We start from the raw sequence: 49,171 nt of genomic DNA on the forward strand, positions 1-49,171 counted from the left end.
CAGTACTTTCCGAACGAAATCCCCATTGCGGTGGGACGGACAGGCGGCTTCGTGCTAGATGTCAGTCACTGCACACGGCGGCGCTCAGGGAGCATGCGGCAGGACCAAAAGGCGAAGGCACAGGCGCTCTATTCGACGATTCGGCTCGAACGGGGTGGGATCGGGCGGTCATTCAGGGAGGTGCTGGCGACGAGCCTTGCTGTGCAGCCGCCACAGCCTCATAGGCCCTTCGTGCTGATCACCGATGAGAAGCCCGACTATGCGCGCCTCGTGCGGAAGCTTGCAGCCTACTGGGGTGAGGGAGGGGGGCGACTCGTGCACCTGAGGATTTCTTCACACCTGCCACGGACGATCCACAATCCACTCTTTTCTTCGAACTACACCGATCGCGAGCTCAGAAAGGACCTGGCGAACCACCATCGTGAGAGTGTCTGCTTCAACCGCAATGTCGCAAACGGCATGCTGCGCCTCTGGGCCTACCTTATGTGGCACAACTACCTCAAGCCCTACCGTATCCGCTGGCCGAAAGGCCGAAGACCCGCCACCCATGCCGAGGCGAGCGGCATCGATGCAACTGCGCTCGAGAACGTATATAGAAGCTTCTTCGAAGAACGGGCGTTTCTGACACGAAGCCCTTTAAGCCCGACGATGGCGAGAAGCTGGAAGAAGGAATGGCGGACACCGGGGAAGGAGAAGGCGGAGTATATTCCCAAGCTGGCGCTCGCCTAAACGGCTCACGCTGGATTGTCGAGGTGCGTCCTTTCTTAGCCGCCTTTACACAAGGTTGAGAGCACTACCTTTTGCTGCTATTCTTGAACACTGAGGAGACCATGATGCCCGATTTTAGTATCGAAACGCTTGGAAAGTGTTCGGTGGACTCGCCGCTTGGGTTGGCCGGTTTGACAGGTACAGGCGGTCCGGTTTTTGTGCGCGATGATCAGTTCATTTGCTACAACATTGAAGCACGGCCGGGCGAGCGGCCGCTTCTGACGCGCGACCAGCTGCTCGAGGTCGCAGGGCCACGGCAGAAAATCTATTTCAGTCCGTCGCATGTGCATGCGGGCATTGTCACCTGCGGCGGACTTTGCCCTGGGCTCAATGATGTCATTCGCGCCATTGTGCGGAGTCTGTGGCATCTCTATGGTGTGCGCAGAATTTCTGGGATCCGCTATGGATACAAGGGCTTTTTGCCGGAATATGGGCTTGAAGTTATCCCTCTCGATCCCGATATCGTCGATGACATTCACAAAATCGGCGGGACTATTCTGGGGACTTCCCGCGGCGGTGGGGATCGTACCTCGGAAATTGTCGATACGATAGAACAGCTCAACCTGAATGTGCTGTTCGCAATTGGCGGGGACGGTACGCAGAAAGGGGCGCTCGCGATTGCGGAGGAAATCGAGCGCAGAAAGCTCAAGATTGCAGTCGTGGGTATCCCGAAAACCGTCGACAACGACATAGAGTTCGTGGAAAAGACTTTCGGATTCGATACCGCGGTGGTTAAGGCTTCCGAGGCAGTAGCGGCGGCGCACATGGAAGCGCACTCGCAGATCAATGGTATCGGGCTTGTGAAGCTCATGGGCAGGGATTCGGGATTTATTGCGGTACATACAGTGCTCGCGGTACACGAGGCGAACTTCGTGCTGATTCCGGAAGTGCCGTTTGATCTGGAAGGGCCGCAAGGCTTTCTTCCCATGCTGGAAAAGCGGCTTGCACGGCGAGGGCATGCGGTTATTGTGGTCGCGGAGGGAGCTGGACAGCACTTCTTCACTCAGGAAGTGAAATTCGACGCCTCGGGCAACCGGAAGCTCGGCGACATCGGGCTCTTTCTGAAAGAAAAAATCGAAGAATACTTCAAAGCGAAAAATAAGGAAATCAATCTGAAATACATCGATCCAAGCTACATGATCCGCTCGGCGATTGCCGAGCCTGTCGACTCCATGTACTGCGAGCGGCTGGGCAACAACGCCGTGCATGCTGCGATGGCCGGCAAGACGAAACTGCTCATTGGGCTGGTCAACAATGAATTTGTGCATATTCCGATTCGTGCAGCCACTTCAAAGCGCAAGCAGGTGAATCCCGAAGGCAGCTTGTGGCGCGATGCAATCGAGGCGACCCAGCAGCCGATGAGTATGGTGAATCCGAAGTAAGAAACGCGGGCGGGTGAAACGGCGCGCAACAGAGTGGAGCGGGTTCGCCATGGCGGCCGGATTGACTCCGGGCGCCGTAGTACCGCGCGATTTTTTCATTTTTTCTCTTGATTACTACACAAACGTATAGTATATCTATAGCATGAACGATGAAGGGCTGTATGTCGGCATTGTGACCCGCGCAAAAAATACCGGGGTTGCGCGTCCGGAGGCATGGCTTGCCGAATGTGGCTGGGATGAGTGGCACGCGGGCCGGGGCAAGAGAGAGGAGACGCTGAACAGTGCGGGAGCGGCGCAGGCATTATGCGTACGGCTGCCCCGCTGGGTGCGTGGATTTGGCGCCGCAAAACCGGGCGCTACCAACTTGCGCCAGACTCTCAAAGCTGTTCGAAATGCCGTCGAAGCAGATGTGCGCGCAGGGCGTGTCATGTTTCTTCTGGCCGAATTTCCTCATTCGTTTACTTACAGCGTAGGAAATCGCTTGTGGCTCGACCGGGTACTGGGCGAGCTTGAGGGACTGCCCCTGGTGGTCGGTTTCTGGTCGGCCGAATGGTATACCTCGCGACTCATCGAAGGGCTCAAGCAGCGTAATGTCGCACTTTGTCTCTACGACGCGCCACGTTTGCCGGGGCTGCCGCCGGCAGTGGAAGTGCTGACGGCGGATAGGGTGTACGCCAGGTTTCTTAGCCGGAATGGGGCGGCATGGAAGAACGGGCAATTCGGGCATGTACTCGACTATCGCTATACAAAAAAAGAACTTGCAAATATTGTGCCTCGGCTGTTGATGTGGCGGCGCAAGGCTGAAGCGGTCGGCATGGTGTTTGCCAACGGGCGCTGGGCGGCGGAAAGTGCCGCGCTGATGAATAGATTGCTGTCGGCCCACGTTGAGGCGCAGCTTCCGAAAGGGGGCGGGCCATGACAAGCGGCACCATTATCCATGTCAATGTGATCGGCCTTATGGCGGCGGTTGAAGAAATAGTCGACCCTGGCGTGCGCGGGCGACCATTTGTGGTTGCGCGGCCCGACATCCCGCGGGCGATCGTCCTCGATCTCTCGCCGGAGGCGTATCGCGAAGGGGTGCGGCGGGGCATGCTGGTGCAGACAGCGTGTGCCCGGGTGCGTGCGCTCAAGGTTGTGCCGCCGCGCCCCGAGCTCTACGAAAAAGTCGACCAATCTCTTTTGGAGGCCGCCTTTTGTTTCACGCCGCTTGTCGAGCGGGCGGGGCGGGGGCACCTCTTTCTCGATGTGAACGGGACTCGCAGGCTTTTCGGTGCACCGGAGGACGTGGCGAGGCGACTTCTCGGGGAAATCGCCGATCAGACAGGGCTTGTTCCCACCGTTGCGCTTGCGTCGACCAAAACGGCCGCAAAGGTGGCGAGCCGAGTATTCAGGCCCTTCGGGTTTGCGCCGCTTTCAGTCAACGACGAAGGGGAACTTGTGGCACGCCAGCCGGTCGAATTGCTTCCCGGTGTGGGAGTCAAGCTTTTGCCGCGTCTCATTTCGCTCGAAATTGGGGAAATCGGAACACTTGCCTCGCTTTCGATGGACGAAGCTCAGGCGATAAGCGCTCGCGGGCCAGAATTGGTGCTTCGCGCTCGGTGTGTCGACGATTCGCCGGTAAACCCGGAGCCTCCCTCGCGGCGCATGCTGGCAGGCGAAACCGTGTTCGAGCCTGATTGTGCAGATCCGGACTTGCTCGCGTGGCGGGCAAGGGAAATTGTGGCCGAACTCGGTTTTCGAATGCGAAAAGAGGGTTTTGGAGCGCACTTTGTGATGGCAAAGCTTGTCTATACTGACGGCGCGGTTGCGTCGAGGAGCGTTCGGGCTGGGCAGGGGGCCAGTTTTGTGGCCGACATTCAGCTTTGCGAGGCGGCGGAACGGGCGGTGCGGCAAGCGTGGGAGCGCAGGGTGAGGGTACGTAAACTGCAGATCGAACTCGGAGGATTCGAGCCGGCAGGGCCGGAACTGGACTTGTTCGAACCGCTGCCATTCTTCAAGGCGGAGCCCGAAATCGACTCGACAGGCATTCAGACGCGGCGCATTGCCATGCACATGCGGGTACAGAGCGCTCTCGATCGCGTTCATGGCAAATATGGTCAGTCAGCCATCGTGCCGGCCGCCGCCTTTCTATATAGAGAAGGAAGTCTTGTATGCTGACGCCGCTTGTTACGCATTCGGCGTATTCGCTGCTGTGGGGAGTGTTGACGCCGCAGCAGCTTGTCGAGGCAGCAGCTTCGGCAGGCTGGAATGCGCTCGCGCTCACGGACTGCAATGGGATGTATGGGCTTCCTGTTTTTCTCGATGCCTGTAAGGAAAGAGGTCTGCGCCCGATTGTCGGGGTTGAGTGTACAGGCGGCTGGGGCAGGGTGGTAACGATTGCGCGTACAAAAGAGGGGTTTTCACGACTCACCAGGCTTCTGAGCGCGAGGGCGGCTGTCCTGAATGAGGCTGGCCTGCCAGCTTACACAAGGTTCGTGACACTAGGGAGGGACAACAAGCAGCATAGCGAGGCACTTGCAAAGGCGGACACGCTTTTGTGGTGCGAGCTTGCCGCGATAGCAGCCATGTCTGACCCCGGGCTTTTTCTTCTTTCCGACAGCCCTACATTCTTGCGCGAGGTACCATGCTCGCCATGGCTTTTTGCCCTGCTCTCGACCGCGCATGCATCACAGTGGCGGGCTCTGCTGAAGACGGGCCACAAGCCTGTGCTGAGCCCTGAAATTACTTTTCTCGAGCCCGGCCAGCGCGAAGTGCAGCGCTTGCTTGCGGCCATCGGTCTTGGTGTGACTGTCCGTGAAGTGCCGGACTCGATGCTTGCGCCAGAAGCAGCAGCATTTGAGTATGCGCGAGCGGCTGATAATGCGGGGGAGATTGGGCTCAGCCTTGCGAGCGACAATTCCGGCTCAGCCGCCTGGCTTGCAAGTGCGCCACTCGAATCGCGCTTTTGCGATTTGGAAAGCAGCCTTGCCGAAGCCGCTACTGCCAACCGGTGCATCACCGAAGAAGCGCTTTCGGAACCTTTTGGTGATTTTGTATTTCCAATGTGGCAAGCGGCGGGGGCAACCGACGAGGTCGCGGGCACTTGTGCTCCGAATGATGGTGCTGGCGCTGGCATATCTGCTCCTGTAGCTCTTCGCAGACTCGCCTACGAAGGGGCTGCGCGCCGGTATGGCAGCCTTCCTCCGGCAGTGCGCGAAAGGCTCGAATATGAGCTTGGCATTATCGAAGAAAAAGGCTTCTGTGATTATTTTCTTGTAGTGAATGAAATAATTAAAAAGGCAAAGAGAATTTGCGGCCGCGGGAGCGCTGCGGCGAGCATTGTCTCCTACGCGCTCGGTATCACCGATGTGGACCCGATAGCCCACAACCTCTTTTTTGACCGCTTCCTCAACCCCGGCCGAAAGGACCCTCCCGATATCGATGTCGATTTTGCATGGGACGAGCGCGACAGCGTTCTCGAAGAAACCGTGCGGATGTTCGGGGCGGAACACTGCGCCCGCGTCGCGAACCACAATTGCTTCCGTTTCCGCGGCGCGCTGCGCGATACAGCCCGAGCCTTCGGTATGCCGGATGAAGAGACAAGCGCCATAGAACGCCGCATCGAACATAATCGCGATGCAGCACTGGCAAGCGCCGACTCAGTATGGAAAGACATTTTTTCGCTCGCCATTCGCATTACGGGCTTGCCGCGCAACCTGGGAACGCACTCAGGTGGGATCATCATCGTGCCGGGGAATATTGCTGACCATGTGCCGGTCGAACGGACAGGTTCCGGGATTCTTGTCACCGCATGGGATAAAGATGGTGTAGAAGATGCAGGCCTTGTCAAAATTGACCTCCTTGGCAATCGCTCGCTCGCCGTGGTACGAGATGCGATCCAGAACCTGCACGAGAACGGCATTGAGCTCGACCTTGAGCGCTGGCGTCCCGAGGAAGACGCCGATACTATTGCGATGATCGCGCGCGGCGACACGATGGGCGTGTTCTATGTCGAAAGCCCTGCCATGCGCCTCCTTCAGAAGAAAACCGGTGTTGGAGATTTTGCGCATCTTGTTATTCATTCATCAATTATCAGGCCTGCTGCCAACCGTTACATCGAAGAGTATATCGAGCGCCTTAAAGGCAAAGCCTGGAAGCCCCTTCACCCCGTCCTGGCCGAGCTCTTCTCGGAGACGTACGGCATCATGTGTTACCAGGAAGATGTATCGAAGGTTGCAGTCGCGCTCGCGGGCTTTTCTTCCTCGGATGCCGACGCCATCCGCAAAGTGCTCACCAAAAAGGATCGGGGCCACCGCCTCGAGATGTGGAAACAGCGCTTCTACGAGGGCTCCGCGGCGCACGGTGTTGCCCCCGATGTCATCGATGCCGTCTGGGACATGATCATGTCCTTTTCAGGCTATTCGTTTGTAAAAGCCCATTCGGCGAGCTATGCAATGCTCTCGTTCCAGTCTGCATGGTTGAGGGCACATTATCCAGCCGAGTTCATGGCAGCGGTTCTCTCGAACCATGGTGGCTTCTATTCGACACTCGCCTATGCAAGCGAAGCACGGCGCATGGGCCTTGAGCTCCTTCCTCCCGATGTGAACGAAAGTGCGCTGCGCTGCAAAGGGAAGGGCGGCGCGATCCGCTGGGGCCTCGGCATGATTGCGGGGTTAAGCGAAAGCACGCTGAAGGCGCTTGTTGAAGCGCGCGGCGGGGATACGACACCGCGCCGCTCTTCGATCTTCCGCCCCTTTGTGTCAGTCGAAGATTTTGCCGCGCGCGTCCCCTTTTCGCGCGAAGAAGCAGAAGCCTTTGTCGGCTCGGGTGCGCTCGACAGCATCGCGAAAGGCATGGGTAGACCCGCTGTGCTCATGGCTTTGCTAAAGGCTTGCACGGCTCGAGCAAGACACGCAGGGCCAGGGCTTTTTGAAGATGCGGAGAGAGTTTCGAGGGGCGCGCATATTTCATCTACTCCGCATACACGTATCTCGTCAGAAGGCTCTCCCTCAAGCTCGAAGACCAGCGAGCGCCGCATTGCCCTTTCCCAGATGCAATGGCTCGGCACCACCTTGAGCTGCCACCCTTTGAGCCTCGTGCCGGGCGCGCTCCAGATGCCGCGCCTCCAAGCTGCCGCTCTCGATCGGCACATCGGCGAATATGTACGCCTCGCTGGCTGGCTCATCACCGCCAAAGAAGTGCTCACCACGCATGAAGAGCCCATGGAATTCCTCACCTTCGAGGACGAAACTGCAAGCTTCGAAACAGTGCTCTTTCCTGCTGGCTACAAGCAATTCCGCCCGGCCCTCCTCGAAGGCGGTGCCTTTGTCGTCGAGGGCAGGGTCGAAGAAAGCCATGGTGCGATCACCGTAACCATCGCGGCTCTTCGCCGCCTGCCAGCCATTCCGAAGCTCGCTGAAACGCCAAGAGCGCCGCCGCCAAGCGGTTTCGGCTACGCGAGCAAGTTCGGCTATCAAGCAGCCAGCCGGAATTGATGCAGCAAATCGGACATCGGGGTCTTGATTTTTTCCTTGAATGCACTATAATAGGATATAGATATCCTAATTTACAGGAATTCCAGAGACTACCATGGACAGAATTGTTGCTGTTTCGGACACGGTCAATGCAGGGATACACGCACTCGCTCTCGCAGAGGCAAATGGCGGGAGCATTTCGGCGCGAGAAGCTGCTGAGCGCCTGCAGGTATCGTCCTCGTACTTGGCGAAAATAATGCAGAAGCTGGCTGCAAAAGGGCTGTTGACGCCTACCCGCGGGCTCGGCGGCGGCTATGCCCTCACAAAGCCGGCAGAGCAGATCTCGTGCCTTGAGGTGCTCACGCTCCTTGAGGGAGACTTACCCCGCCGCGAATGCCTCTTTGCAAAAGCAGTCTGTCGCACAGGCACCTGCGCCCTGCGCACTTTCTGCGCTGACACGGAAAAGCGCCTCCGGACTGCGCTCGAAACAATCACTGTCGCCGCCGTCGCGCGGAGTTTCTAAAATTCATTTTTTGAGAGGAGAACCATTATGTATTGCAATCAGTGCCAAGAAACAATGAAAAACACCGCATGCACCCTCGCCAAAGGAGTCTGCGGCAAACCGGCCGAGACAGCGATCCTGCAAGATCTCGTGCTGCATGTATGCAAAGGGATAGGCTACTGGGCCAGCAAAGCGCTTCCTCTTGGTTTTTACAGCGAAGACGATGCCTTCTATGTCACCCGAATGCTCTTTGCGACCATCACGAATGCAAATTTCTTTACCCAAGATTTCGAGCACTGGATCGCCGAGGGTCTCGAGCGCCGTGAACGCATCCGGCTTGCGTATGTCGCAAAAGGCGGCGCAATCGACTCCACCCCGCCCGATGCCGCGACATGGAGCGCCGCGAATGTTGAAGCGATTCGGACCGCCGCCGCTGCTGGAAAAGGCGCTCTCACCGAAATTGCCGATGAAGACATCCGCGCGCTCAAGGCGCTTGTACTGTACGGACTCAAGGGCATGGCAGCCTATGTCGAGCACGCCTATGCAATCGGCATTTCCGAGCGCAGCATTTTCGAGTTCATGCTGAAGGCTCTCGCCCAGCTCGCCGACGAAAGTTCAAGCAAAGACACGCTCATTTCGCTTGTCCTCGAGACGGGCAAAGCTGGCGTCGATGCCATGGCACTTCTCGACAGGGCGAATACCGGCGCGTATGGCAAGCCGCGTATCACCAAAGTGCGGACTGGCGTGCGCAACCGCCCGGGCATTCTCATCTCAGGGCACGACCTGCGGGATCTGCACGACCTCCTCGAGCAGACAAAGGGCACGGGCATCGATGTCTACACCCACGGCGAAATGCTGCCAGCCCACTATTATCCCTTCTTCGAAAAATACGACAATCTCTACGGCAACTACGGCAACGCCTGGTGGAAGCAGGATGTCGAAATCGAAAAGTTCCACGGGCCTGTGCTTTTCACCAGCAACTGCCTTGTGCCGCCCAAGGAGAGCTACAAGAAGCGCGTCTTTACGACTGGCATCGTAGGCTTCGAGGGCTGCACACACATTCCCGACCGCGAACCCGGCAAAATGAAGGATTTTTCCGCCATCATCGAGATGGCGAAGACCTGCGAGCCGCCCGAGCAGCTTGAAGATGGCACTATTGTCGGAGGCTTTGCGCACGATCAGGTATTTGCGCTTGCGGACACCGTTGTCGAAGCAGTAAAGAGCGGGGCCATCAAGCGCTTTATTGTAATGGCCGGCTGCGACGGACGCCAGCCGAAGCGCTCGTACTATACCGAAGTGGCCGAAAAGCTTCCCGACAACACTGTCATTCTTACCGCTGGCTGTGCTAAGTACCGCTACAACAAGCTCGACCTCGGCGATATTGGCGGCATCCCGCGCGTCCTCGATGCCGGTCAGTGTAACGATTCCTATTCCCTCGCGCTTGTCGCCCTCAAGCTCAAGGAGATTTTCGGCCTCGACGATGTCAACAAGCTTCCGCTTTCCTTCGATATTGCCTGGTATGAGCAGAAAGCGGTCCTCGTCCTGCTCGCCCTGTTGTACCTCGGCTTCAAGAACATCAGGCTCGGACCGACGCTCCCCGGCTTCCTTTCCCCGCGCGTGGCTGAGATTCTAATCGAGAATTTCGGTATAAAGGGCATCGCGACGGCGGATGAGGATGTCGCGGCGATGGTGGCCGGCAGGTAGTGTTCTCAACCTTGGGTAAAGAGGCCCTTCTTGTCCAGGGAGCAACATTTGATCAAGCTCTATATTTTTGACGAGGGTGGAGTGCTGATCCGCAACCATACGATTGTCGATAAGGTGGCGGCGGTGCTCAGAATGGAATCGGAAGAGTTCCGGAGGCTCATGCTGCAGGATATTCTTGCGCTTTCGCGGGGCGAGATCGACAGTGCGGAATTCTGGAGGCGATTTGCGACCCGAAGCGGCATCGAGCCAGCCGAGGATTATCTGCGGACGCTGTTCAAGCCTGCGCGCGACGAGCCGACATTCGAACTGGTGAAGGAACTTGCCCAGCATGCGCGCGTGGTTTGCGGCACGAACACAATAAACAGCCATCACCAAATCAACATCGAGCTTGGTATGTATGAGCCATTTCATTCTGTCTATGCATCGCATCTTCTCCATTACGCAAAGCCTGATCCTGAGTTTTGGCGTATCATTCTGAAGGCAGAAGGCGTGAGCCCGGCCGAAGCGTTTTTCACTGACGATAGCCCTGATAATATTGAAGCCGCGCGTAGTCTGGGTATCCATGCGGTTTTGTACACCGATGCAGCGGGCTTGCGGCGGGAATTGGTGGCGCTCGGAGCGCCTCTGCGTTCACCCTTCATACGTTGAGATTTCCCTTGCGCAATAGTGATTTCATATGCAAAATACAGCTACACACTACCAGGAGGAACAATGAGCGAATTTCATCCATGGCTCTATGAGGCGCGCGGGCAGAAAGCTGTCGCCGCACTCGCAAAAAATGGCTTTGATGCACTCTATCTTCCAAGCGCCGCGCAGGCAGCTGAAAAAGTCCTCGAGTATGTCGGGCCGGGAGCGAAAGTCGGCTTCGGCGGCTCGATGACCATCAAATCGATGAACATTGCCGCGCTCGCCGAGCAAAAAGGCGCAATTATTCTCGACCACAACAGGCCGGGGCTAGGCGCTGAAGAGAAAATGGAAATCCTTCGCGCCCAACTCACCTGCGATGTCTTCATTTCGAGCGCCAATGCCGTCACCCTCGAGGGTTTTCTCTTCAATGTCGATGGCAATGGCAACCGCGTTGCCGCGCTCAGTTTTGGCCCGAGGAAAAACATCGTGGTGGCGGGCATAAACAAAGTCGTCAAGGACCTCGATGAAGCCTACGAGCGGCTCAAAGCCTACGCTGCTCCCTTGAACAACAAGCGCCTCAGCAAGCCCAACCCCTGCACCACCGCAGGCTACTGCGCCGACTGTGCCCTGCCTACGCGTATCTGCCGCATTTACCACATCCTCAAGCGCAAACCCTCGCTGAGTGATTTCACGGTTATCATTGTGGGAGAAGAGCTCGGATTCTGAATTATTTGCCTGATCGTAGGGCCCGCTCTTTTGCGGTGGACCCTATGGCACTCCGCACAATCAGCCGCCCGCCTCTGCATGATACATATCTGCTATCTCTTCCCAGTGTTCGAGCACAGCATCGACCATCGTAGGGTCGAACTGCAAGCCTCGATTCTTTTGGAGCTCTTCTTTTACCTTTTCCGGAGGCATTTTTCCCTTGTATGGTCGCTTGGAGAACATTGCATCCATCGAATCGGCGATGCAGACGATTCTTCCTTCAAGGGGAATCGATTCGCCCTGCAATCCTTGCGGGTAGCCGGATCCATCCCATCGTTCATGATGAGAATAGGCGATCGATTCGGCAAGCTGCAGAATTTTCGTTTGTGAGCCATTCAGTATCTTTTTGCCGATGATAGTATGTGTCTTCATTGTCTCGAATTCATCATTGTCCAGACTTCCTGGCTTGAGAAGAATTGTATCCGATATGCCGATTTTGCCGATATCATGCAACGGGGCTGCCTGGGTAAGAAGATAGATATATTCGGCATCTTTTCCGATATATTGTGCAATCATGGCAGCGTTTCGGCCAACCCTCCTGGTATGCTCGTAGGTATCGTCATCCCGGAACTCTGCTGCGAGAGAAAGCCTATACAGCAGTTCCGCGGACAGGGAATAGTTTTCCTCAATGCAGGCGTTGATCTCTTCTTCTTTAACTCCGATAAGCATCTTATTCTCTATGAGGAGTTTTGATCGCGCGACATGAAAGGTTCTGGCCTTTTTGGCTAATTCAATTCGCGCCTTGAGCGCATGCATCTCTACAGGCTTGGTGAGATAGTCATCGGCGCCCGCTTCGGCCGCTTCCTCCATTGCCTTCTCGTCGCCAAAGGCAGTCAGCATGATGACAATGGAGTCGATTCCTTCCTTCTTGATCTGCCTGGTGGCCTCTATGCCGTTCATTACCGGCATGGCGACATCCATCAGAATAACCTCAGCCTTCTCATTCTGGAGAAATTCGACAGCTTGCCGCCCATTGCTGGCCATCGCGGCATGGTAGCCCATCGAACGGAGCGTGGTCATCATCATTTCCCTCGTGAAAGGGTCGTCTTCCACTAATAGAACCTCGATCATGTATACCTCATACCTCCAAAACTACATTTTCCTTCGAAAAATAGGTCTTTCGCCTGAATATGATATTCTCAATCTTCTGTTGCGACTCGGAGTCAGTCGGGGTGAGAAAATACGCTTCATCGAAAAGACAGCATAGCTCGGACAACCCTGGCTCTGAGATATCTATTTCCACACTGTCGCGTCCTGCCAACTGTGTACGCACAATTCCCTTCGCCCTGTCGAGCCTTTCTTCGCTTTCACCTTTGCAGAATACAAGAGCAATTGCATCGTTCCGTATTGCCATGAGGACCTTAGCCAAGTGCTGCAAGTCGATATTCCCTTTCTCGATGACAGGGATGTCATCAAGCGTAAGATCACTGCTTCTTCTGCCAGTCAAAAGAAGGAATTTCCTGTCCGCTAATTCGGGGTATGTTCTCATCCGCTTGATAAGTTGATCTCCTGTCGTCCTCTGCAGGCCAAAATCTGTTATTATCATGTCTGGAAGCGTCGACAGAGCCGCAACGATACCCTTTTCGTCGGATTCAGCCTCTTCTACAACAGAATCCTTGAGCAAAATTTTCAGCATGTCCCTTGTTGTCTTGTCAGGCTCTATCAGGAGAAAATCCGCTTTTTGTCCTTTTGCGACTTTCGACACATCGATTTTCGGCAATGGCGGAATTTCGATACGGAAGGTACTCCCTGTCCCCACCTGGCTTTCAACGCTTACCTTTCCTCCTATCAATTGGGTATAGGCCTTGACCAGGCTGAGTCCAAGCCCAAAACCGCCTCGCGCATGCTCACCCTTTTTGAATGGCTTGAAAATGGCATCGATTTCTTCTGCAGGGATACCTGTACCAGTATCTTTCACCTCTATCATGATACCCCTCTTGTCATCGGCTCGCGCGAAAACTCTTACGTGTCCTTTGTCTGTATATTTCACCGCATTGCTTGCAAGATTGGATATGACCAAACCGAAAAGTTTCGGATCGACAGAAATTTCCGGTTCTCCATCGCATTCTATGACAAAATCCAAATTTTTGAGGAGGGCATTTTTCTTTGCTTCGACAAGAATTCTATTGAGGAAACTCTTGAGCTGGATGCGATCACATTTGACCGAAACAGCACCTGATTCCGCTTTTGCCAGATTGAGGAGGTCGTTGATGATCTCGTTGGATTTCTTTACTGATTCGATCATTTCATTCAAGGCGGTTTTGGCTTGTGCGCTCATCGCGCCGAATGCTTCAGTGGAGAAGAGCTGGAGATATCCATAGATGACATTGAGCGGCGTTTTGAGCTCGTGCGAAAAACTGCGTAGAAAATCGATTCGGTATTTTTCTTCTTCGACAAGCTTTATGTTGAGCAAAGCAATTTGTTTTTTTTCCAGCAAGTTTTTTTTCGCCAAATCTATGAACAAGAAGAATGGTTTGTATATGTTCAAATAAAATCCCGACTCTTTATCGAGGAAGACAGTGGTGCCGTTTTTCATATCGATTCGTTCAAATTGCTCGGGCAAATACGCACTCTTTTCTTCGGGAAGTCCAGGATCGTTCTTGAAGAGCAGCCTGTCTTTTTCGAACTTGGCAAGCCGGATTGTCTTTGAAGGATCGGCAAAAAATTCTCTCTCGAGGCTGAGGATGGCATCGATGGAATTGCATTGAATTATCTTTTCCCTGCATTTGATCATCTCGTTCCATCGTTGCGTGAGCGTCTCATAGGTGCTTTTCAGCCCCTGGTTTTCAGCGCTGTACGTGCGCTGGACCTCTGCCATTTCCTTAAGCGGCATAAGGAAATATTTTTTAAGCGAAAAGAGACCGAGCGCCAGAAAGCCTGTGGCTTTCAGGATATGGCCCAGGATAATCCTTGGATCTGTTACGTTTACATATGTAACAAAAGCAATCTCCGAAAAAGCGAACAGGGCTCCTGCAATGAAAGCCTCTGGCTCATGCCTCATCAAAATAGCGAACAGCAGAAATAAAATGGCATAGAGTATTTCGAGGTTTGCTTTGAGCGCTGTCGTCCCTTTCCCTTCGATGAAAAAGATACCAGAAGGCAGAACATACGACAGGATAAAAAGGCCAATGCCTGCTGTAATGGGCAAAAGAATCGAAAGAGTCGTCGATGTCTTCTTCCCTGCAAGAATGTCTTTTCTGGTCGCAGCCGCGATCAGGCCAAAAGCCTGCAGCCCTCTCGCCAGCACCCAGAAGGTGACGCTCGATGGCATGTCGCTTGTGCCGGGAAAACCGGAAAAACGCACCGCATGCACTACATCGAGGAGCGATACGAAGAGTAAAACAATTCCAAAAATGATGAGCCCTTCGCTTTGCTTCCACCTCGGGGCGATCACATAGAGAACAAACAGCGTCATGGCAAAAAATATGGAAGAAAACTCGAAAAGCAGATGCTCCATATAGCCGAAATGCAGGTTTCTCAGAAAGAAATACAAAACTGCAACGACCGCGCTATAGAAGAATGCAGAACGGAGGTATGCTTTGATTTGCTTTTGGGCTGTATTCATATTTTTATTATAATTATTCAAGATGGCTAATACAAGTTAGTCGGTGCTGCGCTTCATGCAATCTGCTTGCTTTTTCATGATTGGCATATTTGCTTGATACTGACATTATAATATACAGCCTGAAAGGAGATGCGGCAGTTCATGCCTGGATGCTTCGAACTCAAAACATTCCAAAATTCATTTCGGTTATTACGTACGGTGAATTGATCTATGGGGCGAGAAAATCGAAACACCCTGAAAAAAACATGGCGACAGCGCTTCGCATTGCTGAGCTTTTTCCTGTGATTGACATTCATAGAGGCATTATTGAAATCTTTGGAGAGCTGAAAGCGAAACTTGAAACTTCCGGAAGCAGAATTGATGATATGGATTTATTGATAGCTTCTACCGCGATGTATATGAACTTTTCGCTCGTGACGAATAACAAGGGCCATTTTGGCAGGATTGAAGATTTGCCGCTCGAGAATTGGAATAGAGAAGATATCTGATAGCTGCTCACGCGCCGGACGAACCACGTGGGCCGCCCGCCCATCCGCCTTTGCCGCCTGCATGCCTGGGCTGATGGCGCGCCTGCCAACAGCGGGCAAGCCCTCCGCCCGCCAGTTTTATTTCTCTAGTAACTCAACTCCGCCCGATGCCGCTCGGCTCCTCGCTCATCCCTGAACACCAAAACCAATCGGCCCGGCAGCACTTCGACATCGAGCCAGCCGAATGCGCTGACTGCCAGCCACTGCGACCATGGCGAGCGATAGCTCGGTTGCGGGTCGGGGATGCCGCCCATCGAGCCGACAATGGCATAGGCGATTCCGTTGTGTGCGAGTAGTTCCTGATAGTGGTTGTGCCCCGAGATGACAAGGTCAACACCGTATTTCTCGAAGAGCGGCACGAGCGCCGGGATATTCTGATAATGATCGTACCAGGGCGAGCCGAAATCGGGGTCGTCGTATCCGGAGGCGTAAAAATAGCTGTGCGAGAGAACAATCAACGGCTTGTGCGGGTCGGCTGCCGCGAGCGTTTTTTCGAGCCAGGCTCGCTGGCGGGCCCCGAAGTTTTCGGTTCCCCATGGCAGGTCGACTGCGACGATGGTCGCAGCACCCGCATCGATGCTCCAGTAATAGGGCGAGCCTGAATCGCTCGAGAATCCCTTGGGGAAGAAAGCTTTGCGGTACAGGTACTGGCCGCCGAAGAGCGCATCGTGGTTGCCAAGCAGCGGGCGCACCGGTACATGCGGGATCAGCGCCTCGAGGTCGGAAAGTGCAAAATTCCACTGGGTGGCACTGTTGCCGGTTTCCACCGTGTCGCCGAGCATAAAGAACGCGTCGGGCTTGCGCTGCGCAATCGACTCGAGAATCTGGGTGCGGGCTTGAGCATTCGAGGTATCAGCTCCCCAGTGCGGGTCGGAGGAGAAGGAAAGGCGTAAGAGTGGCATGTCGAGCGGAGACCGCGCCTGTGCGATAATGGCGGGCTGCAGGGCCGCGGATTGTGGTTGTTGCAAAGCAATCCCGGGTTGCGCGGCGCCTTTATTCGTCGTCCCCGCACTGAAGCTCGCTTCGGCGGGCTGCGTACCCAGCGCATGAATGCCCTTTGCAGGGTCGATGAGCTCGAGCCGCGCCGGCTCCAGCGAGCCAATTCTTGGCACAATAATGAGAAACGCAAGCAGCGCAATCGAAACCGCGCCGACAAGAATCGAAGCGGCCATCGAAATCCAGCGCATAACCAGCATCGGCCACTTTTTTGCCAGCTTTTCCAGCGGCAGCGACACAATCGCGATCGAAATCGGCACAAGCCCCATGAAGAGCAGAATTTTCAGCGCAAGCAGGGGGTGCCACACATACAGCCCCCGCGCACCTTCGAGGCTGTAGTGATAGGAATTCATGATAATGCCAAGTACGAGTGCGACGAGCGCCGCAATAAACATCGTGCGCCGTGCGGGCATTGCGCCTGGCTTTTTTCCTTCTTGATTCATACGATTACTATATCAGAAATCTTTATGGCGCATAAGCGCTTTTTTCTGCCTATTCTCAATTGCATAATCAGGCTCTGTACTGGGCCGCTCGCGCATGCATCATATTTCCAGCATCGAGATCGCTTTGCCGCCGCCATATCCTATCCAGCGTGTCTCCCAGGGAGAGAGCAACATTTCGCTGTCTATTCCGTGCTGAATCAAAATTTCAATCTTTGGCGCAGTACGAAGGTCAAATTTAGCTTGATTGTTGCTCAAGTTCTGTATGCAAAGCACATAGCGTCCACTTGGGTCAGGCCCTCTTGCCAATGCAAAGACTGAGCCTTCAGCAGGCAGGATTTGCTGTGGTATATCGGGGGCAAAGGATCTTTCGCTCTTGCGGAATGTAAGCAATTTTTCAAATCCAGTATAAACGGATGCGCGCAGCGAGTGCTCATCATTCAATGCTGTTTCGACGATGTCTTTCCGAGGCTTTTCTCGATTTATTGCTCGATTATATCCAAATAACTGAGGCCCTTCCTCCCATTGTTCAGATCCAACCCAGCTATGAAAATACACCGCGGGAAGTCCTGCAAATGCAAAAAGAACACCATGACAACATAAAAAGGCCCGGGCCCTCTCCTTGCTGGTTCCCAATGAAAGCGGCGCTACTGCACTCAAATACGAGCAATTTATCTCATAAGGGACAGGGCCAGATTGGGCATCTTTATACGATACAAGAGCTCCCCGCTCTATGACAGTATTCAATGTCTTTTTAAAGCTTAAATCATCTACAAGACCATTGATTGGCAGCACACCAATTCCATCGTGGCTTGCAAGGAAATTAAAAAATATGGGTCCTTCTCCAGGCTGCGGCAGTGTATTGGCCCATGTTCGAAGCGGGCTTGCATCTCCCGATACTGCGGCATGCAGCACAAGTGGCGGCAGCGCAAAATTATACACCAAATGTGCTTCATCGCCTTTGCCAAAATACGACAAATTTTCTTCATTCGGGACATTTGTTTCTGTGAGAATGAGCACATCAAGTTCCAGATAATCGATGAGCGCTCGCAGCAATTTGACAATGGCATGTGTTTTCGGATGATGGATACAGCTTGTTCCGTCTTCTTTCCAGATATACGCAATCGCATCGAGGCGCACTATCCGCGCTCCATGCTCGATATATTCAAAGAATATTTTTATAAACTCCAGCAGCACTTGCGGATTGGCAAGATTATAGTCGACCTGATCTTCGCTGAATGTCGTCCATACAAAGACTACAGAGCCATCTTTTCGGCAAAATGGGGTCAGGAGAGGATGCATTCTGGGGCGGAATACAGAGGAAACGTCGAAGTCCGCCGGTTTTGTAATATACCAGTCTCGATATGATGCATTATTTTCAAGAAATGATTGAAACCACGCGCTCTGTTTGCTTCCATGATTGAGCACAAGGTCAAAAACAAGTTTATATTCTTTTGCGAGCGCGGCAATATCATTCCAATCTCCAAGAGCTGGGTCTATTTCCCTGTAATCTATTACCGAAAATCCGTCATCCGACGAATAGGGATGAAATGGCAAAATATGCAGATAATTAAAGCTTCCATGATTCCATCGCTCCAGGAATTCTTTCAGTTGCTCAAGCGCGGTCTGCGAATGTGTTTCCGGCTCTTTTTTTGAGGGTTGCAGCATATCGCCATAGGTAATAAGGCACGTGTCTTTTTCTGTAAGTGAATCACGGAGTTTGGCGGCCTTGCTGCTTGTTGTTTTTTTCGGAATAAGCTGCTGCAGCGAATCAAAGGTGAGCATACCCTGTCCGCGGCCATAGATAAACATAAGCAAATCTTTGATCTTATTCATGTAATATTCATTCATCTGCTTTTCCTTCAATGATTTGCTCAGAATCTAATACCATATCGAGCACGATTGTGGACCAGCTCTGATTTCGGGGACAGCTCTGGCCATATTTCTCCCCCGCCTTACCCGTAATTGGATCAAAAAATTCGCAGAATCCAGAGTTTTGCACTAAGGAAATGCTGTCTTCAAGAATGGTATGCGCCTTTTCCTTGTATCCGTACGAAAGCAAGCCTCTCCATATGAGCCAGTTCACAGGAAGCCATACATTGCCGCGCCAATATTCTTTTGGATTGAATAACGCATCAAAGCGAGAGGTCGATGGCACTCTGAATGGCGTTGCATAGCAGTCGGCTGATCTGAATAATTGTAAAGAAATCGATTCGGCTTCCGAGGCGGAAAGACATTGGCAAAACAAAAGCACGAATTTTCCTGCATGATCAACAGCGCTTTTTTCCTCCGAAGCGCCAAGCAAATCGTGTACAAAAAGCTCGCCATCTTTAAAAGAAATCATTTTATCATGCACTGCTTGCTGAACAGCCTTTGCTCGCATTTCCAACTCCCGCGATTCTGCAATTTTCCCTAATTCTCCAGCGATTTCTGCTAACGCCATCAAATCAGCTGCGCGTATTGCATTGAAATCCGCAGGTTCCGCGTAAAATCCTTCAGGGACATGTGCGAGCGTTTTTGCATCATATTTGTGGGCGGCAAGTATCGAAACTAGGTTTTTTCTTTTTTGCTCCAGTTCGAAAAGCTCTTCTTTTGTACAAGCATGCAAGCCCATGAGGCTATCCCAGCGCTGAGAGGCATCCCACCCGCTTTCCCAAGGATGAATAATTGCTGCAAGTCCATCATGATCATCATCGCGGCGCCTATCGAACCAATCATGATAAGCTAGCAATTTCGGATAGAGTTTCGCCAATATATTTTTATTTGGTGCTTTTTTATGCACAGCGAGTGCTGCGATGGAGATAAGCGGCGGCTGCGTAATAGTGCTTGAATTTTTATTCTGAAAAAGCTGCTGCGCAGACAAGGCCCCATTTTCAGCCAAATGCGACATATGCGGCACCATGCCTGTGTCAGGGCCTTCTTCAAATTGATGCATTAGAAGGCTCTGCAGCTCCTCCCAAGCCATGTCGGGATCGAACCAACGATACACTATTGCATGAAAACAAGAATCCCATAGCCATTGCGGCAGGTAGGTTCCCTTCTCTCGCGCAGGACATGTATAACGATAGTGAAGCTTTTCAAGCACATTTTGCTCTGGGAGATTCTTTCCTAGAACGCATGCGCATCGTTCAATCCACATTTGTTGGATATGCATAGATAGTAACTCTAGGAAAAATTAACCCGTTTTTTGCTTTGTGCATCGAATAGCATGATTTTGCCGGGATCTATTATTAGCGATACTTTTTGCCCAATTCGAATATCGATATCACCCTCGAGCATTATCTTCCACTCGCTTCCGAATACTTTGGTAACGAGAATCGTATATGCTCCCTGAGGTTCGACAATCTCGATCGATGTTTCATTTATCCCTTTAGGTTCGCTGATATTGATGTTTTCTGGTCGAATTGCCAGGAAAATTTCTTCTCCAATATAGCGATCAATTCCAGGAAAAGCGCTCTGGTTCCCCAAATCAAGAGAAAATTGTGTTTCTGCGTTTTTATCATTTGCAATCAGCCGCTCCTGGTTTGATATCAACGAGACTTTTTGAATGTTTGCAGGAGGTGTTCCCATAAATTGAGCAGTGAAGAGACTTCCGCACTGGTTATAGATTTCACGTGTCGAGCCCACTTGCTCAATTTTGCCTTCATTCATGACTACGATACGATCGGCAAGCGCCATAGCTTCAGCTTGATCATGCGTTACAAAAATAGTTGTAGCTCCGGTATTTCGATGAATTTCTTTAAGAAAAGTCCGCACTGAAGTGCGCAGCTTGGCGTCCAGATTAGAGAGTGGCTCATCCATTAACGATAGTTTGGAGTCGACTGCCAATGCCCGGGCTACTGCAACTCTTTGCCGTTGTCCTCCAGAAAGCTGTGCAGGATAGCGATTCAGGTAATCGAGAATATTGCATATCCTGGCTACTTCTTGCACTTTTGAATGAATTGTATGTTTGTCCATTTTTCTCAATTTAAGAGGATAGGCAATGTTTTCTGCTACAGTCATATGCGGCCATACTGCATATGACTGAAAGATCATAGAGATATCTCTTTGCCTGGGAGGCAAATGAGTGATATCCCTTCCATTAAGGATGATTGAGCCATTTGTGACCTCTTCGAGACCGGCGAGCATGCGCAGCGTAGTTGTTTTGCCGCACCCTGAGGGCCCAAGAATTACAACAAATTCGCCTTTTTCAATCTCCAAATCGATATCTTTTACTGCTGTAACGCCATTGGGATACGTTTTTTTGAGCGAATTCAGTTTCAGATAAGACACCATCTTCCTCCATCAAAGTTATAAAGCCACCTTTCCCCATAGCTGATTGATATAATTCTTGATAATGAAAGTAAAAATAAGCGATGGCACAAGAAGCACAACTGCTCCTGCAGCAGGCAGGTTGGGAATCGTGGATGAACCAACCGTTCTGTAGACTAATAATGCAAGTGTCGGATTATTGTTCGTCATTATAAGAGCCGTTATTGAATCATTCCATGCAGCAAGAAAGGCATACAAGGAAGAAGCAATAATTGCCGGAAAAGCCAAAGGAAAGGTAATAGTCATCAGCGTTTTGAGCCTTGTTGCACCAAATACCATAGCGGCTTCTTCCAGCTCTACGCTTATTCCTTTGAAAATTGAACTGGTGATCCATGCCGTTAGCGCAATATTGGGCACTGCATACACAATTGCCAGAGCAAACGAGGTGTCATACAAATTCATTTTCATTATGTAGACGACAAGAGGCAAAGACAGCGCAACTGCTGGAAACATTCTGACAACAAGTAAGCTGGTGCTGAATGTGTTGCTGAACTTGAATTTATATCGAGCCATTATATAGCCGGAAACCCCGCCTAATATGAGCGAAATTAAAATTGTCCATCCGGCTGCCTTCAAAGAATTGAACAAAGCACACATCGAGCCCTCAGCCAGAATAAAAAACACAATATAATTGCGGAAGAAATCTTTCTTTAATTTTATTGGCAGAGCGTGATCGGTATTTTTTGCTTTGTTAAAAAGTTCCTGTACCGCAGCGCTCGAAAGCAGAACATTCAACTGGCTCTTGCAATAGAGCGAAAAATCCGAAACATCCTGCGTTGTTTTTACAGCTTCGTAGGTTGAGCCTTTTTTTAATAGCAAAGTATAGCTATCTTTTTCGGCATTGTATCGAAGCTGTGCGGAATAGGAAAAAGTTGGGAATATTTTGGCCGGGAACTGATATGCTTCGTAGTTTGATGCAAACGATATAGTAAGGAAATACAGAATTGGCAATATTACTGTGCTCGCGATAGTTGCCAGAATGAGCAGAAAGACTGTCCGCGACCAGAGCTTTCCGGGGCGCATGCTCATGCGATTTCACCTCCTTTCTGCTTCTCTCCAGAAACTCGGAGGTAAATGGACACTGAAATCAGGACAATAGCAGCGACAATGACAGAAATGGTATATGCATCTTTGCGGGCATATTTTGCAAAAGTGATGACATCGACATTGTAGGCAATTCGCTCAACCAGGAACGGCACCACATTGTAGCCGAAGATCATAACAGCAATGAGCCAGACTTGTACTGCTGCGATCATTCTCAAAATCATCGCAGTGATAATAGTCGGCTTCATGATAGGGAATACAATATCTTTAAGGGTTTGAAATTTATTGGCTCCAAAAACCCAGCCGGCCTCTTCGAATTCTTTGTTGAAATTCTGAAGACCCGCTAGAAGAATTATCATCACAGAAGGAAGAACGGTCCATGTATCGATGATAATAAGTAAAATAACTGCATAAAGATTTCGGAAGGACATCCAATCTACGGGATTCGCTGGATTCATTAACCCGAGCGAGCATAGGAAAGAATTTATCCATCCAAAGCGATAGAGCCCCGTTTTCCAAAGAATACCGACTGCTGCTGGCGGAAATGCCATAGGGATCAGCGTGATGAAAAGCACTAGATTGGAAAAGCGGAATTTTTTATTCAGCCAGAGCGCCAGGGCAAACGCAAGAATAAACTGAAGAATTGCAGAACCAAGGGTAAATAGTATCGTGTTCAGAAATGCTGTTCGCATTGACTTTTGCGAAAAGAGCCGCACATAATTTGCAAATGAAAAAACGCCTGATTTATCGGTAAATGACTCAATAATGACGCTGATGGTTGGCCTTATCCAAAATGCAGCATAATAAATAATGACCGGCACCAGAAACCATATAGGACTTTTGAAAAATCCAGCCCGCCGCATTCGGTTCATGCTCTACCTCGCCGAAATTAATTGGTGAATGCTGCCCATGAAAAGGCAGCATCCACCGCTTTTTGTTTTGAGCCAATTATTCCGGCTCTTTCAATTTACTTTAAGACTTTCCAATTCCTTTTGCTTTGCATCCAGATATTGCTTATTTATATCTTTGCCAGCCAGGATATCTCCAATAACCTCTTCGTAAAGCCTCTTGACCTGGCCCCAGTCCTGATATTCCGCAACTCTGACTCTATCGATAAGCGTAGGGCCTGTGAGCGTCGCCAGACCCATTTTCATAATCTGATCGGAAGGATCATCTTTAAGTTTGGAGGTGATTTCCGCTTTTGAAGGAATCCATGGGCCTGTGTTTTTCATTACTGCATACAGGATATCATCGCGCAGGAAAAATTCGACAAATTTTTCGGCGGCGGCTTTATGGGTTGAGCCAGCGATAATACCGATGCCATGGCCGCCAATTATAGTCCCGCGTTTGCCAGATCCGCCGATGGGCACAGGAGCGACGATAAATTTGTCTGGTGCCTGGCTGAATGACGCATTTGCGTATGCCTGATGGAACACAGTGATCCACGCTTCTTCTGTGGCTAGTGATGCTGTGGGGAAATCGATTGTCGGAGATGAAGGAAGAATACCTTCTTTCATCGATGCAACAAGCTTGAACGCTGCTTGGGATGCAGGAGTGTTAAAAGCCGGAACGTACTTGTCGCCATATGCAAGCTGCACAGCATTGAATTCATATGTGGCAAATTTTCCAGCTAGGGCAGGGAATACATATTTCGGCAGACCAGTTTCTTTTTTGATCAAACGAACCCATTCAGCCAGCTGCTCCCATGTCAGATTATTGATGTCATATCCAAGTTTCTGCAGGTAAGGAAGCGCTTTTCGGTTGGCAATGGTTAAATACACATCAGCTTGAAGAGGAACGAAATACCGCTTTCCGCCCTGAACAAAATTATCATCGAATTGCGTGATATATGTTCCGGCCGGAATTTTGGTATAAGGCTGCACTGCTCTGTATTCCTGTACTATAGGAACAGCAGTTGAGTCGTGTGCGATGAGAATATCTGTGCTCCATTTTCCGGTCTGTTGCTGAGCCTGGATCACTTTGTAGAGTTCGCTGGCGTTGGCTACGACTTGCAGCTCCACTTCGATGCCTGTTTCAGCAGTAAATTTAGGAAGTATCTGCTCCTTTATATACTGCTGTTGTGCAGGGTCATAAAACATCTGCGACACAATTTTGATTTTTTCTCCTTTTTGAGTGCCCTGGGCCATAACAAAAAAGGGACTTGCAAGGCCAATCAAAATGAGAAAAACCGCAATGAACGTCACTCGTGACTTTGCCATTTCTTCTTCCTCCTTATATATTCACGGTTTCCCGTGTGGATACACCATCACGCTTGTACGCATCCATGTTGATAAAAATTCCTTTTTTTCTCGATTCCTCAGCTGCGAAAGCCATCCAATGGCCCTCAAGTGATTCTTCGATAGATGATTTACTGTTTTTTATCTGTATTGTTTTGTTTGTCTCCGGGTCGGGAGAGTCATCAATTTGCTTGAAAATGCTGGCAATATCGTTCATAAGGCCGACATCCCCGCCATTATGTCCTCCAACGGAAGAGCCCAATTGGATGCGCTCTTTTGTTCCATGCAAAAATGTGCGTACTTCTATCCAGCCTTCATCGAGATCGCCGACGATTTCGCCTTCTGAGCCCGATATCTGGATTATTCTTGTTTTGTTGTATGTCAGGGCATTCATGCTAAAAGAGGCATTGATGCCATTTTTAAAGCGTATCAGCACATCCTGATGATCCATGACATCGTTGTCGCAGCGATATACGCATCGCCCATAGGGGCCAGTCTCAATAGCCTGCATTCGAGATGCAAGGCTAGTATCATCACTGATAACTGATGTAGGCCACCCTGTATTTTCAGTGAGATAGAGATCCGGCGCATACCATGGGCAAGTATCTGCGTGAGGGCAACCATCCAAACAACGATCCGGCGCATTCTCTGGTGAATTTTCTTTTTTAAACCAGCTTAAGTCGCCCATGGAAACAACAGTTTCCGGGGGTGCGCCTGCAAGCCAGTACAGAATATCTAAATCATGGACACTCTTTGCCAAAATCGAAGGACTTGAGAGCGAGGCATTACGCCAGTTGCCTCGCACATAGCTATGCGCAAAATGATAATAGGCAATATTTTCTTGCAGATTGAAGGTAATCGCCCTGCCGATTTTGCCTTTGTCGAGAAGCCGCTTTAATGTTGAAAAGAATGGTGTGTAACGCAAGACATGGCAAACAATTATATTTGTATTTTTCCCCAAGGCTAATTTTGACAATGTTGCGCATTGCTGGGTGTTTACCACTACAGGTTTTTCCAGAACGATCGAGCATCCTCGCTCTATAAGAGCAAGTACTTGCTCATAATGAAATCTGTCAGGACTGCAGACAAAAACAACATCGCGAGGCGTTACAAATTCTAATAGCTTTTCCCACGAGTCTGTACTTTTTTCTTCAGAAATATCATGCTGGGCGGCAAAATTGGTTCTTCGAACAGGGTTGGGCTCCGCTACTGCAGTAAATTTAAAAAGCCTTGGATGCGCAAGAGCAAATCGGCCATATGTTTCAGCTCCTCTGTTGCCAGCTCCTATGAGTATGCTTTGAATTGCCCCTTTTTGAGCATTCATAAAGAAACTCCTTCTCTGCGCAAACTTTGCCTAAGCAGCCCTTGCTGACCTTGCCATTTCATTTTCAATTGTAGAGGCATTGCGTCAAAATGCTTGTACTATTTTGCATCGAATGTTGTACGAATTTGCACGATTTATCAATTGACAGTATACTGTTCGATATGAATCCAGTACGCGAAATTATATATCCGACGCCTGGTTATTCTTTTTGTATTCAATACTTTGATGATAGACGACTGCATTTTAACTGGCACTATCATGAGGACATTGAGCTTGTACTAATTAAGAACGGTGAAGGCCAAGCTCATATAGGTGATTTGGTAAAACACTACAAAGCACCAGCAGGTTTTCTGCTTGGCCCTTCATTGCCACATGGTTTGCTGAGCATCGGTTCTCTTCAGGGGTGGATTATCCAATTCCAGGAAAAACATATCAAATATCCTAATGCGCCATCTGAATTCATCAATATACTGAATGTTATCGGTGAATCGAAAAAAGGATTGTCATTTAGCTCTCCAGCGATTGTGGATTGTCTGCCGCTCATGGAAAATTTGAATAGCTCGAATGGATTGGACAAGTGGTTATGGCTCTTGAAAGTCCTCAATGTGCTTTCGCAAGACAAAAACAGGGAACTATGTTCATTGCTGCCTCACAATCAAGAAGTGCTGACTGACCGATTTGAGCAGGCAATAACTCAGATATTCAACGAGATTGATAAAACCTATAATCTCGAAGAAGTAAGCCGAAAAGTCGGAATGAAAGTCAGCAGCTTCTGCAAAACTTTTAAAAAGCGCTATGGGCTATCTTTTATAGAGTATATTCATTCGATCAGAATCAACAATGCAAAGAAGCTGCTGATCCAGACAAAATTCTATATCGACGACATATGCTATGAATCTGGCTTCAATAATGTTTCCTTCTTTAATCGCAAATTCAAAGAAGTGACCGGGTTGACGCCTTCTGAATATCGAAAGCGCTATAGAGAAGCATAATTTTTCTATTTTCCCTTGTCTCCTGCCGAGGAGGGGGGTATAATAGCTCTTGCACCAAATACTATTTGAGGAACAGAATCTTCAATCAAAACAAGGAGGTTTGCGATGTTACAAAGAATCGGGAAATTTGCCGTGCTGGTAGCGGCAATTTTCACGCTGGCATTCACTGGCTCGCTTTCCGCTCAAGGGAGCCTGCCGAATCTGCCGGGCAATGTCCAGATTACTTTTGCGCATACAAATGATATGCACGGGCGCATTGTCGAGAGCAAGACTGAACTCGGATTCCCGAAGATCTACGCGGCTGTCCAGGAGCTGAAAGCGAAGAATCCGAACACCTTGCTTGTCGATGTGGGCGATACGTTCCATGGTTTGCCTGTTGTGAATATCGACCAGGGTCAAACAGCGGTCAAACTCATGAATGAGCTCGGCTATGCGTATATGACCACCGGCAACCACGATTACAATTACGGCTTTGCTCGCCTGCTCGAGCTTGCCAAGATGGCGAATTTCAAGATCCTGGCAGCAAATGTCTACAAGGATGGCCAGCGCGTCTTCCCTGCGTATGATATTCGCGACATGGGCGGGGTGCGTGTGGCTTTCTTCGGCCTTGCAACGCCCGAGACCGCCTACAAGACCGATCCGAAAGGCATTCAGGGTGTCACTTTCTCCGATCCGATCGTCGAGGCAAAGCTGGTTGTCGCGGAGCTGGCTGGCAAATACGACCTTCTCGTCTGCCTGTCGCACCTCGGCGTCGATGATTCCAGCGATCCCACTTCGATCACGCTCGCAAAATTCGTACCGCAGATCGATATTATCCTCGATGGGCACAGCCATACTTCTCTTGCAGATATCCAGAAAAAGAATACTACCAATACTCTTATCACGAGTACGGGCGCGTATGGTTCTGGGCTTGGTGTTGTTGATGTCGTTATAGGGCCAGACCGCAAGGTTATCTCCAAAACCGCCCGGACGATTACGCCGCAGAATTCCCCCGATCTCAAGGGCGATCCGCGCATCGCAACCATGCTGAGCGATCTTGTCAAAGCGCAGGATGCGGTACTCTCGCAGGTTGTCGGACAGACTTCGGTTCCGCTCGAAGGCAAACGCGAAATTGTCCGCACTCAGCAGTCGAATCTTGGCACCCTGATTGCAAATGCCATGCTGTACGTGACCGGAGCTGATTTTGCTCTCATGAACGGCGGTGGTATCCGCGATTCTATCCCTGCTGGCAATATCACTCTCAAGCAGATTTACACTGTCCAGCCCTTTGGCAATTACATCCAGACCGGCAAGGTTCTCGGCAAGGAAATCGATGCCATCCTCGAAAATGGTGTCGGCAAACTGCCTGCGCCCGATGGCCGCTTCCCGCATCTTGCGAACCTGACCTACGCGCTGGATGCCTCGAAGCCCGCTGGCGACCGCGTGTCTGACATCAAGATCGGCGGCGTGCCTGTCGATCCGGACAAGGAATACACTATTGCCACTTTGAACTTCCTCTTCAATGGTGGCGATGATTACCGCATGCTCGTCGGAAAGGCCAAGAACGACTTCCCGTCCGATGCCGAAGTTTTTATTGCATACCTGAAGCATCTCGGCACGGTGACGAACGAGAATATGGTGTATCAGAAATAAGGTTCGTGGGTGCGCGCTGCGGAGCTTGCATAGCAGGCTCAGTGGGCAACACCTGAACTATAGTCTTTGAAGCAAAAGGAGGCTGCTCCGATATGTGGGGCAGCCTTTTTTTGCTCGGCTGCTATTGTATTTTTGCGGTCAGTTTGCTAAGTGTTCTCAACCTTGTGTAAACCGTAGCGCTCATGCAGCGCAGCTTCGATATCGGCTTGTGTGCCGGCAAAAGGCCCGAGCGCTTCCATTTTAAGACTTGTGAGCGCAGCTGACCAGAATGTCGCCTCGTCTGGCGGCATGGTTATTCGCACTGCGAGATACGATGCAAGGCAGGTGTCTCCTCGCCCGCTTCGGCCCACAAGGCTTTTGGGCTTGAAGGGTGCTTCATGGAAAGAGCCCCCAGCGTAGACAACAACTCCGTCTGCGTGCGTAAGCACAAGTTCCGCAACACCAAAGCCGGCAAGCTCTCGCGCCGCCTGGCGCAAATCGCGCGTTCCAGTGAGGATTTCGGCCTCGACTACATCCGCCTTGAACACATCGACGAGCGAGAGCACCTCTGCCTTTTCTGGCCACTCTCTGTCGTATGCAAGCATGCCATCACGCACGACTCGCACAAAACCCTGGGCATCAAGGCCGATTCGCGCACCTTTTGCTTTGATCGCTTTGAGCACATCGAGGCTTACTTCGCCGCGAATCGATGCCCCGATCGACCAGACCGGCGCTGCAATCGAAGCAACATCCGCAGGCTCGAAAGGCTCCGCAACCGAAGTCACCGAAAGCACGCGCTCATCGGGATTGTCGGAAGGATACAAAAGCTGAAGGCAGGTAGACTTCTCTGTCGGAATGGCTTTGACTGTCACTCCGCGCTCGAGCAAGAACCGGAAGCTCGCAAAATCGCTCGCAGCGAGCCGCGTAATAGCTGCGACCTTGAGCCCCAGAGCCGCTGCTGCTGCAGATCCATAAAAATATGCCCCGCCATCGACGATGCGCGTCCCTGATTTGGTAATAATCGTGTCCTTTGTGTATTGTCCCAGAAATGCGATGTCAAACTGGTGCTCTGAAGGTTGGGTAAAGGTCATGCTCTGTGCTCCTGCTCGTCGGCCGGCAAAAGCCGGGCTGATTCGAAATCGATGACAATGCCGACCGCAGCCCCTTCTTCCAGAATCTGGGACGCCCCGGGGTTATAGCTTTCGATGAGGAGCGGCGCATTCTCTGTCGACACTTCGTAGCGCGCAATGTTGCCGAAATAGGTGAACCGGTCGATGCGCCCTTTGAGGGCGGCGATTCCAGGGGAGCCACGAGCGCCGCCTGCAGAGAGATCCGCTTCGCTGGCGCTCTCACCAAGCGGCACAAGCTTCAGCGTCTCTGGTCGCACCACAAGCAGCGCCTTCCCGGCCTTGGGTGCAACGGCTCCCGGCCGCGGCACAACGAATTGCCTTCCTTCTATTTCGATGCGAGCTGCTCGTTCGGCGGCTGCCGAAATTTCTGAGCTCCCCGCGCCTTCTCTGCCTCCCAGCCCAACCGTCTCGCCCTCCATGCCTAGCACATTCACATTGATAAAATTCGCCTTGCCCATAAAATCCGCCACAAACTTCGAGTGGGGATACGCGTAGATTTCGCGCGGCGTGCCCACCTGCTGGATGCATCCGTCCTTCATGATGACAATGCGGTCCGAAATGGCCATGGCCTCGCTCTGGTCGTGCGTCACATACAGGCTCGTGATACCTAGGCGCTTCTGCAGCTTTCGAAGCTCATCGCGCATGTACTCGCGCAGCTTGGCGTCGAGGTTGGAGAGTGGCTCGTCGAACAAAAGGACGCTCGGCTCGATCACAATCGCGCGCGCCAGGGCGATCCTTTGCTGCTGCCCGCCCGAAACCTGGCTCGGAAACCGCCTCGCCATCGTTGTCAGCTGCATAAGCTCGAGCGCGCGCTCCGTCCGTTCCCGTATTTCCTGCGCGGGAAGTTTTTGCACGCGCAAGCCATAGGCCACATTCTCGTAAATCGAGAGGTGTGGGAAAAGCGCGTAGCTCTGGAACACCATCGAAAGCCCGCGCTTGTTGGGCGGAATCATTGCGACATCGCGGCCGCCAATCAGAATCGAACCCGATGTCGGATATTCGAATCCCGCGATCATCCTGAGCGTGGTTGTCTTGCCGCAGCCCGATGGACCGAGAATCGTCACGAGCTCGCCCGCCTGAATCTCCAGATTGACATCATTCACTGCTACAATTTCGCCCGAGCCATCGAGGCTTCGGAACTTTTTGGTAAGATGTATGAGGGTTACATTCGAACTTCTTGCACTGAAATCACGTACGCTCACTGTTGCCTCCACTTGCTACCGTGCCGCTGTTGCCCAGAAGCCCGACCAGCAGGTTCAGCCCGCCGATCGCCACGACGATAATCACAATCATCACTACGATATACGCAGCTGCATCTGAATATTTGCTTGCTTCGAACAGCGAAAAAATGCTGATGGTCGCCAGGTTCCACCGCGGCGAAATGAGAAAAATCACCGCGCTCACCGCGGTCATCGCACGCACGAACGAATACACGAGCCCCGAGAAAAACGCCTGCTTGAGCATCGGCAGGCTGATGCGGCGGAACGTCACTGCGCCCGTGGCTCCGAGAATCGTCGATGCCTCCTCGATCGATCTGTCGATCTGAATCAAGGTCGAGGTCCCCGACTCGATGCCCACCGGCATGTTCCTGAAGGTAAAGGCCATAATCAGAAGAAAAGCCGAGCCTGTCCACATGAACGGTTTGTCATTGAATGCGAGGATGTAGCCGATGCCGACCACCGTGCCCGGCACCGCAAATGTCAGCATCGAAACGAATTCCATCGCCCGCTTGCCAGGGAACTCCTTGCGCACCACCAAGAACGCGATGATCATTCCCAGAAGCCCCGCAATCGGCGTCGATGCTAGAGCCAGAATGACCGAATTGCGTAGAGGCTGCCAGCCGAGCGTCATGACATACTTGAAGTGGCTCCATGTAAAACTGAAATTGATGCCCCAGATCTTCACAAAGGCGCCAACCAGCACCGTCCCATAGAACAGAATGATGATCGCAGCCACCAGCATGCAGAATGCAAAGAGCGGCCAGACCAGCTTCGGATCCCTGCTCTGGGCGCGCGCTGTGGTCGGCTTGCCGGTCACGGTCACGAAGGATTTTCCCGCAAGCCAGTATTTCTGCAACACAAACGCGATAAGCGTCGGCGCCAGCAGCATGAGCGCCATGAGCGAGCCGCCCCGCATATCATACATGCCCGTGATCGTCCGATACGCCTCAACCGAGAGCGTCGAGAAACTGCCCGAAATGACCGCGGGATTACTGAAATCTTCCATCGACTGGATGAATACGAGGAGGAGCGAGCTCAATATCCCCGGCACCGAGAGCGGCAGGGTCACCGTGCGAAAAATCCGCGCTTTCGAGGCCCCAAGGTTGAGAGCAGCATCCTCGACCGCCGGATTGAGCTTGGAGAGCGTCCCTGTCAGCGTGAGGTAGGCAATAGGGAAAAATGAAATCGTCTGCACGACGACAAGGCTGTGCATGCCATACACATTGGCGTCTTCAATACCGAGTAGTTTCCTCGTGATGAGCCCGTTGCGCCCGAACAGAAAGATCATCGAGAGCGACAGGATGAATGGCGGCGAAATGATGGGAATCGTCGCAATGGTCCGGAAAAAGCCCTTGAGTGGAATGTCGGTCCGCGTGAGCGCATAGGCGAAAATATAGCCGATGAGCGTTGCAAGGACTCCGGTCGTAATCCCGAGGAGCATCGAATTGCCCAAAGGCCGCGCGTACGCCTTCGATGTGAACATATCGATCGCTGCCTGGAAGCTCAGCCTTCCTTCATTATTTGTTACGCTGTAAACAAATATTTTATATAGCGGAAAAAGAATGAACAGAATAAGGCCCGTAAAGACGAGAAGAACGAGAAACAGAAGTACAGGATCGCGCACAAGATGCGCTATCGAAAAACGCGTATTCTTTCTCATGGATGCAGTGGTTTCCTTTTGTATAATAGGGCGCGCAGAGCTCTGAACCCCGCGCGCCGGCTAATTGCCTGAATACAGTCCAGGCTATTACGTGGGCTCGCGACTTAATTTCCCGCGCGCCCGCTTTCGCGCGCGCTTGTGCGCGGCAGCTCACTCGTCGCCCGCAGGCACTTACTTGAGGTTGCTCGCGGCCGCGACCACTTTTGTAAATTGCTCGACAAGGCGGTTTCTGTTCTGACCAGCCCAGACGGCATCGTAGTTGATCACTTTGAGGCTGTCGACAGAAATCGCGCCCTTCGGCGGCGTTGCAAGCGTATTGACCGGAATCCGGAACGACTTCGAGGTCTCGAAGAGGTCTTGACCGCGCTTCGAGAGCATCCAGTCGATAAAGCGCTTGCCGTTCGCGGTTTCTTTTGCGGGGCCATTCTTGATGAGCGCCATGCAGCCGATTTCATAGCCGGTTCCATCCTTCGGGAAGGACATGGCGACAGGGTAGCCTTCGAATGCAGGCTTGAGTCCATCGTGTGAGAATGTGATGCCGATCGCCGCTTCGCCGAGGCCGACATCCATTGGCGGAGTTACGCCAGATTTGGTGTACTGGCGAATGTTCTGATTGAGGGCGGTGAAGTATTTCCATGCTCCCTCTTCGCCGCGCATCTGCACGATGGTCGCAAGGATTGTGTACGATGTGCCCGAAGTTCCGGGGTGCGCCATCGAAATCTGGCTCTTGAATTCGGGTTTCAGAAGGTCATCCCAGCTTGTCGGATAGGGCAGGCCTTTTTTCTTGAACCATTCGGTATTGCACGCAAAGCCAATTGCGCCGACATAGAAGGGGTTCGCGAATCCTTCAGGATCCCAATAGACCTTCGGGATATTCTTGAGTTCAGGCGACTGGTAGGCTTCGAGAAGCCCTTCCTTGCTCGCTGGAACGAAATTGTCGTACGAGCCGCCAAACCACACGCTGGCCTGCGGGTTGTTCTTCTCCGCACGCACGCGGGCGAGGAGCTCGCCGGCAGACAGCCGCACATACTGAATCTTTATGCCCGTATCCTTTTCGAATTGACTGAAATAGGTGGGAAGTTCAGATTCGGGCAGTGCGGTATATACCGTCAGTAACTTGTACTCCGCTGTTCCCTGTGCCCCGACTGACAGAAGAGGGATCACACAGAACATGAGAGCGAACATCGACAGAAAAATCTTTCGCATAGGTTGCCTCCTTTCAGGTTCCTCGTCTATTATAGAATAAGTTTTGCAGAATGCAATTGAAATCGTTTGCAGAAATCTAAAAACGTTTTCAGATATATGCTATACACCCGTAAAGGAGAAGCGCGTGAAGTACGACATCATCATGCTCGGCCATATTTCAAAGGACATTATCATTGACGAAAAAGGGCAGGAGAACAGGCTGTATGGCGGAGCGCTTCTGTATTCTTCGATCTCCGCCGCCCGCTCGGGGGCGCGCGTGCTCGCCATCACAAAAGCCGCGAAAGGGGATTTTGGCGCACTCGATGTGCTCAAACAGCAAGAGGGGATCGAACTTGTCGTGCTCGAAAGCCCGGCCTCGACCTCGATCCGCAACGTGTTTCTGTCGAGCGACCATGAGCGGCGCCAGACGACCCTCCTTTCGAGAGCCGAGCCTTTTTCGGCAGCGGACATTCCTGAAGAAGCAGAAGCCGAAATTATCGATCTGGCGGGGCTCTTTGTGGGGGAGTTGCCTGATTCGCTCATCGAAGAGCTTGCTCAGCGGGAACCAGGAAAGCGCGCGTCTGGAGAGCGCAAGTCTGGCAAGCGAGCCAAAATCGCGGTCGATGCACAGGGCCTTCTGCGCGAAGCCCAGCCTGATGGCAGAATGATCTTCCGCGACTGGAAGAACAAGCATCGCTATATGCCCTACGTGAGCTATTTCAAGGCAGATGCGGCGGAAGCGGAGATCCTCACCGGGCTTACAGACAGAGAGAAGGCGGCGCGCGTCATTGCGTCATGGGGAGGAAGCGCTGGAGGGAGCCCTTGGGCCGGGCGCGAACCCGAAGTCATGATCACCCACAATACAGAAGTGATTGTGCTGGCAGGCGGGCAGATCTATCGGGCTCCATTCACACCTTCGAATCGTTCCGGGCGCACCGGACGCGGCGATACGACATTCGCAGCCTATCTTGCTTGGCGCCTTTCACATGGGCCGGAGGAATCGGTGCGCTTTGCTGCAGCTTTGTGCTCGATCAAAATGGAAACGCCCGGGCCATTTTCGGGTACAATAGAAGATGTATTCAAGCGAATGAGGTGATGTGATGCTGGCCATGATTCTGGGAATTATCCTTGCATACCTCGCGGGGTCTTTCCCGACGGGGCTTGTCGTAGGCAAGTTATTTTTTGGCAAAGACCCACGGCAGCAAGGCTCGAAAGCGACGGGCGCGACGAACGTATTCCGTGTATTCGGCGCAAAAGCGGCCATTCCCGTGGCGCTTGTCGATGTCGGCAAAGGGGCGCTCGCGGTGTTCCTAGCCGCATGGGTGGGGAGGAATGCCGCGCTTCCGCGCGAGGCCTTGCAGGTTGCGGGAGCCGTTGCAGCGATGGTAGGGCATGTGTTTCCGGTTTTTGCCGGGTTCCGCGGGGGGAAGGGGGTGGCAACGGGGGCGGGGGCGCTTATCATGATGGCGCCAGTGGCGGCAATTTTTTGTGTGCTCGGGTTTTTGCTTGTGGTCGGACTGACGGGTATCATCTCAGCTTCATCGATTACGGCGGCGCTCATCCTTCCAATTGCAATTGCACTTGGCGCGCAAGGCTCACCGCCTAATCCGTGGCTTTTGGGTCTCGGCATCGCAATTGCGATTTTCATTGTTTTTACTCACAGAGCGAATATTGGCCGCATCCTGCGCGGGGAGGAGAAATCCTTCGAACAATTCAGGTTTCTGCGCAGAAAAAAGCATGATTGATGCGAAAGCTCGGTCGACGCAGTCATGCTCGCTCGACGATAGCATCAAATGAGAAACAAGCTGGCGCGCTGATTTGCCCAGCCTTGCCTTTTGACATAGAATGCAATATTGTAAATTTGATGAAGATTTCCTATCTCGATGGACCTCGATTGAGCCGCGCGCTCACAGCCGGATCTCAGACCCTCATTCAAAATTCCGCCAGCTTGGACGCAATCAATGTATTCCCTGTGCCCGACGGCGATACCGGCACCAACATGGCGAGCACTGTTCGCGCAATCACCTCGTCGCTCGCGGCATTTCGCCCTAAAAATGCCGGCAGCGTGCTCAAGAGAGCAGCGCAGTCAGCACTTGCCGGCGCAAGAGGCAATTCAGGTGCGATCCTCGCCCAGTTTTTCTCTGCACTCGCGGAAGAGCTGCAGCATGACGCTCGTATCGGTGCAAAACGACTGGCCAATGCTGCTGTTTCAGCTGCAGAAAAAACGCGCAGAGCACTCTCGATTCCCAAAGAAGGCACCATTCTCACCGTACTCCATGACTGGGCGCATGCCATGCATGAAAAGGCCCAGCAATCGGACGATATTCTCCATGTATTCATAGCCGCATATGAATCAGCCAAGGCTTCCCTCGCCAGGACAAGAAACATGCTCCCCGAAATGAAACGCGCGGGTGTTGTCGATGCCGGTGCAAAAGGCTTTGTGCATATGCTCGAAGGAATCGTGCAGCTCATCAGATCGGGTTCCCTCAAAGAAGCTGCGCGAGCTGACAAAAGTCTGCAAGCTTCAACGGGGGCGATGCTCGATTTCCAAGCGCCGAATGACGTTGATGTCCTTTTAGCTTCGAGCGATTCACAATTTCGTTACTGCACGGAAGCGCTGGTTCACGGAGAGGGGCTCGACCTCGATGCAATCAGAACCCAGCTCTCTCAGTATGGAGACAGCGTCGTCGTCGCAGGCACTGAAAGCCTGGCCAAGATCCACGTGCACACCGACGCGCCGTATCAAGTATTCGATTTCCTTGACTCGCAAGGACTTGTCGATTCCCATAAAGTCGACGACATGGAACTGCAGAAGCTCCTTGCACACCGCGCCCAGCTGGCTGGCCAGAATCAGCGCGCAGCGGCAACTGAAAAACCCCAAACCTGCGCCATCGTCACCGATACCGGCTGCGACCTCCCCGAAGCGTTTCTTTTCGAGCATGGCGTCATCAAAGTGCCAGCCCTCATCACCATCGACGGCAAAACCCGTCCCGACGGCCCCGCGCTCGACATTCGCGCCATGCACCGGCTTATGAGAGAGCACCCCGATTTTTCAATGTCCACAAGCCAGCCCACCGATGCGGCTTTTTCCAGAGCATTTGCGATCGCTGCGGGTCACTCGAACGAAATTCTTTACATTGGTTTGACAGCCGCGCTATCTGGTACGTTTCAGGCAGGCGTGCGCGCCGCAACAAGCCTTTTCCGCGGCAGCGCAGCTCCGGCCGGGCAAACCGGGCAAGATGGGCGCACCGAGAGAGCGGGCCACACTGAGCAAACCGGCCAAACCGAGCGGAGCCCCCAGACGCCCCCACACTTCGTTGCCTTCGATTCCAGAACCGTAACCGCAGCGCAGGGCATCCTTACCTCGCGGGCTGTCGAAATGGCCGAACATGGCCTCTCTGCAGGCGAAATTGCGCGAGCCCTCGAGACGCTTCGAGACCGCATGGTTTTCTTTGTCGCGGTACGAAACCTCTCGAGCCTTATCCGCTCGGGGCGTTTGCATGGCGTCAAGAGCGTTATCTTGAGGAAATTTGGCTTGCGGCCCCTTCTTACAACGAATAAAGAAGGAAAAGCGGAGACTGCCGGCATCTACGCGGGCGAGAAAAATACTGTATCTGCCCTCCTGTCAAGGATAAAAAAGGCATTTTCTGCCGGCTCGCGCGCTGAACTGCACATCTCGCATGTCGATGCACCCGAGGAGGCGCAGAAGCTCGCTGACCTCTGTGCGGCGTATCTGCACCCAGAGTCGAAAATTGTCATTTCGGAGATGGGGCCGGTGCTCGCTTCGCTTGCCTGGCTGGGCGCGATCAGTGTTGCGGGCCTTCCGGAGAGTGTTCCGAAGCTTGTGTAAAGTCAGGTGCCCCGCGGCCGAATGACTTCAGGTGCGCAACGAGGGAGCATCAAAAGCGCGCCTATTCAAGTAGCTGCATGTCCGCCCTGGCAGCGCTACCGCGCCGCTGGGCTGTTCCGCCAGAGCTCCAGCATCTTAAGTGCGCGGTCGGCAGTGCGGAATACCGGCACGCCATACTTTTCGAGCTCGCGGCAGAGCGGATCGTACAGAGGGCCAGTATCGACAACCGTCACAAAAGGTTTGTCGGTTTCGCGCATGAGCTTGCCATAGCGCGCTGCGATCGAATCTTCGCGTGTGACATCCTCGCTGTGGACCGCGGGATCGGCAGCGAGCGTATTCATCATCACCGTGAGCGGAACAATCCCCACAATCCCAAGATCCGCGCTTGGATCGAGCAGCGCCGCCCGGAAAGAGCCTTCATATGCATCGTCGCCCGCCATTGGAGTGAGGTCGAGCGGGTTGTGGATATCGACAATTTCGGTAATGCGCGCAGCGCGGAAGATTTCCTCAAGCTCGGCCTTTGTCGCCTCGCCAAACGAGGAGAGCACCATGCCTCCAAGGTTGTCCGCAATCGCGACACATTCGAAGCCCGCATTCGAGACCGCCGCGAGGCGATTGCCGCGCGCCTTGCGCCCGTCGAGCAGAGTAAATAGTGTGATCGCATCATCAAACTCATCGAGGCTGTCGCAGACAATAGCTCCCGCTTGTGCAAACAGCTGGCGGGTGACCGGATAGTCGCCCGCAATGCTTGCAGTGTGGCTCGCAGCAGCCCCCGCGCCTGCCTGCGTTCTCCCGGCGCGATAGAAAATCACGCTTCTTCCCGACTCTGTGATGCGCCTGCAGGCTTCGAGCGTTTTTTCGCCATCGAGCGGTTTGAACCCTTCGACATAGACCGCGATGACATGCAGATCCGGATCCTGCGCCAGGTAATCGAGGTAGTCGCCAATAGTGAGATCCATCTGGTTGCCGCAGGTGATCGTGTACTTCGGGTTGATGGCAGGGTGTTTCGAGATGCGGCAGATGGCGAATGCGCCGGACTGGGAAAGCACCGCGAGCGGCTCGACCTTTCCTTTGGGCATGGGAAGCTTGTGCTCCGGAATGAAGAGCGTATTGTACTTGCCGGGGACCGAGCGGATGCCCAGGCAGTTGCCGCCGTTGATGAGAGGACCTTTGCCTTGCCCGCGGGCTTCGGAGAGCGCTCGTCGCATCTCGGCGACGATAGATTCCGAGCCCGCCTTTTCCTCGAGGCCTCCGGGGATGACAATGACCGACCATGCTTTGTCATAGGTGGCAATCTGCGCAAGCGTCGCCGGTGTCGATGCGGCCGGGATAACGAGGACAAAAAGATCGACTTTTTCGGGCAGAGATGCGACATCCGGGACACAGCGGCAGCCGTCGATGGATTCGATACCGGCCTTCACCACATAGAGGTGCGACGTATCAAAGCCATTTTCGATGAGGTTCCGAAGGATAATGCGCCCGTTGTTCATGCCTTTTTCGGACACGCCGATAATAGCCGCGCTGGCGGGCTTGAGAATTCGCCCTATTTCCTGCACGGGGCGGGTTTGCTGCGCCATATTCACAGGAAGCCCGTCTTTGTCCGAGGCGAGTCCCATCGACGAGAAGTCTTTGAGGGTTACGAGGCAGTCCAGCGCGACAAGCTCTCCTGCATGCGAGAGCACCATCGGATTCACTTCGAATTCACCGATACCTGCTGCCGCGAGCGCATCCGCAGCATCAAGAAAGTGCTGGATGGCGCGCTGCAGCGCTTCTGGTGCGAGCTCTGGCTTTGTGTTTCTGAGGCCAGCGCAGAGTAGTCCGTAGATCACGTTTTCCCTGAGCAAGGCCTCGAGCGCCTTCGGGTTCGAGACACGGGGCGAGAGAATGAGATTCGCCGCGCCCTGCCTGAATTTTGTCGCAAGGTACTCGGTATAGATGCCTCCCGGCCCGAAACTCACGACCGGACCGAAGTCTGGAGCGAATCTATAGCCGAAAATCATCTCGTGCCCGAGCTTGGGCTCGAACGCAATGAATTCATTGACTGTAAAGCCGTCGAGCCTTGCGCCTGCGAACCGCCCTTCCATGCGGCGAAGCGCATCGACTATGCTGGCGGTTGTATTGTCAACTATTTCAACGCCCTGCACTTCGGTTTTGTGAAGAATTTCAGGGCTTATTACCTTCACGACCGCTTTTGCGCCCGGGAAGGGCCCCGGCATGATGCTCACATTCGAAGAAGTCTTTTCCCCCAGGCGGCCGAGAAACTCATCCGCACTACTCACCAGCCAGTACCTTGGCGTCCGGATGCCCATCGCCGAAAGCAGTGCCATGCCTTCGAGCTCAGTGAGCGCGCTTCTTCCTTCGGCCTTCGCGCGGGCCGCTATTCGGATAGCCTCGTCGCGGAGCGCACGAGCTTTTGCATCGAGCCGGACCGGGGTCAGACCCCTCTTGTATTTTTCAGCCATGCTGAATGCTCCTGCCATATTCGAATGCCTTCAAATTCGCCTGAACAACTGCCTCGCCCTTGCGGGAAAACAGCGCAACAATTTCCTTTTCGATTGCTTCAGGAGGTACCGGCAAAAGATCAGCTGCAGCGCCCACCAGCACAAGATTCGCGCTGCGCACATTGCCAGCCTGTTTCGCGAGACTGTCCGCATCGATAAGGCGCGCCCGCGGAAGCTTGCGGATTTCCGCCAGCACTGATTCGATATCCGGATAGCTCGGAATATTGCGGATCGGCGTCGTGGCCGCTACCACCGTCCCGCGTTCCACCGAAAGCCACGAAAGATACCGCAGCGCTTCCAGAGGCTCGAAAGCGAAGATTATATCTGCCTTCCCCTTTGGGATCGTCGGGCTGAAGATTTCTTTGTCCGAAATGCGCAAGTTGGCGAGCACTTGTCCGCCTCGCTGGGACATACCATGAATTTCTGACTGCTTTACCAGAAAGCCGGAAGCCATTGCCGCCCGTGCAATGACCACCGAAACGGACAAGCCTCCCTGCCCGCCGACACCGCACAGAATGATATCGCAGGTCATGATTTCCTCGCTTTCTTGAGCCATTCGATACACTCGCGGACCATTACGATGACCGACACACCATCGTACGCAATTTCCTCGCGGATAGCTGCGACATTCGTATCGAGCGCGCGCTTATGCGCCTCGAGCACCCGGATGTGTTCCTTTTCGACACCGAGCCCTTCGAGCAGCTTTGGCAGCTGCGACGTTCCGGAGATGGTGGGCTGTGCGCCGGTCATCCCCGTCGTTCCGTTGTCGAGAATAAGAAGCGTCATCGGCGTTCGATATCTGACCGCATCGATGAGATTGGTCATGCCAGAATGGTAGAACGTCGAGTCTCCGATTACGCCGATCGCATGCTTCTGCCCGACGGAGGCAGCACCGCGCGCCATACCGACGGAAGCACCCATATCGACACACGATTCAACTGCATTCCACGGAGGCAGGGCAGAAAGCGTGTAACAGCCAATATCGGAGGCCGTAAAGAATTCTGCTTCACCCTCAAGTGCTTTTTTAAGAGCTGTGATGGAATCAGCGTGCGGACAGCCCTGGCAGAACTGCGGCGGCCGCCCCGGCACCTCGATACCGGCCACAGCGGAACCTTCGCGAGCCTGCAAGCCTAGTGCCAACCGCACAGAATCTGCACTCAGCTCGCCTGCAAGTGGAATTTCGCCCGTCATCTTGCCCGCAACCGGCACTGGCGTACCGAAAATCCCGCGCAAATCCCGCTCGATATACGGATAGCCCTCTTCTATGACAAGCACGCGCTTGACATGTGCGACAAGCGCCCGAATCTTTTCCGCCCCCACAGGATAGCGGCCAATGTGCAAGTGCGACGGCCGCTCGCCGCCATGCGCCCGCGCCCACTCATCCTCATTTTCCTTATAATACGCGCGCGCCAGCCCGCAGGTAATCACCCCGAGTTCTTTCGACCCCAGCACCAGCCGGCTCGCTGCTTCCGCGTCCGCCCTGAATATAGGCTGCTTGTCCAGCAAGGCCAGCCAGCGCCTGCGCGCCATTTCCGGCATCAGAATCCACGAGTAGGGATCGGTGCACTTGCCGCGGGCTGGAACATCGCGCGCAGGCGCCATTGTTACCAGCGCTCGCGCATGCGCAAGCCTCGTGGTCAGCCGCACCAGCACCGGCACCTCATGCTCCTCCGAATAATCAAAGGCGAGCCGCGTCATGTCATACGCTTCCTGCTGGTCCGACGGCTCGAAACAGGGCACCCGCGCAAAATCCGCCAGCAGCCTTGAATCCTGCTCGTCCTGACTCGAGTGCATGCCCGGATCATCCGCAACCACGACCACAAGCCCGCCGTGTATCCGCACCAGCGCCGAATTCGTAAACGGGTCCATCGCCACATTGAGGCCGACATGCTTCATCGACACCATCGCGCGCTTCCCCGCGAAGGAAACACCAAGCGCAGATTCGTAGGCGGTCTTTTCGTTTGCGCACCATTGCGCCACGCGCGGCGCGGTTCTTACTTCTAAAACGCTGCCTGTCTCAGCGCTGCCATCTGCATCCCCCGCGCCCGCCCGCTTATCCCCCAAATGCTCTTGCAAATACTCCATGATCTCCGTCGAAGGCGTGCCGGGATACGCAAAACCTCCCGAGAGCCCCGCATCGAGGGCTGCCTGCGCAACCGCTTCGTCGCCGGATAGAACCATTTCTGCCATTGGAAACCCCTTTTCTCGTACAGAATATTAGGTTGGCCCAGCAGCGCGCCCACGGGCATGCCTGCCAGACCATGTGTCCCGCCCGGACTGTCAGCAACCCGGTTTTCCCGACATCAGAAAAAAATGGCGCGGGCAGAACCCGCGCCGAGAATCTGTGCCTCAGTCAAAATAGAGCTCGTACTCCTGCGGCACGGGTGCATTGTACACATACGAAGCCTCTTTCTCCTTGCGTGCGATCCATGTTTCGATGAGCTCGCTCGGGAAGGCTGGCTCGAGATAGGAGCGGTCCTTCTTGAGCCCGCTGAGCACATGGAAAAGCCCCATTGGAAAAATGTGTTTTTCTGAAGGTTTTTCCTTTGCATAGCCGAGTGCGACCGGGTCGAGCCCTTTCTGGATGCCATCAAGGCCTGCAAGTAACATCGCTGCAAGAAAATAATACACATTCGCCGTCGCATCGCCCGTGCGGAATTCGATGCGCGCCTCGCCTTTGCCCAGATACCCCGGAATCCGCACCGCCGCAGCCCTCGAACCCTGCGCGAATGTCGCGCTCACCGGAGCCTCATAGCCCGGCACCAGCCTGCGATATGAATTCGTCGAAGGATTCGAAAACGCGAGCAAAGAACCTGTCAGCGCATGGCTCAGAAGCCCCGCCGTATAGGCAAGACCCTTGTCCGAGAGTCCGTAGAGCCCCTCACCAGGGAATATCGACCTGCCATCTTTCAGAATGAACTGATGCACATGCATCCCGCTGCCGGCGACCCCGTACATCGGTTTGGGCATGAAGGTGACATGCAGTCCCAGCCCTTCCGCCTCATTGCGCAGAATCCACTTGGCGAGCGAAACAGCATCCGCAGCCTTCACCATCGAAATGAAATCGAGCTCGATTTCGAGCTGGGCAGCCCCCACTTCGTGATGATGATATTTGACCGGAATGCCCACATCGATCATCGTCTTTACCGCACGGTTGCGCAAAAGCTGATAGCGATCCTCAGGCGCCATGCGGTGATACCCCTGCGACATCCCCAACCGCGGCGTATCACTGTATTCCTCGCCGATGCCCTCGGAGCTCTCGACATAGTAATACGAATGATGCGCGGTCGTGGAATACCGCACATCCTCGAACACATAGAACTCGAGCTCGACCAGCATTTTCGCATCATCACCGATGCCTGACGCTTGCAGCGCATGCTGGGCGGCGCGGATCACCGAGCGCGGATACTGGGCAAAAAACTGCCCATCCATCGTCTGCACATTGCAGAATACATGGAGAATATTGAAATTATCTTTCTGCTCCACGAAAGCCGATTCCATATCAGGAACCGCCACCATGTCGGACGCATGCACCTTGGCGTACCCGAAATTCGAGGCATCGAACCCGATGCCCTTGCTGAGCACCGCCTCGCTCGCATACGACGAAGGAAGGCTCACCGCTCTCATCCGCCCGTCAATATCGATCACAATAAATGACACATAATCTATGCCGGCAAAATCACCGTTCCATTCGGATAACTTCATGGTAAACCCCTTTCCGAGGAGCGCACCGCATCATCCGTGGCCGCAGCCGTTTTGGCTTGCATGTCCGCCCCCAGTCGTGCTCGCAGCAATACCCCCTGCCGGTTCAGCTCGCATACCCGCGCTTTAAAAGAAGGACCTCGGCTGCGCCCCCAGCATTTCAGCTCGTGCGCCAGAATATTGTACCCCGGCTTTCCTAATCCGACAAGATATGAAACGATAGTATCAAAAAATGAAACGCAGACAGAAAGCATGCGCGCCGGCCGTGCCCGCAATTAGCGTCAGCGACCATCGCTCGCAGCCAGCGCGCGAGAATAGCGCCCCCGCAGCGCCCGCAGCCGCTATTGGCTTCTGCCTTGACATCCGGCGCTTTCGCGCGCTATAAATACACCCGCTCATGGCTTGCGCTAGCGGTAAAGGCGCTTGTGCTTTGCATATGCCCGCGCAACGCCAGCGTTCGCGCCCGCGCTATGCCAGCGCCCGCGCGCAATCGAGCAAGCTCTGTGCCCATGAACGTTACGCCCAGATGGTGGAATTGGCAGACACGCTAGATTCAGGTTCTAGTGCGAAAGCATGGGGGTTCAAGTCCCCCTCTGGGCATTTTCAGGCTCTCTTCGGAGAGCCTTTTTTATTGCCCTGAAACTGCATTTCAGCCTTATTTTACAAGCAAATACGCATAGTGCATAACTTCTGCGCTTTTTCTCCCTTGACGTCCGTTTGACCCCGTTTTACCATGTTCACGTAGCATATTTGTAGCATAAACGTAGCATATAGAACCTTCTATAAGGGGGCAAAAATGGGTGCAAAAATCAGGCTACGCGGAAAGCAGAAGTACTTTTACCTGGATATTTGCCTGAACGGAAAGCGGCGCTTCGAAGCTCTGCACTTTGCCTTGCCAGCTGACAGGCAGGGGCAGCGCGAAGCATGGGCACTGGCTGAAGAGATCCGCCGCAAGCGAGAGCTGCAGATCGCGGCGGGGCGGTACCAGCTCGTCGACCCCGTAGGCTCGAAAATGACGCTCATCAAGTACGCGGAAAAAATCGCCGCGGAGTATGATAAAAAAATGCACTTGCCAAAGAGCCTGAAGTACCTTCGACAATACGCGGGCGATACTGCGCTTGTCGACGTTGACGAGCGCTTCATTGACGCCTATCGGGCATTCTTACTCAAACAGGGCGAGCTGGGCGCAAAGACTGCGCAGCACTACCTGGCCGCGCTGAAAGCGGTACTTGCACGGGCAGAGCGCGAACGACTCATCGAGCGCAACCCTGCGAAGGGCGTCAAGCCCATTCGAGCGCCAGAGCACGAGAAGCCATATTTGACTGTCGAGGAGATCCAAAGGCTCTACAATACGCCAGTAGAAGGCGAGCTTGCCGACGAAGTACGGCGGGGCTTTTTGCTCTCGTGCTTTACAGGGCTGCGCCTCGGCGATATCCGCTCTCTGCTATGGGGCGATATCCGCCGCGAGCCTGAACCGATGATTAAAAAGCGCCAGAACAAAACAGGCGATATCGTGAGCATCCCCCTCGCGCCGATTGCCTGGGAGCTCATCGATGACAAGCGCCTGCATCGGCAGGACGAGCTTGTCTTTCCGCGCCTGACTGCTACGAAAGGCGTAAATCCTCATCAGCCGCTCATTGCCTGGCGCAAGCGGGCGGGCATCGAAAAAGCCTTCGGCTGGCACGCAGGGCGCCATAGCTTCGCCATGATGACGCTGGAAGCATCAGGCGATATCTACGCCGTGAGCCGACTACTAGGGCATAGCGATATTAAAATCACGGAAGTATACCTGCGGATGACGGATCAGCGGAAAAAAGAGATCATTGCGAGCCTTCCGCAAGTCAAAAAAGATAGCGAGCGCATTATAAAGCTCGCTGCAGAAAAAAAATGAGAATACTGGCTTGACTCTGTTTGACCTTGTCTGTATACTAAACAAAGATTGGTAGGACGCCATGATGCCGAAGCTGAAGACGAATATACCGATTGAAACATTCACAAAAAAGGTTAAATCATTAGCTCACGAGGACGCTGGAACAATACTAACCCCATCGGGTATTGACAGGGGTATACTACCACAAGATGCGGGAACCTTACCCGTGCGGATTCTTCAAAAATATTTACGCGGCACTGCTGGGCTTGCGTATATTCAGCGAAAAAGCTTGAGGGCATTTCGGCAAGAAGAGCATTTATCACGAACAGATCTTGCAAAGCTTTTTAATGTGAAAGTATCGCAAGTTGCACGATGGCTTGCGCCTAAAAAAAACGATAACGATTTGATCCCGATTCTTGTAAGTGATCTTATGAAGGCAAAGATTTACTTGATTCCTAAAGATCTAGAACGTGTATTTTCGAGCATCACCAAAGTTGCCGATGACTTTAAAGGATAGGTGGATCGCTGGAAAATATAAACGATGTTTAGCGGATAACCGGCGGGCTGACGGCGCAAAAGCCTGTCTTGCCTATGCCGGCGCAATGTTTTAAGCTCTATATCACTGTTAGCGAATATAGTGCTGAAAAACATTGGGGTGCGCCTCCGCAGATTTTCTCGCCCTGATTGCCGTCAAAACGGCAAGGGGTAGATTATCTTCGGAGGCGTCTATGTCAAACGCCACTTTCATTTCCTCGGATGAAGCCGCAAGGCTTCTGGGTATCAGTAAAGCTTACCTGTACAAGCTCACGCACCAGCGCAGGCTACCTTGCTACAAACCGCGCGGCGGCGTGCTGCTCTTTGACGCGCAGGAGCTCGACGAGTACGTGCGCGCTGGCCGAGTAAAGCCTCGACAAGAGCTCGTAGCCCGTGCTGAAGACTGGCTGAACGACAGGGGGCGAAAATGAACGCGGCGGGCTATAAAAAAAGCCCGCGGGGCTGGGGCGGGCACGGGGCAAAGGGAAACAGCAGAACTATAATTAATATTGACAAAAATCGCGAAAATGTCAAGCTGCCTGACTGGATGAGGCGAAAGATCGCAAAGATCGCCGCGCGGAAGGATGACTTTGCGCTATTCGAAGAGCAAGCAGTAATCTTGCTTGCGGCGGAGTGTAGTACCTTCCCTAAACAGGCGGCGCGGATCCCTGAAAGCCTACGGGAAAAATTGACCTACCAGAGGCCGGACATGCTCGACCCGCTCGAGAGGGCATCAATTGCGATAATTGCAGCGCAGGTTGAGGATCTGGCCGACATCTTCGTTCAGCACCCCTACGAGGACTTCTTCGACCTCAAAGCGCGGGCGCTTGCCATTACGCTCGAGGAAGGGGGGCGAGTATGAGCTCGGATCCTTACCTCGACACTGTCGATGAGCTCGGCGCGGAAGAGCGGGCGAAGAAAGAGCGCCTCGCGAAGCTCGAGATCGTGAGCGGCGCTGCACTCTTGACGACTCATTATGAAAAGCCCAAATACCTCTGGCAGGGCGTACTTCCTGACGCGGGGCTAGCTATCTGCGCCGCATCGAAGGCATCGGGGAAAACGCTCTTGCTGCTGCAGCTTGCTGACGCCATATCGCGAGGGCGCGACTTCCTCGGTATACCTACGACAGAATCAAAAGTCCTGTACCTACAGCTCGAGCTCTCGCAACGCAGGACGGCGCAGCGGCTTTTAAAAATGGGCATCGTGCCTTGCGCAAACTTCGACTTCGCTTTTCGCTGGCCGACGGGTGCCGAAGGCTTGCAAGCACTGGCCGACTCAATAGAGGCGCAGGGCTATCGACTCGTTATTGTGGACGTGCTGCAGCTATTATGGCCGATTGAGGCGGACGCAAACAGTTACCAGGACGTGTACGCAGTCCTTGCGCCGCTTCGCCAGCTTGCAAATGACCTTGGCGTGATGATTGCGCTTGTTACACACCGCCGCAAAATGGAAACCGCGGACTACCTCGACGGCGTCATGGGCTCTGTTGCAATGCAGGCGAATGCTGACGTGCTTCTGACGCTCATTCGCAGCCGCGGCGAGGAAAACGCCGTGCTCTTTCTTGACGGCAACGATATCGAAGCGCAAAAACTTGCGCTTGACTTCTGCACGGATCCGCTCGGCTATCGGCTCTCTACAGCTTCGCCGGAAGAGCTGCGACAGACACCAGAGCGCCGCAGGCTCATCGAGTACCTGCGTGAGCATGGCGGGCATGGGCGAACTAGCGAGATAGCCACAGCCCTAGGCATCGACGACTCGACGGTATCGAGGCTCTTGCGGCGGCTGGCTGACAATGGACTTATCGTGCGCACGCAGTACGGGGAATATACTTTGCTACAAAAAGGCATACAAACTGTACAAAGTGTGCAAACTTGAAGCTGAACTTTGTATAGATTGTATAGTTTGTATGGTACTTTGAGAGGGCTGGCGGGCTTTGTGCCCGCCGCCTCTTCATTGGCGAGGGCACCGGTATGCATTGCGGAAAAAGAGGGGCTCGGAAAAATACAGCCAAAACCGTGCTATCGCACACAGACGAATTGACAAAAATTCAAAATTTGTCAAAAGTCTGGTCGCGATTTTTGCAAAGCTCGTAGCATATACGTAGCACTAGAAGGTTCTAAAATGGGGGAAAGCCTGAAAAATAAGGCTAAAAATAAATAACTGCATGGGGGTTCAAGTCCCCCTCTGGGCACAACAAAAGGCTCCCGCGAGGGAGCCTTTATTGTTTTGGCTCTTCCGGCATTCCTGCTGGTCAGGTCATGATGTCCGCAAAAAGAGAGAACTATTTGATCAGGGGCTCCTGAACAATCATTAAAATACTGTATAATAAGATAATAAATGATATAATATCCATATAAAGTTCACGAAAAACGATGGAGAAGGCCCAAAACCCGTGCACTGCACTTGAAAGGGACAAGATGTACCAAAGACCTGACAAAGTGCTTGAATGTGGGGAAAAGCTGGAATCAATTGGAGACATATTGCATACACATGCATGTAAGTGTTATCATTATGTCTGTATGGAACAGAACAAAATCAAAAGGCTTTTCCTGGCTAATGGCGGCTACCTCAGGATGAGTCAGGCTATCGCAGCGGGCATGTCGCGTCATGCATTCTACGCGCTTCGCGATAAAGGGGTAGTCATACAGGAATCCAGAGGCCTTTATAAGCTTTCCGGACAGCCTGATCATCCATATCCCGACCTCTGCGTTATGAGCCTCCGTTATCCCAAGGCGATCCTTTGTCTTGTCTCAGCCCTTTCTTTTCATAACGCGACGACGCAGATTCCAAAGGAAGTGAATATCGCTCTTCCTCGAGGGTCTCGAACTCCTGCTATGCGATACCCTCCTCTCCACGCGTATTTCTTCTCGAAGGCTTCATATGAAACTGGCATCGAAGAACATATAATCGAAGGAGTAGGAGTGAAGGTCTACGATCTGGAAAAAACGATCATCGATTGTTTCAAGTTTAGGAATCGAATTGGAATGGATGTGTTCCTGGAGGCGATAAAACTCTACAAAGCGAAAGCGAAGGTTCAGCCTTCCCGGCTCGCCGAGTATGCAAAGATCTGTAGTATTGAAAAGGCAATAACTCCGTATCTTGAGGCGATTCTATGAGCAGACGAGCCTGTAAAAAAATCTGTGTAAACAGCTATACTCAAAGAAGGAGAGAGTATGGCTATCACGAAGGAAGTGTTGGATGAGCTTCTGAAGGAGTACAAGGGGCCAGAGGATCTGACAGGCCCTGAAGGACTTCTGAAGCAGCTGACAAA

The 49,171-nt window shown here is 52.9% G+C and carries 39 protein-coding genes and 1 tRNA gene; 22 read left to right on the forward strand and 18 right to left on the reverse strand.

Features of this window, described 5'->3' with window-relative positions; translation table 11 throughout:
- The 9 genes from GAP13_RS05925 to GAP13_RS05965 form a co-directional block, all read left to right on the forward strand.
- A partial coding sequence (locus GAP13_RS05925; RefSeq protein ID WP_503473376.1) for a hypothetical protein occupies positions 1-729 on the forward strand: 729 nt, incomplete at its 5' end.
- Between the two features lie 104 nt (positions 730-833).
- The gene (locus tag GAP13_RS05930; RefSeq protein WP_503473377.1) at positions 834-2,150 is read left to right on the forward strand and encodes an ATP-dependent 6-phosphofructokinase; all 1,317 of its coding nucleotides are present in this window, start codon (positions 834-836) and stop codon (positions 2,148-2,150) included.
- Between the two features lie 142 nt (positions 2,151-2,292).
- The gene (locus GAP13_RS05935) at positions 2,293-3,069 is read left to right on the forward strand and encodes a DUF72 domain-containing protein (protein ID WP_158907170.1); all 777 of its coding nucleotides are present in this window, start codon (positions 2,293-2,295) and stop codon (positions 3,067-3,069) included.
- Positions 3,066-4,307: a DNA polymerase Y family protein gene (locus tag GAP13_RS05940; protein WP_158907172.1), complete on the forward strand. Its 1,242-nt coding sequence runs from the start codon at positions 3,066-3,068 to the stop codon at positions 4,305-4,307. The genes GAP13_RS05935 and GAP13_RS05940 overlap by 4 nt, the downstream gene beginning before the upstream one ends.
- A complete protein-coding gene (gene dnaE / locus GAP13_RS05945; RefSeq protein WP_158907174.1) occupies positions 4,301-7,624 on the forward strand; it encodes a DNA polymerase III subunit alpha in 3,324 nt (1,107 codons plus the stop codon). The genes GAP13_RS05940 and dnaE overlap by 7 nt, the downstream gene beginning before the upstream one ends.
- A gap of 94 nt (positions 7,625-7,718) precedes the next feature.
- The gene (locus GAP13_RS05950; protein WP_158907176.1) at positions 7,719-8,126 is read left to right on the forward strand and encodes an RrF2 family transcriptional regulator; all 408 of its coding nucleotides are present in this window, start codon (positions 7,719-7,721) and stop codon (positions 8,124-8,126) included.
- Between the two features lie 27 nt (positions 8,127-8,153).
- Positions 8,154-9,809: a hydroxylamine reductase gene (gene hcp, locus GAP13_RS05955; RefSeq protein ID WP_158907178.1), complete on the forward strand. Its 1,656-nt coding sequence runs from the start codon at positions 8,154-8,156 to the stop codon at positions 9,807-9,809.
- A 48-nt stretch (positions 9,810-9,857) separates the two neighbouring features.
- The gene (locus tag GAP13_RS05960; protein ID WP_158907180.1) at positions 9,858-10,457 is read left to right on the forward strand and encodes an HAD family hydrolase; all 600 of its coding nucleotides are present in this window, start codon (positions 9,858-9,860) and stop codon (positions 10,455-10,457) included.
- A gap of 63 nt (positions 10,458-10,520) precedes the next feature.
- Complete coding sequence (locus GAP13_RS05965; RefSeq protein WP_158907182.1) at positions 10,521-11,162, forward strand: lactate utilization protein; 642 nt, start codon at positions 10,521-10,523, stop codon at positions 11,160-11,162.
- Between the two features lie 60 nt (positions 11,163-11,222).
- Here GAP13_RS05965 and GAP13_RS05970 read toward each other — a convergent pair whose 3' ends face one another.
- Complete coding sequence (locus tag GAP13_RS05970; RefSeq protein ID WP_158907184.1) at positions 11,223-12,272, reverse strand: response regulator; 1,050 nt, start codon at positions 12,270-12,272, stop codon at positions 11,223-11,225.
- Between the two features lie 7 nt (positions 12,273-12,279).
- Entirely contained in the window at positions 12,280-14,766 is a 2,487-nt protein-coding gene (locus GAP13_RS05975) for an MASE3 domain-containing protein (protein WP_158907186.1), read from the reverse strand.
- An 80-nt stretch (positions 14,767-14,846) separates the two neighbouring features.
- On the opposite strand from GAP13_RS05975, the gene GAP13_RS05980 reads away from it, so the two are divergent.
- Entirely contained in the window at positions 14,847-15,254 is a 408-nt protein-coding gene (locus GAP13_RS05980; protein ID WP_158907188.1) for a type II toxin-antitoxin system VapC family toxin, read from the forward strand.
- A 125-nt stretch (positions 15,255-15,379) separates the two neighbouring features.
- Here GAP13_RS05980 and GAP13_RS05985 read toward each other — a convergent pair whose 3' ends face one another.
- The 8 genes from GAP13_RS05985 to GAP13_RS06020 form a co-directional block, all read right to left on the reverse strand.
- A complete protein-coding gene (locus GAP13_RS05985) occupies positions 15,380-16,732 on the reverse strand; it encodes a metallophosphoesterase family protein (RefSeq protein ID WP_158907190.1) in 1,353 nt (450 codons plus the stop codon).
- Positions 16,733-16,831: 99 nt separating this feature from the next.
- The gene (locus GAP13_RS05990; protein ID WP_158907192.1) at positions 16,832-18,565 is read right to left on the reverse strand and encodes a sugar phosphorylase; all 1,734 of its coding nucleotides are present in this window, start codon (positions 18,563-18,565) and stop codon (positions 16,832-16,834) included.
- A 7-nt stretch (positions 18,566-18,572) separates the two neighbouring features.
- Positions 18,573-19,883: an amylo-alpha-1,6-glucosidase gene (locus GAP13_RS05995; RefSeq protein ID WP_371709640.1), complete on the reverse strand. Its 1,311-nt coding sequence runs from the start codon at positions 19,881-19,883 to the stop codon at positions 18,573-18,575.
- Between the two features lie 11 nt (positions 19,884-19,894).
- Positions 19,895-21,004, reverse strand: coding sequence for an ABC transporter ATP-binding protein (locus GAP13_RS06000; protein WP_222126161.1), 1,110 nt, complete (start codon positions 21,002-21,004; stop codon positions 19,895-19,897).
- A 15-nt stretch (positions 21,005-21,019) separates the two neighbouring features.
- Positions 21,020-22,069 (reverse strand): carbohydrate ABC transporter permease, encoded by a 1,050-nt coding sequence (locus tag GAP13_RS06005; RefSeq protein ID WP_158907198.1) that lies wholly within the window; start codon positions 22,067-22,069, stop codon positions 21,020-21,022.
- Positions 22,066-22,956, reverse strand: coding sequence for a carbohydrate ABC transporter permease (locus tag GAP13_RS06010; RefSeq protein ID WP_158907200.1), 891 nt, complete (start codon positions 22,954-22,956; stop codon positions 22,066-22,068). The genes GAP13_RS06005 and GAP13_RS06010 overlap by 4 nt, the downstream gene beginning before the upstream one ends.
- Positions 22,957-23,046: 90 nt before the next feature.
- Complete coding sequence (locus tag GAP13_RS06015) at positions 23,047-24,303, reverse strand: ABC transporter substrate-binding protein (RefSeq protein WP_158907202.1); 1,257 nt, start codon at positions 24,301-24,303, stop codon at positions 23,047-23,049.
- A gap of 13 nt (positions 24,304-24,316) precedes the next feature.
- On the reverse strand, positions 24,317-25,645 hold the full coding sequence (locus tag GAP13_RS06020) for a Gfo/Idh/MocA family protein (protein WP_158907204.1): 1,329 nt from the start codon (positions 25,643-25,645) through the stop codon (positions 24,317-24,319).
- Between the two features lie 161 nt (positions 25,646-25,806).
- On the opposite strand from GAP13_RS06020, the gene GAP13_RS06025 reads away from it, so the two are divergent.
- Both GAP13_RS06025 and GAP13_RS06030 read left to right on the forward strand, forming a co-directional pair.
- Positions 25,807-26,637, forward strand: a complete 831-nt coding sequence (locus GAP13_RS06025; protein ID WP_158907206.1) for a helix-turn-helix domain-containing protein — start codon at positions 25,807-25,809, stop codon at positions 26,635-26,637.
- Positions 26,638-26,742: 105 nt separating this feature from the next.
- Positions 26,743-28,269, forward strand: a complete 1,527-nt coding sequence (locus GAP13_RS06030; protein ID WP_158907208.1) for a bifunctional metallophosphatase/5'-nucleotidase — start codon at positions 26,743-26,745, stop codon at positions 28,267-28,269.
- Positions 28,270-28,415: 146 nt separating this feature from the next.
- On the opposite strand, the gene GAP13_RS06035 is transcribed toward GAP13_RS06030, so the two are convergent.
- The 4 genes from GAP13_RS06035 to GAP13_RS06050 form a co-directional block, all read right to left on the reverse strand.
- Entirely contained in the window at positions 28,416-29,339 is a 924-nt protein-coding gene (locus GAP13_RS06035; protein ID WP_158907210.1) for a PfkB family carbohydrate kinase, read from the reverse strand.
- A complete protein-coding gene (locus GAP13_RS06040) occupies positions 29,336-30,580 on the reverse strand; it encodes an ABC transporter ATP-binding protein (protein ID WP_158907212.1) in 1,245 nt (414 codons plus the stop codon). Before GAP13_RS06040 ends, GAP13_RS06035 begins: the two co-directional genes overlap by 4 nt.
- Positions 30,567-32,258 (reverse strand): ABC transporter permease, encoded by a 1,692-nt coding sequence (locus GAP13_RS06045; RefSeq protein ID WP_158907214.1) that lies wholly within the window; start codon positions 32,256-32,258, stop codon positions 30,567-30,569. Before GAP13_RS06045 ends, GAP13_RS06040 begins: the two co-directional genes overlap by 14 nt.
- A 171-nt stretch (positions 32,259-32,429) precedes the next feature.
- Complete coding sequence (locus GAP13_RS06050; protein WP_158907216.1) at positions 32,430-33,464, reverse strand: ABC transporter substrate-binding protein; 1,035 nt, start codon at positions 33,462-33,464, stop codon at positions 32,430-32,432.
- A 124-nt stretch (positions 33,465-33,588) separates the two neighbouring features.
- Here GAP13_RS06050 and GAP13_RS06055 point away from each other — a divergent pair, with 124 nt between their 5' ends.
- From GAP13_RS06055 to GAP13_RS06065, 3 genes are all read left to right on the forward strand, one after another.
- Positions 33,589-34,539 carry a carbohydrate kinase family protein gene (locus tag GAP13_RS06055; RefSeq protein WP_241864300.1) on the forward strand — a complete coding sequence of 317 codons (951 nt, stop codon included), beginning with the start codon at positions 33,589-33,591 and terminating at the stop codon, positions 34,537-34,539.
- A gap of 4 nt (positions 34,540-34,543) precedes the next feature.
- Positions 34,544-35,188, forward strand: a complete 645-nt coding sequence (plsY, locus tag GAP13_RS06060; RefSeq protein ID WP_241864302.1) for a glycerol-3-phosphate 1-O-acyltransferase PlsY — start codon at positions 34,544-34,546, stop codon at positions 35,186-35,188.
- 119 nt (positions 35,189-35,307) lie between these two features.
- Positions 35,308-37,293 carry a DegV family protein gene (locus tag GAP13_RS06065; protein ID WP_158907220.1) on the forward strand — a complete coding sequence of 662 codons (1,986 nt, stop codon included), beginning with the start codon at positions 35,308-35,310 and terminating at the stop codon, positions 37,291-37,293.
- 95 nt (positions 37,294-37,388) lie between these two features.
- On the opposite strand, the gene GAP13_RS06070 is transcribed toward GAP13_RS06065, so the two are convergent.
- The 4 genes from GAP13_RS06070 to GAP13_RS06085 all read right to left on the reverse strand — a co-directional run bounded on the left by GAP13_RS06070 (position 37,389) and on the right by GAP13_RS06085 (position 43,499).
- A complete protein-coding gene (locus GAP13_RS06070) occupies positions 37,389-39,755 on the reverse strand; it encodes an acetate--CoA ligase family protein (RefSeq protein ID WP_158907222.1) in 2,367 nt (788 codons plus the stop codon).
- Positions 39,748-40,350: an indolepyruvate oxidoreductase subunit beta gene (locus GAP13_RS06075; RefSeq protein WP_241864301.1), complete on the reverse strand. Its 603-nt coding sequence runs from the start codon at positions 40,348-40,350 to the stop codon at positions 39,748-39,750. The genes GAP13_RS06070 and GAP13_RS06075 overlap by 8 nt, the downstream gene beginning before the upstream one ends.
- Complete coding sequence (locus GAP13_RS06080; protein WP_158907224.1) at positions 40,323-41,984, reverse strand: thiamine pyrophosphate-dependent enzyme; 1,662 nt, start codon at positions 41,982-41,984, stop codon at positions 40,323-40,325. The genes GAP13_RS06075 and GAP13_RS06080 overlap by 28 nt, the downstream gene beginning before the upstream one ends.
- A gap of 159 nt (positions 41,985-42,143) precedes the next feature.
- Positions 42,144-43,499 (reverse strand): glutamine synthetase family protein, encoded by a 1,356-nt coding sequence (locus GAP13_RS06085; protein ID WP_158907226.1) that lies wholly within the window; start codon positions 43,497-43,499, stop codon positions 42,144-42,146.
- Positions 43,500-44,016: 517 nt separating this feature from the next.
- On the opposite strand from GAP13_RS06085, the gene GAP13_RS06090 reads away from it, so the two are divergent.
- The 7 genes from GAP13_RS06090 (at position 44,017) to GAP13_RS06120 (ending at position 49,016) form a co-directional block, all read left to right on the forward strand.
- A tRNA-Leu gene (locus GAP13_RS06090) sits at positions 44,017-44,096 on the forward strand.
- A 196-nt stretch (positions 44,097-44,292) separates the two neighbouring features.
- The gene (locus tag GAP13_RS06095; RefSeq protein ID WP_158907228.1) at positions 44,293-45,387 is read left to right on the forward strand and encodes a tyrosine-type recombinase/integrase; all 1,095 of its coding nucleotides are present in this window, start codon (positions 44,293-44,295) and stop codon (positions 45,385-45,387) included.
- Positions 45,388-45,448: 61 nt separating this feature from the next.
- On the forward strand, positions 45,449-45,883 hold the full coding sequence (locus GAP13_RS06100) for a helix-turn-helix domain-containing protein (RefSeq protein WP_222126162.1): 435 nt from the start codon (positions 45,449-45,451) through the stop codon (positions 45,881-45,883).
- A gap of 211 nt (positions 45,884-46,094) precedes the next feature.
- Entirely contained in the window at positions 46,095-46,331 is a 237-nt protein-coding gene (locus GAP13_RS06105) for a helix-turn-helix domain-containing protein (protein WP_158907232.1), read from the forward strand.
- A 116-nt stretch (positions 46,332-46,447) separates the two neighbouring features.
- On the forward strand, positions 46,448-46,762 hold the full coding sequence (locus tag GAP13_RS06110) for a hypothetical protein (protein ID WP_158907234.1): 315 nt from the start codon (positions 46,448-46,450) through the stop codon (positions 46,760-46,762).
- Complete coding sequence (locus tag GAP13_RS06115) at positions 46,759-47,775, forward strand: AAA family ATPase (RefSeq protein WP_158907236.1); 1,017 nt, start codon at positions 46,759-46,761, stop codon at positions 47,773-47,775. Before GAP13_RS06110 ends, GAP13_RS06115 begins: the two co-directional genes overlap by 4 nt.
- Before the next feature lie 644 nt (positions 47,776-48,419).
- The gene (locus GAP13_RS06120) at positions 48,420-49,016 is read left to right on the forward strand and encodes a type IV toxin-antitoxin system AbiEi family antitoxin domain-containing protein (RefSeq protein ID WP_158907238.1); all 597 of its coding nucleotides are present in this window, start codon (positions 48,420-48,422) and stop codon (positions 49,014-49,016) included.
- Positions 49,017-49,171 lie beyond the last annotated feature (155 nt).

The sequence above is a fragment of the Rectinema subterraneum genome (genome assembly GCA_009768935.1).
In the GTDB taxonomy this organism is placed as follows: domain Bacteria; phylum Spirochaetota; class Spirochaetia; order Treponematales; family Rectinemataceae; genus Rectinema; species Rectinema subterraneum.

Coding starts and splice junctions, on each gene's coding strand:
- GAP13_RS06045 (WP_158907214.1), bottom strand. CDS start 32,258: ATGAGAAAGAATACGCGTTTTTCGATAGCGCATCTTGTGCGCGATCCT.
- dnaE (WP_158907174.1), top strand. CDS start 4,301: ATGCTGACGCCGCTTGTTACGCATTCGGCGTATTCGCTGCTGTGGGGA.
- GAP13_RS06015 (WP_158907202.1), bottom strand. CDS start 24,303: ATGGCAAAGTCACGAGTGACGTTCATTGCGGTTTTTCTCATTTTGATT.
- GAP13_RS06030 (WP_158907208.1), top strand. CDS start 26,743: ATGTTACAAAGAATCGGGAAATTTGCCGTGCTGGTAGCGGCAATTTTC.
- plsY (WP_241864302.1), top strand. CDS start 34,544: ATGCTGGCCATGATTCTGGGAATTATCCTTGCATACCTCGCGGGGTCT.
- GAP13_RS06035 (WP_158907210.1), bottom strand. CDS start 29,339: ATGACCTTTACCCAACCTTCAGAGCACCAGTTTGACATCGCATTTCTG.
- hcp (WP_158907178.1), top strand. CDS start 8,154: ATGTATTGCAATCAGTGCCAAGAAACAATGAAAAACACCGCATGCACC.
- GAP13_RS05930 (WP_503473377.1), top strand. CDS start 834: ATGCCCGATTTTAGTATCGAAACGCTTGGAAAGTGTTCGGTGGACTCG.
- GAP13_RS06065 (WP_158907220.1), top strand. CDS start 35,308: ATGAAGATTTCCTATCTCGATGGACCTCGATTGAGCCGCGCGCTCACA.
- GAP13_RS06050 (WP_158907216.1), bottom strand. CDS start 33,464: ATGCGAAAGATTTTTCTGTCGATGTTCGCTCTCATGTTCTGTGTGATC.
- GAP13_RS05990 (WP_158907192.1), bottom strand. CDS start 18,565: ATGAATAAGATCAAAGATTTGCTTATGTTTATCTATGGCCGCGGACAG.
- GAP13_RS06005 (WP_158907198.1), bottom strand. CDS start 22,069: ATGAGCATGCGCCCCGGAAAGCTCTGGTCGCGGACAGTCTTTCTGCTC.
- GAP13_RS06120 (WP_158907238.1), top strand. CDS start 48,420: ATGGAACAGAACAAAATCAAAAGGCTTTTCCTGGCTAATGGCGGCTAC.
- GAP13_RS06105 (WP_158907232.1), top strand. CDS start 46,095: ATGTCAAACGCCACTTTCATTTCCTCGGATGAAGCCGCAAGGCTTCTG.
- GAP13_RS06070 (WP_158907222.1), bottom strand. CDS start 39,755: ATGGCTGAAAAATACAAGAGGGGTCTGACCCCGGTCCGGCTCGATGCA.
- GAP13_RS05940 (WP_158907172.1), top strand. CDS start 3,066: ATGACAAGCGGCACCATTATCCATGTCAATGTGATCGGCCTTATGGCG.
- GAP13_RS05975 (WP_158907186.1), bottom strand. CDS start 14,766: ATGAATACAGCCCAAAAGCAAATCAAAGCATACCTCCGTTCTGCATTC.
- GAP13_RS06095 (WP_158907228.1), top strand. CDS start 44,293: ATGGGTGCAAAAATCAGGCTACGCGGAAAGCAGAAGTACTTTTACCTG.
- GAP13_RS05995 (WP_371709640.1), bottom strand. CDS start 19,883: ATGCATATCCAACAAATGTGGATTGAACGATGCGCATGCGTTCTAGGA.
- GAP13_RS06080 (WP_158907224.1), bottom strand. CDS start 41,984: ATGGCAGAAATGGTTCTATCCGGCGACGAAGCGGTTGCGCAGGCAGCC.
- GAP13_RS06010 (WP_158907200.1), bottom strand. CDS start 22,956: ATGAACCGAATGCGGCGGGCTGGATTTTTCAAAAGTCCTATATGGTTT.
- GAP13_RS05935 (WP_158907170.1), top strand. CDS start 2,293: ATGAACGATGAAGGGCTGTATGTCGGCATTGTGACCCGCGCAAAAAAT.
- GAP13_RS06075 (WP_241864301.1), bottom strand. CDS start 40,350: ATGGCTCAAGAAAGCGAGGAAATCATGACCTGCGATATCATTCTGTGC.
- GAP13_RS05965 (WP_158907182.1), top strand. CDS start 10,521: ATGAGCGAATTTCATCCATGGCTCTATGAGGCGCGCGGGCAGAAAGCT.
- GAP13_RS05950 (WP_158907176.1), top strand. CDS start 7,719: ATGGACAGAATTGTTGCTGTTTCGGACACGGTCAATGCAGGGATACAC.
- GAP13_RS06110 (WP_158907234.1), top strand. CDS start 46,448: ATGAGGCGAAAGATCGCAAAGATCGCCGCGCGGAAGGATGACTTTGCG.
- GAP13_RS05970 (WP_158907184.1), bottom strand. CDS start 12,272: ATGATCGAGGTTCTATTAGTGGAAGACGACCCTTTCACGAGGGAAATG.
- GAP13_RS06115 (WP_158907236.1), top strand. CDS start 46,759: ATGAGCTCGGATCCTTACCTCGACACTGTCGATGAGCTCGGCGCGGAA.
- GAP13_RS06085 (WP_158907226.1), bottom strand. CDS start 43,499: ATGAAGTTATCCGAATGGAACGGTGATTTTGCCGGCATAGATTATGTG.
- GAP13_RS05985 (WP_158907190.1), bottom strand. CDS start 16,732: ATGAATCAAGAAGGAAAAAAGCCAGGCGCAATGCCCGCACGGCGCACG.
- GAP13_RS06025 (WP_158907206.1), top strand. CDS start 25,807: ATGAATCCAGTACGCGAAATTATATATCCGACGCCTGGTTATTCTTTT.
- GAP13_RS06100 (WP_222126162.1), top strand. CDS start 45,449: ATGATGCCGAAGCTGAAGACGAATATACCGATTGAAACATTCACAAAA.
- GAP13_RS06020 (WP_158907204.1), bottom strand. CDS start 25,645: ATGAATGCTCAAAAAGGGGCAATTCAAAGCATACTCATAGGAGCTGGC.
- GAP13_RS06000 (WP_222126161.1), bottom strand. CDS start 21,004: ATGGTGTCTTATCTGAAACTGAATTCGCTCAAAAAAACGTATCCCAAT.